This window comes from Paenibacillus timonensis (assembly GCF_022427145.1).
Lineage (GTDB): Bacteria > Bacillota > Bacilli > Paenibacillales > Paenibacillaceae > Fontibacillus > Fontibacillus timonensis.
Map to the genome: position 1 here is coordinate 1 of NZ_JAKSXN010000020.1, position 57671 is coordinate 57671.

The 57671-nt window shown below is 53.7% G+C and carries 52 protein-coding genes and 1 pseudogene (1 of these 53 running past the window's edge); 5 read left to right on the plus strand and 48 right to left on the minus strand.

Annotated elements, in window-relative coordinates; all coding sequences use genetic code 11:
• Positions 1-119 precede the first annotated feature (119 nt).
• Both MJ257_RS09700 and ilvD read left to right on the plus strand, forming a co-directional pair.
• Positions 120-386 carry a KGG domain-containing protein gene (locus MJ257_RS09700; protein ID WP_240269065.1) on the plus strand — a complete coding sequence of 89 codons (267 nt, stop codon included), beginning with the start codon at positions 120-122 and terminating at the stop codon, positions 384-386.
• A gap of 185 nt (positions 387-571) precedes the next feature.
• A complete protein-coding gene (gene ilvD / locus MJ257_RS09705) occupies positions 572-2257 on the plus strand; it encodes a dihydroxy-acid dehydratase (protein WP_240269066.1) in 1686 nt (561 codons plus the stop codon).
• An 89-nt stretch (positions 2258-2346) separates the two neighbouring features.
• Here the strand turns inward: ilvD and MJ257_RS09710 are convergent, their stop codons facing one another.
• From MJ257_RS09710 to cymR, 41 genes and pseudogenes are all read right to left on the minus strand, one after another.
• Positions 2347-3771: a polysaccharide deacetylase family protein gene (locus tag MJ257_RS09710; protein ID WP_240269067.1), complete on the minus strand. Its 1425-nt coding sequence runs from the start codon at positions 3769-3771 to the stop codon at positions 2347-2349.
• Between the two features lie 127 nt (positions 3772-3898).
• Complete coding sequence (locus MJ257_RS09715; RefSeq protein ID WP_240269068.1) at positions 3899-5683, minus strand: peptidoglycan D,D-transpeptidase FtsI family protein; 1785 nt, start codon at positions 5681-5683, stop codon at positions 3899-3901.
• A gap of 561 nt (positions 5684-6244) precedes the next feature.
• Positions 6245-8425 (minus strand): methyl-accepting chemotaxis protein, encoded by a 2181-nt coding sequence (locus MJ257_RS09720; RefSeq protein ID WP_240269069.1) that lies wholly within the window; start codon positions 8423-8425, stop codon positions 6245-6247.
• 241 nt (positions 8426-8666) lie between these two features.
• Complete coding sequence (locus MJ257_RS09725; protein ID WP_240269070.1) at positions 8667-10001, minus strand: peptidase U32 family protein; 1335 nt, start codon at positions 9999-10001, stop codon at positions 8667-8669.
• Positions 10002-10349: 348 nt separating this feature from the next.
• Positions 10350-11285: a peptidase U32 family protein gene (locus MJ257_RS09730; protein WP_240269071.1), complete on the minus strand. Its 936-nt coding sequence runs from the start codon at positions 11283-11285 to the stop codon at positions 10350-10352.
• Between the two features lie 59 nt (positions 11286-11344).
• Positions 11345-12400, minus strand: coding sequence for an endolytic transglycosylase MltG (gene mltG / locus MJ257_RS09735; protein ID WP_240269072.1), 1056 nt, complete (start codon positions 12398-12400; stop codon positions 11345-11347).
• Between the two features lie 86 nt (positions 12401-12486).
• Complete coding sequence (locus tag MJ257_RS09740; RefSeq protein ID WP_240269073.1) at positions 12487-12786, minus strand: DUF1292 domain-containing protein; 300 nt, start codon at positions 12784-12786, stop codon at positions 12487-12489.
• Positions 12779-13096 carry a DUF1292 domain-containing protein gene (locus MJ257_RS09745; protein WP_009224380.1) on the minus strand — a complete coding sequence of 106 codons (318 nt, stop codon included), beginning with the start codon at positions 13094-13096 and terminating at the stop codon, positions 12779-12781. The genes MJ257_RS09740 and MJ257_RS09745 overlap by 8 nt, the downstream gene beginning before the upstream one ends.
• A gap of 12 nt (positions 13097-13108) precedes the next feature.
• A complete protein-coding gene (gene ruvX / locus MJ257_RS09750; protein WP_240269074.1) occupies positions 13109-13525 on the minus strand; it encodes a Holliday junction resolvase RuvX in 417 nt (138 codons plus the stop codon).
• Between the two features lie 57 nt (positions 13526-13582).
• Positions 13583-13843 (minus strand): IreB family regulatory phosphoprotein, encoded by a 261-nt coding sequence (locus MJ257_RS09755; protein WP_155605813.1) that lies wholly within the window; start codon positions 13841-13843, stop codon positions 13583-13585.
• Between the two features lie 133 nt (positions 13844-13976).
• Entirely contained in the window at positions 13977-16601 is a 2625-nt protein-coding gene (gene alaS, locus MJ257_RS09760; protein WP_240269075.1) for an alanine--tRNA ligase, read from the minus strand.
• 382 nt (positions 16602-16983) lie between these two features.
• Positions 16984-18051, minus strand: coding sequence for an AI-2E family transporter (locus tag MJ257_RS09765; protein ID WP_240269129.1), 1068 nt, complete (start codon positions 18049-18051; stop codon positions 16984-16986).
• 1081 nt (positions 18052-19132) lie between these two features.
• Positions 19133-19582: pseudogene (locus MJ257_RS09775) on the minus strand (PTS transporter subunit EIIC); the annotation flags it as partial.
• A gap of 244 nt (positions 19583-19826) precedes the next feature.
• Positions 19827-20036 (minus strand): YrzR-like zinc ribbon domain, encoded by a 210-nt coding sequence (locus tag MJ257_RS09780; RefSeq protein ID WP_026263546.1) that lies wholly within the window; start codon positions 20034-20036, stop codon positions 19827-19829.
• Between the two features lie 30 nt (positions 20037-20066).
• Positions 20067-20570, minus strand: coding sequence for a PRC-barrel domain-containing protein (locus MJ257_RS09785; protein ID WP_240269076.1), 504 nt, complete (start codon positions 20568-20570; stop codon positions 20067-20069).
• Positions 20571-20667: 97 nt separating this feature from the next.
• Entirely contained in the window at positions 20668-21819 is a 1152-nt protein-coding gene (locus tag MJ257_RS09790; protein WP_240269077.1) for a cysteine desulfurase family protein, read from the minus strand.
• Between the two features lie 309 nt (positions 21820-22128).
• A complete protein-coding gene (locus MJ257_RS09795) occupies positions 22129-23292 on the minus strand; it encodes a M20 family metallopeptidase (protein WP_240269078.1) in 1164 nt (387 codons plus the stop codon).
• A 3-nt stretch (positions 23293-23295) separates the two neighbouring features.
• Positions 23296-23907 carry a DUF1989 domain-containing protein gene (locus tag MJ257_RS09800; protein WP_240269079.1) on the minus strand — a complete coding sequence of 204 codons (612 nt, stop codon included), beginning with the start codon at positions 23905-23907 and terminating at the stop codon, positions 23296-23298.
• A 31-nt stretch (positions 23908-23938) separates the two neighbouring features.
• A complete protein-coding gene (locus MJ257_RS09805) occupies positions 23939-24622 on the minus strand; it encodes a cyclase family protein (RefSeq protein ID WP_240269080.1) in 684 nt (227 codons plus the stop codon).
• A 12-nt stretch (positions 24623-24634) separates the two neighbouring features.
• On the minus strand, positions 24635-26446 hold the full coding sequence (gene ade / locus MJ257_RS09810) for an adenine deaminase (RefSeq protein WP_240269081.1): 1812 nt from the start codon (positions 26444-26446) through the stop codon (positions 24635-24637).
• Between the two features lie 14 nt (positions 26447-26460).
• Positions 26461-26730 (minus strand): EutN/CcmL family microcompartment protein, encoded by a 270-nt coding sequence (locus MJ257_RS09815; RefSeq protein ID WP_240269082.1) that lies wholly within the window; start codon positions 26728-26730, stop codon positions 26461-26463.
• Positions 26731-27531 (minus strand): hypothetical protein, encoded by an 801-nt coding sequence (locus MJ257_RS09820; protein ID WP_240269083.1) that lies wholly within the window; start codon positions 27529-27531, stop codon positions 26731-26733.
• A 26-nt stretch (positions 27532-27557) separates the two neighbouring features.
• Positions 27558-27839, minus strand: a complete 282-nt coding sequence (locus MJ257_RS09825; RefSeq protein WP_240269084.1) for a BMC domain-containing protein — start codon at positions 27837-27839, stop codon at positions 27558-27560.
• Positions 27840-27940: 101 nt separating this feature from the next.
• On the minus strand, positions 27941-28345 hold the full coding sequence (locus MJ257_RS09830; RefSeq protein ID WP_240269085.1) for a BMC domain-containing protein: 405 nt from the start codon (positions 28343-28345) through the stop codon (positions 27941-27943).
• Between the two features lie 21 nt (positions 28346-28366).
• Entirely contained in the window at positions 28367-29422 is a 1056-nt protein-coding gene (locus MJ257_RS09835; protein WP_240269086.1) for a hypothetical protein, read from the minus strand.
• Positions 29423-29435: 13 nt separating this feature from the next.
• Complete coding sequence (locus MJ257_RS09840; RefSeq protein ID WP_240269087.1) at positions 29436-29702, minus strand: BMC domain-containing protein; 267 nt, start codon at positions 29700-29702, stop codon at positions 29436-29438.
• 21 nt (positions 29703-29723) lie between these two features.
• The gene (locus MJ257_RS09845; protein ID WP_240269088.1) at positions 29724-31061 is read right to left on the minus strand and encodes a UbiD family decarboxylase; all 1338 of its coding nucleotides are present in this window, start codon (positions 31059-31061) and stop codon (positions 29724-29726) included.
• On the minus strand, positions 31058-31624 hold the full coding sequence (locus MJ257_RS09850; RefSeq protein ID WP_240269089.1) for a UbiX family flavin prenyltransferase: 567 nt from the start codon (positions 31622-31624) through the stop codon (positions 31058-31060). Before MJ257_RS09850 ends, MJ257_RS09845 begins: the two co-directional genes overlap by 4 nt.
• 63 nt (positions 31625-31687) lie before the next feature.
• Positions 31688-32476 carry a creatininase family protein gene (locus tag MJ257_RS09855; protein ID WP_240269090.1) on the minus strand — a complete coding sequence of 263 codons (789 nt, stop codon included), beginning with the start codon at positions 32474-32476 and terminating at the stop codon, positions 31688-31690.
• A gap of 138 nt (positions 32477-32614) precedes the next feature.
• A complete protein-coding gene (locus tag MJ257_RS09860) occupies positions 32615-33178 on the minus strand; it encodes a cysteine hydrolase family protein (RefSeq protein WP_240269091.1) in 564 nt (187 codons plus the stop codon).
• Between the two features lie 189 nt (positions 33179-33367).
• Positions 33368-33715, minus strand: coding sequence for a Na-translocating system protein MpsC family protein (locus MJ257_RS09865; RefSeq protein WP_240269092.1), 348 nt, complete (start codon positions 33713-33715; stop codon positions 33368-33370).
• 33 nt (positions 33716-33748) lie between these two features.
• The gene (locus tag MJ257_RS09870; RefSeq protein WP_240269093.1) at positions 33749-34663 is read right to left on the minus strand and encodes an ABC transporter permease; all 915 of its coding nucleotides are present in this window, start codon (positions 34661-34663) and stop codon (positions 33749-33751) included.
• Positions 34656-35702, minus strand: coding sequence for an ABC transporter permease (locus tag MJ257_RS09875; protein WP_240269094.1), 1047 nt, complete (start codon positions 35700-35702; stop codon positions 34656-34658). Before MJ257_RS09875 ends, MJ257_RS09870 begins: the two co-directional genes overlap by 8 nt.
• Positions 35695-37248 carry an ABC transporter ATP-binding protein gene (locus MJ257_RS09880; RefSeq protein WP_240269095.1) on the minus strand — a complete coding sequence of 518 codons (1554 nt, stop codon included), beginning with the start codon at positions 37246-37248 and terminating at the stop codon, positions 35695-35697. Before MJ257_RS09880 ends, MJ257_RS09875 begins: the two co-directional genes overlap by 8 nt.
• A 109-nt stretch (positions 37249-37357) precedes the next feature.
• Positions 37358-38506, minus strand: a complete 1149-nt coding sequence (locus MJ257_RS09885; protein ID WP_240269096.1) for a BMP family ABC transporter substrate-binding protein — start codon at positions 38504-38506, stop codon at positions 37358-37360.
• Between the two features lie 57 nt (positions 38507-38563).
• Positions 38564-39370, minus strand: coding sequence for a BtpA/SgcQ family protein (locus tag MJ257_RS09890; protein WP_240269097.1), 807 nt, complete (start codon positions 39368-39370; stop codon positions 38564-38566).
• Positions 39371-39660: 290 nt separating this feature from the next.
• The gene (locus tag MJ257_RS09895) at positions 39661-40422 is read right to left on the minus strand and encodes a DeoR/GlpR family DNA-binding transcription regulator (protein WP_240269098.1); all 762 of its coding nucleotides are present in this window, start codon (positions 40420-40422) and stop codon (positions 39661-39663) included.
• Positions 40423-40444: 22 nt separating this feature from the next.
• On the minus strand, positions 40445-41152 hold the full coding sequence (gene deoD / locus MJ257_RS09900; RefSeq protein ID WP_240269099.1) for a purine-nucleoside phosphorylase: 708 nt from the start codon (positions 41150-41152) through the stop codon (positions 40445-40447).
• A gap of 93 nt (positions 41153-41245) precedes the next feature.
• Positions 41246-42784, minus strand: a complete 1539-nt coding sequence (locus MJ257_RS09905; RefSeq protein WP_240269100.1) for an FGGY-family carbohydrate kinase — start codon at positions 42782-42784, stop codon at positions 41246-41248.
• 41 nt (positions 42785-42825) lie between these two features.
• Positions 42826-43923: a M20/M25/M40 family metallo-hydrolase gene (locus MJ257_RS09910; protein ID WP_240269101.1), complete on the minus strand. Its 1098-nt coding sequence runs from the start codon at positions 43921-43923 to the stop codon at positions 42826-42828.
• Positions 43924-44451: 528 nt separating this feature from the next.
• Positions 44452-44871, minus strand: a complete 420-nt coding sequence (gene cymR, locus MJ257_RS09915; RefSeq protein ID WP_240269102.1) for a cysteine metabolism transcriptional regulator CymR — start codon at positions 44869-44871, stop codon at positions 44452-44454.
• A gap of 239 nt (positions 44872-45110) precedes the next feature.
• Between cymR and mnmA the strand changes: the two genes are divergently transcribed.
• Positions 45111-46244 carry a tRNA 2-thiouridine(34) synthase MnmA gene (gene mnmA / locus MJ257_RS09920; RefSeq protein ID WP_240269103.1) on the plus strand — a complete coding sequence of 378 codons (1134 nt, stop codon included), beginning with the start codon at positions 45111-45113 and terminating at the stop codon, positions 46242-46244.
• An 88-nt stretch (positions 46245-46332) separates the two neighbouring features.
• Here mnmA and MJ257_RS09925 read toward each other — a convergent pair whose 3' ends face one another.
• Positions 46333-47646, minus strand: a complete 1314-nt coding sequence (locus MJ257_RS09925; RefSeq protein ID WP_240269104.1) for a replication-associated recombination protein A — start codon at positions 47644-47646, stop codon at positions 46333-46335.
• Between the two features lie 593 nt (positions 47647-48239).
• Between MJ257_RS09925 and MJ257_RS09930 the strand changes: the two genes are divergently transcribed.
• Entirely contained in the window at positions 48240-48536 is a 297-nt protein-coding gene (locus MJ257_RS09930) for a CD3324 family protein (RefSeq protein WP_059044922.1), read from the plus strand.
• A gap of 195 nt (positions 48537-48731) precedes the next feature.
• Positions 48732-49598 (plus strand): HNH endonuclease, encoded by an 867-nt coding sequence (locus tag MJ257_RS09935; RefSeq protein WP_372489767.1) that lies wholly within the window; start codon positions 48732-48734, stop codon positions 49596-49598.
• 385 nt (positions 49599-49983) lie between these two features.
• Here MJ257_RS09935 and MJ257_RS09940 read toward each other — a convergent pair whose 3' ends face one another.
• The 6 genes from MJ257_RS09940 to MJ257_RS09965 form a co-directional block, all read right to left on the minus strand.
• Positions 49984-52146, minus strand: coding sequence for a HelD family protein (locus MJ257_RS09940; protein ID WP_240269106.1), 2163 nt, complete (start codon positions 52144-52146; stop codon positions 49984-49986).
• Positions 52147-52305: 159 nt separating this feature from the next.
• Positions 52306-52974 (minus strand): YdeI/OmpD-associated family protein, encoded by a 669-nt coding sequence (locus tag MJ257_RS09945; protein ID WP_240269107.1) that lies wholly within the window; start codon positions 52972-52974, stop codon positions 52306-52308.
• Positions 52971-53723: a tRNA threonylcarbamoyladenosine dehydratase gene (locus tag MJ257_RS09950; RefSeq protein WP_240269108.1), complete on the minus strand. Its 753-nt coding sequence runs from the start codon at positions 53721-53723 to the stop codon at positions 52971-52973. The genes MJ257_RS09945 and MJ257_RS09950 overlap by 4 nt, the downstream gene beginning before the upstream one ends.
• Positions 53724-53762: 39 nt before the next feature.
• Complete coding sequence (gene aspS, locus MJ257_RS09955) at positions 53763-55541, minus strand: aspartate--tRNA ligase (RefSeq protein WP_059044686.1); 1779 nt, start codon at positions 55539-55541, stop codon at positions 53763-53765.
• Positions 55542-55578: 37 nt separating this feature from the next.
• Complete coding sequence (gene hisS / locus MJ257_RS09960) at positions 55579-56829, minus strand: histidine--tRNA ligase (RefSeq protein ID WP_240269109.1); 1251 nt, start codon at positions 56827-56829, stop codon at positions 55579-55581.
• Positions 56830-57488: 659 nt separating this feature from the next.
• Positions 57489-57671: the end of a hypothetical protein gene (locus MJ257_RS09965; RefSeq protein WP_240269110.1), read on the minus strand. It continues 282 nt past the right edge of the window; the window shows 183 of its 465 coding nt (coding positions 283-465); its start codon lies beyond the right edge, outside the window — the gene reads right to left on this strand; its stop codon occupies positions 57489-57491.

The window sequence follows — 57671 nt, forward strand, 5'->3', positions numbered from 1 at the left end:
CGAAAGGAAGGTATCTTTTTTTTGGATATTCAGAATTTTTTTGAATAATCTCGTTTCATCATGGAAATCCGTGGTAAATAAAACATACGTAATCCAAAATAAGATCAAGGAGGGATTCGATGGCACGAAGCCACAGCAAAATGACCCGGGAGGAAGCGGGACGTTTGGGCGGACTGGCCACGGCCAAAAACCACGGCAAAGCCTTTTACCAGGAAATTGGGCAAAAAGGCGGCGAGGCGACCTCGAAAACCCATAACCGCGAATTTTATCAGGAAATCGGCCAGAAGGGCGGCGAAGCGACATCCCAGAAGCACGATAAAGGCTTTTACCGGGATATCGGGCGCAAAGGCGGGGTCTCCCGCAGCAAACCAGGATTCAATGCATGAACCTTGCGAAATCTCCGGAATTCCGGAGATTTCTTTATTTTCATAGACCGTCCAAGCACCTTGTCTATATGCCGTTTCCTGTGATCCACGCTAGAAAATCGTAACCACTTGTGATAGACTTTAGAGAAAACCTTTAGCGGTGTAAAGCTCCAAAACTATAACGAATCATGGGGGGATCGGAGATCATGACAGCCAAGAAGATGCGTTCTGATATGATCAAAAAAGGCTTCGACCGTGCGCCGCATCGCAGCTTGCTGCGTGCCGCCGGCGTAAAGGAAGAGGATTTCGGCAAGCCGTTTATCGCGGTCTGCAACTCTTATATCGATATCGTGCCCGGACACGTGCATTTGCAGGAATTCGGCAAGATCGTCAAAGAAGCGATCCGCGAAGCCGGCGGCGTGCCGTTCGAGTTTAATACCATCGGCGTGGATGACGGCATTGCGATGGGGCATATCGGCATGCGTTATTCCCTGCCTAGCCGGGAGATCATCGCCGATTCGCTCGAAACCGTCGTTTCGGCACATTGGTTCGACGGCATGGTTTGCATTCCGAACTGCGATAAAATCACCCCGGGAATGATGATGGGCGCGCTTCGCGTCAACATCCCCACCGTCTTCGTCAGCGGCGGCCCGATGAAAGCCGGCGTGGACAGCAAGGGTCGAAAATTGTCCCTGACCTCCGTCTTTGAAGGCGTCGGCGCTCACCAAGCCGGACAAATCAGCGACAATGACTTGCTGGAGCTGGAACAATACGGCTGTCCAACCTGCGGCTCCTGTTCCGGCATGTTTACCGCCAACTCGATGAACTGCCTCGCGGAAGCGCTTGGCCTTGCGATGCCGGGTAACGGTACCATCCTCGCTGTGGCTGAAGAACGCCGCGATTTCGTGCGGGAATCCGCGCGTCAGCTGATGGAACTGATCAAGCTCGATCTGAAACCGCGGGACATCGTTACCAAGGAATCGATCGACAACGCCTTCGCGCTGGATATGGCGATGGGCGGCTCCACCAACACCGTGCTTCATACGTTGGCATTGGCCCAGGAAGCGGGCATCGATTACCCGCTGGAACGAATCAATGAAGTGGCCAACCGCGTACCGCATATCGCCAAGCTGGCTCCGGCATCCGATATCTTCATTGAAGACGTGCATCGGGCCGGCGGCGTCAGCGCCGTCATTAACGAGCTGCTGAAGAAGCCGGGAGCGATCTTCGGCGAGCAAATGACCGTAACGGGCAAGACGTTGGCCGAGAATGTAGCGGGCTGCGAAATCCTTGACCACAACGTCATTCGTCCGATCGACAATCCGCATTCGGAAAAAGGCGGACTCGCCATCCTATACGGTAACCTGGCTCCGGAAGGCTCGGTCATCAAAGTCGGGGCCGTCGACCCTTCGGTCGGCGGTTACCACAAAGGTCCGGCCATCTGCTTCGACTCCCAGGAAGAGGCACTCGAAGGAATCGCCGGCGGCAAAGTCAAAGAAGGCTGCGTTGTTGTCATCCGTTATGAAGGGCCGAAAGGCGGACCGGGCATGCCGGAAATGTTGGCTCCGACCTCGCAAATCGTCGGGATGGGCCTTGGCGCGAAGGTTGGCCTGATCACCGATGGACGTTTCTCCGGCGCTTCCCGCGGCATCAGCATCGGTCATATCTCTCCGGAGGCGGCCGAAGGCGGGCCGATCGCTTTCGTCGAAGACGGCGACATCATCGAGCTGGACTTGAATAACCGCAAGATCGAGTTGCATGTCAGCGATGAAGAGCTTGCGCGCCGCAAAGCGAATTGGAAAGGTTTTGAACCGAAAGTCAAAACCGGTTACCTGGCCCGTTATTCCAAACTGGTCACCAACGCCAGCTCCGGCGGCGTCATGAAAATCTAATTCACTGCCTAACGAAAAAGGCCGTATCCGATCATGATGATCTGGATACGGCCTTTCTTTTATTCGGCATGATACCTCAACGAGATGACTTAACGAGTCGGCAAGGAGACGCTAAGCAAAGCCTCCTCTTCCACGGCTGCCGTCTCCTCTGCGGCATTGGGTCTGCGATGCGATCCGCTATCGGCAAACCGCTCCAGCAGCACGTCCATCGGCATCACGATCATCTTAGGTACCAGTTCTTGAGGCTGTTCTTTCAATCTCGACGTTCCAGCAGGATGGATGACGCTCATCAATAATTTCAAATAAATTTTGGTTGAGCTGGCAAACCAGCCTCTCGGCAAATCCGTAATAATAAATCCAAATTGCTCCGGACCCCGGTTAATCATGCTGACGCCGTACAGCGCCTTAACCTCGCTTAATTCGGGATGATCGATCACGTACTTGGCTAATAAGGGCAATGTTTTCTCTACTCCGCGAATCATTTGGATCGCCAGTTGTACGGTTGTTCTGGAACGGGTTCCGATTTCGTACAGTTTCTTGTTGTCGAAATGAAGCTCCATGACCTGATCCCCGGGCTTCAAGGCCTTCCCGTCGTTCATCGCCACCGGCTCCCCATGATAAGGCCGGATGCGGAAGTGGAAGATCGGATCCTCGGGGTTGGGAGTTTTCAACTGGAAAACGACGTGGAAAATCTTCTCCCAGAGCAGCCATAAGGCCACGATACTTCGTTTGAGCCAGGAAACCTTCGCCGGTGCTCTCCCCTTCGCTTTTGGGGCAGCGGCTTCAGCAGGTTTGCCTTTACGCCGGGCCTCTTCCGTCACTTGAATCAATTCGTCGATGCGGATGCTGCGCAATCCGCGGCGATCCGCTTCCGTAAGCACGCGTTCGAGCGCGGTTAGCATTTCGGCAGGGGCACCGACGTTGGCACCTAAAGTGGCACCGCAGTCGTGCAACAGAAATACTTCGCCGCCCCGCAGCTTCTTCATCATGCGTTTCGTCAACCGGTCCGCTCCAACCTTAACGCGCCAATCGCCGAACATCGCCGACCATAGGACGATTTGCGTGTTGCCCCGGTTCGCGAAGTCGAACAGATTAACGATTCCCCACGGCGGCCGATAGTATTGGGAATGGACTCCGGTTACGTCGAAAATAATCTTGTTCGTTTTCTGAATCTGTTTCTTGACGGCGGCCGGTCCCATTAGCCAATTGGTCTTGTGCACATAGTTGTGAGTTCCGATCAAATGGCCTTCCTCATGGATCCGTTTAATCAATTCGGGATATTTCTCCGCATTCGAGCCGACCAGGAAAAACGTCGCTTTCGCTCCGTGCCGCTTGAGCAGGTCAAGCAATTGCGGAGTATATTTCGGATCGGGACCATCGTCGAAGGTGAGCGCAAACTCCTTCTCGCTGATCCCGTGCTTGAATACGCGAAAACCGAAGATCCGAGTGATCAATCCGGGTATAAAAGCGTACAGCGTAGAGATATAAAATAACCATAGCAGCAAAGTCTCCATATGCTTTCCCCACTTTTCTATGATCAATGACTTTGGCATGCTCCGTGAAAAGCATAGCATCTACACTATTTTATCACAGACATCCGTAGTTTAGGCGCATTTTTTTGGGGAAAGCACAGGAAATCGGTCAACCGGAAGAGGCTAATACATCCATGATTCGCCGAAATAACTCCGCGGCAAGATGCTTGGAACTTTCCGGCCGGTTCTGCACCAGGACGGCCACGGCATACTTGGGTTGATCCACCGGCCCATAGCCGATAAACCATTGATGATTGAGTTGTCGGTTGTTCTTCAAGATTTCCGCCGTGCCGGATTTTCCAGCCAAAGGCCACTTGGCCTGCTGCAAGGCGCGTCCGGTGCCGTCCGTCACGACCAGCCTCATCCAGGACAACAGGCGTTTGGCGGTCCGAGGGCGAATCTGCCCGGCTGGGGAAGGAGAAGCTTGAACGGGCAATTCGGATAACAAGGACCCGTCTTTGTAACGGATCTCGCTAACCAGGCGCGGCGCCGTGACTTGACCGCCGTGAAGCAGCGTCACGACCAGATTGGCAGCTTGAAGCGGAGACACCAGCACATCCCGTTGGCCGATGGCCGTTTGCGCCAGAACTCCTCCATCCGCGGCGGCCAGGCTTTTGAACACCGCCCCTTTTTCCTCTTGATCAAGCGGCCGCAACGCGTCTCCGCCCAAGAAAGCAGGATCGCGCCAGCCAACGGCGCGGCCGATCCCCAGCATAGAGGCCGTCCGGGCGATCGCCTCCGCATTCAACCGTTCTCCCAACGTGGCAAACACGACGTTACACGACTTGGCGAATCCTTCCTCCAGCGTGATGTTCCCATGTCCCCCCTCCTTCCAGCAAGACAAGCCGTATTTTCCGTAATGGCCGCTGCAGTGGAACACCTCGCCGGGAACCGCAGCATGCTCCTCCAGTGCCGCTGCCGCAATCACCGTCTTAAATATGGAGCCGGGAACGGCTGCTTTCACCGCCTTATTGCCCCAGTTCTGCGTCGTCGGATCCACATGGTGCGGATCATAAAAAGGCAACGACACCATCGAGACGATATCGGCCGTCTTTGCGTCCAGTACGACCACCGCGCCTTCATTCACGTTCATTTCTGCTGCCAATTGCTCGATTTTCCGCTGCAGCTCATCGTCCACCGTCGTTTGAATTTGCAACGGATAATATCGGCTGGCTGTTGCATTCACCCGCGTGCCCATCCCGCCGAGCGGGTCTTTGCGGCCATCCACGGGATAGGCAGCCCTAATACCGCCAAGTCCTCGCAGTAAACCGTCAAGTGTTTTTTCCAGACCCGAAGCTCCAACCTGCAAGGTCATCGCGTAGTCCGGTTGGTGCTTGCGTTCGCGCAGCTTGCGGATGACATCCGGCCGCTGCGTTACAAATCCAAGCCATTGATTCCCTCGTTCGCCAGGACCGTAGCGCGCCATATACGGCAGCACCTCCAGTCCTTCGAACCGCGGCAATGTGCGGGCTGCTTCTTCGTTCAACCGGAGCGGCTGCCCCGGTTCTCCCCCCGTCTTCGGCCATACATAGGGCCGCTCCAGCCGTTCCCATGTGTTTCGGAGTTCAGGGACCGTCGTCCCCAGCGCGGTAGCCAAGCTGGTTAGCTGATGTCCTTCGGGTAATTGTCGAACCGGAAAAAGAATCGGCGTCCAAGCCATCTCCCCTGTCAGCGGCTTCCCGTTACGATCGAAGATATGACCTCGCCCCGGATCCAGCTCGATGCTCTCCTCACGCTGCCGGACAGCCAGTTCATTGATCGTCTTGCCGCCGACGGTTACGGCCTTTAACGCCGAAGCTGTCTGGATCCAGGCGATGCGCAGCGCAAATAACCCAACCACAAGGGCAAAAGAAAGCAGCAAGTAAAATATCCGTTTTTTGCGCAATAACGACATCGTTCGCCCTCCATTCTGTTCCCATTATTTCCTGGGAAAAGTCGGCGTAAACAAGCGCCCGGTTCAAGCGGATGCGCAACGTATGGCAGCGCGATCAAGCGATCGGGAGGATCAAGTACATATGGGTACCGAACTGCTGTCGGACGAACGTAACGGACCTGAGAGACGTTATTTGTTCATTTCCCGTAAATTTTCCAACGTAACGAACCCAGCGGACGTTATTTCGTGCGAAATGGAGTCTATGGCGTTGAATCCACCGATATAAGGTCATTTCAGTCCGCTACGTCTTCCCGCTGACAATCGGTCACTAAATAACGCCACCTGAGTCCATTAGAGGCAGGGAGTTTCCGTCCGAAATGGGGAGCCGCTTGTCTTCCTCCCCTCTCATCGTTGGACAAGCGGCGGACAAGAGCGGCCCGTGGTCGTTATTCGCTTCCGCTGAATCGGCTGCAAAAAAGAAGCCCGGCCAAACCTGCATCGCAGATTGGCCGGGCTTCTCCCCGATCCCCAGAGCCCTCGGGAAATCGGGTCATACTTGCATTCAGGCGCTGAGCCTGCCTTCTATACGGTGAATTTCGACAACGACTCTTTCAAGCCGGTGGACACGTTCTCCAACTTGTTCGACAGCTGCACCAGCTGATCGCCAACCGTTTGCTGCTCGCTGGAAAGCGAAGCAACTTCTTCGGACGTGGCGGACGATTGCTGCGCAACCGCACTGACGTTGCTCATCGCTTCGGACAAGACCGATTGCGATTCGTTCAACTGGTCGATGGAAGCCGTCACGGAATCGAGGTGACGTACGAAGCCTTCCATTTGCTGCTGCACGGAAACGAAAATTTGGCTGGTCTCCTGTACCGACGCGATTTGCTCCTGGAAGATCGGGCTCGCTTCGGACAAGGCCTTGACCGTTTCGTTCATCTCTTTTTGAATCGTATCCGTAATCTCGCCGACCATCGTGATCGATTGTCGCGATTGATCCGCCAACTGGCGAATTTCATCGGCAACGACCATGAACCCTCGACCGGCGGCACCTGCACGGGCGGCTTCGATCGTAGCGTTCAGCGACAGGATATTCGTTTGCTGCGTAATGTTCTGCATCACGTCAAGCACTTTCAGAACGGAGCTTGTGCTTGCTTTGAGCGAGTCGACTTTGGCGGTCAAAGCGTTGATCATTTCGACCGTCATGTTCGTTTTCTCCATCAATCCGCTCAAATACTCGGTCCCTTGCTGACTGGACTTCTCTACCTGGCGGGCCGAACTTTCCATCTCTTTGTTCGTTTGGATCACGCGTTCCATCTGACGGGAAATATTCTCCGTCAGCTCGTTGCCGCGTTCGGCTTCATTCGCCAGGCTGGTCGCCCCGTTGGCGATTTCTTCGGTGGCCACCGCAATCTCTTTGGCGGACAACGCCGTTTTGTTCGACGCTTGCGACAGTTCAGTCGCCGTATCCAATACATCCTGCGCGGAGTTGTTGGTCTGTTTGACGAGGGCGGTGATATTCTCCATCATCACGTTAAAGCTGACCGTCAATTGACCGATTTCATCCTTGGCTTTCGTATTCATCCGGACGTTCAGATTCCCTCGGGAACCTTCCTCCATCAGGTTTCTCAGCTTGCCGAGCGGATGAGCGATCATCCGAACCATCCAAACGCCGATCAGAATCGCGATAATCGCAACGACGATCAGGGAGAAAATCGTAACCATCAAAATGCTGTTCGCGCTCTTCGTCAGTTCTGCCGTATCCACGGTACCTACCAGCTTCCATCCGGACGCCTGCGTATTAAAAGAGGCTAATACGGAATTGCCATTGGCGTCTTTCGTATGGAATGTACCGGAAGTCTTGTCCCCGGCCTGTTTCATGTCGAATTCGCTGGCTTTTCCATCATCGCCTTCCGCGGAGGAGCCAACGACGATGTTATCCTGGGTCAGCATTTGCAACTTGGAGTTGTTCCCCAAGTTGACTTCCTTCAAGTAGCCGTTCAACACGTCCAAATTGACATCGGCAATCAGCACGAACCGTTTCATGCTGTTTACGCTTTGAACCGAGCGCGCTAAACGGAATACAGGTGAACCCAATCCTTCCGAAGGAACTTGGAGCCAAACGGTTTTGGTCGATTCGCTAAGCTCCTTAAACCAAGCTTCTCCCCGCACTTTTTCCATGAGCATGGCATTGGCGCTGCCGGAAGTGACATCGTCGATGATCTTGTCGACCGACAACATGTAGATGGCCGAAATTCCCTTCATCGAGAATGTTAGCGTATTCAAGCGCGTTCTCATTTTATTGGTTGCGGTAAACTTGTCATAATCCGTGATGTTCGACAAGGAAGCATCCATGATGGCATTTTGCATTTCGTCGTCCAAGAACATCTGCTGGAGATTTTCCTCATACTTTTGCATGACGATATCCAGCTTTTGCGAGGTTTGAACAATCGTCTGCAGGTTGGCTTGTTCCGCATTGTCCTGAATGGTCCCCTTCGCCATTTGGGAGGACATAATCCCGATCGTCAGCACGAAGAACATGATCGCGATAAAGAAAATCAGGAACAATCGAATGCCTACCGATTTCGAAGGGTTGATTTGTTTAGGCAGTTTGTCCCGCAGCGAAATCAATAAAGCCTTGAAATCTAGAGGCGCTTTTCCCGTCGGCTTAACCGCTTTTGACTTGGTTCGTTCTCCCTTCTGCTTCTTTTCCTTCTTCTTGTTGTTGGTTGCTTGGTCCTCGTTCTTAGGAACCAGACTCATGTTGATCACCCGCCACTCATAATAGTTGCAGACCCAAGTTTTTGGGCTTGTGGTCATGCATTAATGCTGTTGGTTGTTCACATCTCTCGTCAGTTATTCAAAATATTCGACAATACCTGACGTTCTCCTCTATAATATCGGCTTCATATGTAGCGGATTTTAAATAATCTTGACAAAAGACATAAAAAAGGGCCTTTCGTCCTATAAACGAACAGGCCCCGAAGCATATTGATTTTTACGTTTATTTCTTTTTCCGCATCATATCGAAATAGGAGACAGGCTGGTCAACCTTCATTCGGATCCGCTGCAGCGGGTGACGGGCCGCATCCAGTTCATTGCCGGCTTCGTCATAAAGGGTCCCTACCTTCTGTTTAAAGAACGTTCCCCCCGGACCGAAAAACTCCACTTCTTGTCCGGGTTTAAAATGGTTCCGCTGCTGGATCGTCGCCATTCCGGTCGCTTCGTCGTACTCCATCACCAATCCGGCGAAGTCGTAAGGCGCAGCCTTCTCTTCCGGCTCGTAAATATGATCTTCATGATCCGGCGTATCGTAGAAAAATCCGGTATTCAAAGGCCGGTTAGCTGCCTTGTTGATTTCTTCGATCCACTCCGGCTTCAGGACGTAATTCTCCGGATCCGCCATGTACGCATCAATCGCTTGGCGGTAGACGTTCACGACCGTCGCCACATAATGGATCGACTTCATTCGTCCTTCAATTTTGAAGCTGTCCACGCCAGAGTCAATCAAGTCGGGAACATGCCCGATCATGCACAAATCCTTCGACCCCATCGTAAACGCATTATCGTCTTCCTCGAACATGGGCAATTGCGTGACGCCAAGGCGGAACTTCTCCAGCACCTTGTTATCGCGCGCTTCTTCCTCGGAAATCCACTCGTCTTCCGCGCGCGCGTCCGTAAACAAGTCGTATTTCCAGCGACAGGATTGGCAGCAGCCCCCCCGGTTGGAATCGCGGTCGGTGAAATGGTTCGACAATACGCATCGCCCTGAAAAAGAAGAGCACATCGCGCCGTGAATAAACGCCTCGATCTCGATATCGACGTGGCGCTTGATTTCCTCGATTTCCTCCAGGCTCGTTTCGCGTCCCAGAACGACCCGCGGCAAGCCCTGATCTTTCCAGAATTGAACGGCCTGCCAGTTGACGGTCGACTGTTGGGTGCTAAGGTGGACCTCCAACCCCGGTACGACCCGCTGCGCCGTCTCAATGATCACCGGGTCGGCGACGATAATGGCAGCGATCCCCGCCTCGTAAAGATTGCGCAAATATTCCTCAATGCCCGCCAGATCCTCGTTGTGGGCATAAATATTCGTGGCGACGAACACCTTCGCGCCATACTTCTTGGCAAACTCCACGCCTTCCCGCATTTCTTCGAAACTGAAATTATCCGCATTGGAACGAAGGCCGTAGTGTTGTCCCCCGATATACACGGCGTCGGCGCCGTAATGAACGGCGAATTTCAGCTTTTCGAGATTACCCGCCGGAGCAAGCAGCTCGGGTTTCGCCAGCCGATAACGTTTTCCCGCATATTTCGGGATATGCTTCTCCGCTGTTTGCATCTTCGTTCACCTCTCATCATTTTGTTGGTTTATAAGTTTTTTGGTACTTAAATTTGAAATATAGGTCAAAAAGTCGGGTTTTCAGGACCGAGAAGGTTCGATGAAGCTAGGGACTGAGTAGCGCAGCGTAGGTAAGCCTACGTGAGCAACGGAAGGCCCGGCTGAATTCAAGATTTGATGTCGATTAAGCTTCCACGGTTCATCCTCGTGATAAGAAAAACCTCAATCGATGTACCTTCTCAGATGCCAGACCGCCTAAAGCGGTTGTTTATTCTTACAATATAAGGAAGCGTCACTTTGAAGTTATTTCATTCTTATATCTTCAAAAGCCGACTTTTTGACTTCCTCTCAATAGACTTGTTCTTTGTAGAAGAAGCCGAAGGAAAGCTCCCGCTCCGGGTCCTGTACCTCGCGGATCGCCTCGATCCAGCGCTCGTCAAACTCATACCCTTCCGGGTCGCCATAATAAGCTTCGATGGCCTGGCGATAGGAGGTAATGACGATTTCGTTATAGAACGTCGGTTTCAACAGCGTCTCGATTTTAAAGCTGTCCACGCCCGAAGCCATTAACAGGTGCAAATCTTCTAAAATGCAGATGTCGTCCGAGCTCATGATATGCGTCCCGTTGACATCCTCGAAAATCGGGAACTTCTCGTCCGGCCGCTCCGCCTCGACGAGAAAGAGGCCACGCTTCAGGCTCAGATCGCTGCCGGGATCGACCGGCCGTCCTTGATGCGTCATGTAGCTCTGCACCAGACGGCGTTTCGAGTGATAAATATTGGTCATCCCATGCACCTGAACCTCCGCCTCAATGTTCAGCGAAGGAGGCATCGCGGTGATTTCGTCCATGTTCAGCTCGCGTGCCAGCACCACGCGGGATGCGCCCTTCGTCCCCCAATAATTGGCCGTGGCGTAGTTGGTGGAGGTCATCTCGGCGTTCCAATGCAGCTTTAGCTGCGGCGCGATTTTGCGCACCGTCTGAAGCACGGCCGGATCGCCGAATTCAACGGCATCTACGCCGCAATCCGCCAACTGCTTCACGTAATCAGGAAGTTCCTCCAGCATCGCATTGGTCATCAAGTTGTTAAGGCTAACATAGATTTTGGCTCCGCATTCGCGCGCCACTTGAACCGCTTCGGCGATGTCCCGGATCGTCATATCGCCTGGGAGGCGCATTCCGTATCGGGCTTCGCCGATCAACGCCGCGTCGGCCCCCGCCGCGAAATAACGCTTCAGCTCTTCCAGCGAACCGGCAGGAACCATCAGTTCCGGTTTTTTACTCATAGGGTCACTACCACCTTAATGAGGCTGTTCCAACAGTCATCTCTTGAACTTCCGTTTGATTACTGATTGGCCATCGCCTTGCTAGTCTCGATGTTCTTCAAATGCTCCTTATAGGTTTTGGCAAACAAGTGCTCCCCGCTGCCATCCTTTTTCGTCACGTAGAAAAGGTACTCCGAAGCTTTCGGCGCCAGCGCCGCTTCGATCGATTTGAGGCTTGGTGCGGCAATGGGTCCCGGCGGCAGCCCTTCATACAGATACGTATTGTAGGGGCTGTCCACGCTTCGTAAATCCGAATTCAGCAGGCGCTCCTTCGGTTTATCCAGCACATACTGCACCGTGGCGTCGATTTCCAGCTTCATGCCATCCTTCAGCCGGTTATAAATGACCCCCGCTACCATAGGCCGCTCGGCATCAACAACCACTTCCCGCTCCACCAGCGAAGCGACCGTCATCAGTTCACCCAGCGTAAGGCCGCGAGCTTGCAGCTTTTGCGTGAAATCGGGGATTTCGGCAAGCCGGTCGCTCGTTTCCTGCAGCATGCGGGCGATGATATCCCGCTCATTGCTGCCTTTCTTCAGTTCGTAGGTTTCTGGGAACAAATACCCTTCTAACCGATACGTCAATCGCTCATCCGCTGGAATTTGGGACAACAGCTCATCGTCAAGACCTTCGGCATCCTTCGCCAGCTTCAGAAACACCGCTTTGTCGGCTAAGCCTTCCTCAGCCAGCTTGTCAGCCATTTGCTTGACGGTAAAGCCTTCAGGAATCGTAAAACGGATCATTTCCGCTTTGACGACGTCGCCGCCGTTCAGCTTGGCGATGATTTCGTCGTACGTCACACCCGGTTTCATTTCGTAGACTCCGGCTTGAAACCGGCTGCCTTCCGACTTCCATTTTAAATATGAAACGAACAAAAAGGAATTTTTAATTAGTCCCTGGTTTTCCAGCAACTCCGCGATTCCCGAGGTCCCCGTTCCCGGTTCGATCGTGAACTTGACCGGCTGCTCCTTCGCTTCGACGGGCAACATGCCCGTGTAAACATAAACTCCGGCCGCTCCTACTCCGATGATCACGAGTAACAGCAGGACGGTCAGCCATTTCAGCGCTTTCCTCAAACGACTTCCCCCTTTAACAGCCAAAAAGAGCGGTAATTTCCCGCTCTTTCCGGACTGATCTATCGTGCATCTGCAACGCCTTCCCATTACTCCGGAAAGGTCAATTCGTCATACAGCTCGGATACGTTCTCCCATTCCTCGTCGTCATCGATCGTCACCAGTTCAATCTCGTCACCGGTCGTCACGATCTTGAAAATCTCCGGTTCTTCGTCTTTGGATGCGTCCTCCGGCAGCAACACCGCATAGGCGACTCCCGCGACGTCAAACTCCTGAACGACTTGATAATAGGAGGCATGGCCCGATTCGTCCTCCAGCTCCACGATCGGGCCGAAAGCGTCGCGAACCCGCGACGTCATAACCGCTTGGTCTGCCGTAAAATCAGTCATTGCCATCTTCTCCATCAAACTCGTCGATGAGCGTGTTAAACGTCTCCTCGACGATTTCCCATTCTTCATCGCTTTCGATCGTGTACAGCTTCAGGTCATCGCCGTCTTCCTCGTAACGGAACGCGTATACCTCTTCGCTCTCTTCATCTTCATTCCCATCGGAATCCAGAGGAACGACCATCATATACTTGGCGTCCGAACCGTCGACTTCGAATTTCATAATCACTTCGAACTCTTCTTCATTGCCCTCTTCGTCGGGGATATAAATAATTTCCGGTTCTTCTTCATTTCCGATACGATCTTTAGACATACGCGATCACCCTCACTTTATACTCTTAGAGTCCAAATAATTTTGCAAAATCAAGCTGGCGGCCATCTTGTCGACGACACCTTTGCGTTTCTTCCGGCTCACGTCCGCCTCCAGCAGCGTACGCTGCGCCGAAACGGTCGTGAGCCGCTCATCCCAGAGATGCACGGGCAGATCCAACCTGCTCCGCAAATTCTCGGCAAACGCCATGCATATTTCTCCCCGGGGACCGATCGTGCCGTTCATATTCTTCGGCAGACCCACGACGATCTCTTCCACCTCGTGCTGCTTCACCAGCTCGGCGATGCGTTCGAATTCGCTGCCTTCCCTGCGGCGCTCGATGGTTTCGAGCCCCTGGGCGGTCCAGCCCAGGCTGTCGCTCACGGCCACTCCGATCCGTCGGTCCCCGTAATCCAGACCCATGATTTTCATGTGTTGCTCCTTTAAATGCGTTCCGTTGCTATAGAGTTCCGAGTAGGATATTCGCCATTATCGGTGCCCCGCCATGTAGAAACGCACCAGCTCTTCGATCAGTTCGTCGCGTTCCTTCTTGCGGACCAAACTTCTCGCATTGTTATGTCGCGGTATATAGGCCGGGTCCCCCGACAACAAATAACCGACGATCTGGTTAACCGGATTGTATTCTTTCTCCTGCAACGCCTGGTAAACCGTAAGAAGAATTTCCTGCGCCGACGCCTCTAGTTCATCGCCTTTGACGTTAAATTTGACGGTTTTATCCATGGAGTCCATGATGACACCTCGCTTCTTCGACATACGCCTTTATGATCGCAGCTGATTTCCTCTTAGCCTAATCATACTATACCATATCATGGGTTCCATAAGGAAATTTTCGGTGGTTCCCCCCGTCAAATTCACCGCCCTTTTAGGCTTGAGATGCGATCCATTCCGCCGCTTTCTTCAAGGCTTCGTCCAGTTTGCCGGCATCCTTACCGCCAGCCTGAGCCATGTCCGGACGGCCGCCTCCGCCGCCGCCGCATACTGCCGCCACTTCCTTGACGAGTTTGCCGGCATGCAGACCGCGAGCTACTTCCTCTTTCGGCACGACGACGACAAAATTCACTTTGTCCTCGCTCGGCGCGCCCAGGACGAGAACGGCATCCGGCAGTTTGGCCTTCAACTCGTCGGCCAGCGTCCGCAGCGCGTCCATGCTTCCGGCCTGCACGCGAGCAGCCAGCAATTGGGTTTGCCCAACGCTCACCACCTGGCTTGTCAATTCGCCGGCTTCGATCACGCTAAGCTTGCTCTGCAGCGATTCGTTCTCGCGGCCAAGCTCCTTCAATTGCTGGAACAATCCTTCGACCCGTTTCGGCACGTCGTTCACGTTTGATTTCAACAGGCCTGCCGCTTGCTTCAGCAGGTCAAGTTGGCCATCCATGAACAGGTAAGCGCCGCGTCCGGTCACCGCTTCGATCCGGCGCACGCCGGAGCCGATGCCGCTTTCGCTGACGATTTTGAACAGGCCGATCTCCGCCGAGTTGTTCACGTGGCATCCGCCGCACAGCTCCAAGCTGTAATCGCCGATTTGGACGACGCGGACGATGTCCCCGTATTTCTCGCCGAACAGCGCCATGGCCCCCATGGCCTTTGCTTCATCGATCGGCTTCAGCGAGGTCGTTACCGGCAACGCGTTCCAAATCTGCTCATTCACGCGGCGTTCGATTTCCGCCAATTCTTCCGGCGTAATGCTACCGAGGTGGGAGAAGTCGAAACGCAAACGTTGCGGTTCAACAAGGGAACCGGCCTGGTTCACATGCTCGCCGAGCGTTTCCTTCAACGCTTTGTGCAGCAGATGGGTTGCCGTATGATTCTTCACCGTATGGCTGCGTTGTTCCCGGTTTACGGAAGCCGTGACGTCGGAATCAACCCGCAGCTCGCCGGTTTCCACCGTCACCTGATGGACATGCTGCCCGTGTGGGGCTTTAAACAAGCCTTCCACCGCTGCGCTGCCGGAGCCGCTGCGAAGGGTGCCCTGGTCGCTGACCTGACCACCGCTTTCCGCATAAAATGGCGTCGAAGCCAAAATGATTTGGCCCGATTGGCCGGCGCTAAGCGTATCAACGAAAGCGTCGTTGGCCACGATGGCCACGATGCTAGTAGTAACTTCAAGCTCATTATATCCAACGAATTCCGTTTTAGTCGTAAAATCAGCCAAAACTCCGCCTTGCACCTTCATGCTGCCGCTTTCATGGCGGGCGGCCCGGGCGCGTTCGCGTTGTTCCTCCATGGCGGCTTCAAAACCTTCGCGGTCGACGCCCAGCCCTTGCTCTGCCGCAAAGTCCTCGGTCAAATCGAGCGGGAATCCGTAAGTGTCGTACAGCTTAAACGCATCCGCCCCGCTGATCAGCGTGCGGCCGGCTGCCTTCGCTTCACCGCTGATGTCCGCCAGAATCGCCAGGCCGTCGCTCAGCGTTTCATGGAACCGTTCTTCTTCCGCGCGGATGACCTTTTCGATGAATTCGCGTTTGGTCACGACATCCGTATAGTAAGTCCCCATGATGTCCCCGACGGTTTCCACCAGGCCGAACATAAACGGCTTGTCCAGGCCGATCAGCTTGCCGTACCGTACCGCGCGGCGCAGCAGGCGGCGAATAACGTAGCCCCGGCCTTCGTTGGACGGCAGCACGCCGTCGGCTACGGCAAACGTCACTGTACGGATATGGTCCGCGATGACTTTAAGCGCAACGTCGCTGTCCTCGGCAGAACCGTAGGTGACCCCGGCCATTTTGGCCGTTTTCAAAATGATCGGTTGGAACAAGTCGGTATCGAAGTTGGAGTTCACATCCTGCAAAATGGACGCAAACCGCTCCAAACCGGCCCCGGTATCGATGTTCTTGTTCGGAAGCGGCGTATAGCTGCCGTCCTTATTGTGATTGAACTGCGAGAATACGAGGTTCCAGACCTCAAGGAAACGTTCGTTCTCGCCGCCCGGAAAACATTCGGGATCGGACAGGTCGCCGTAGGCTTCGCCGCGGTCGTAGAAAATTTCCGTACAAGGTCCGCAAGGCCCTTCGCCGATATCCCAGAAGTTGTCCTCCAGCTTAACGATGCGCTCCGCCGGAAGCCCTACTTTTTCGTTCCACAGCTTAAACGCCTCTTCATCCTCGGGATACACCGTCACCGACAGGCGCTCCGGATCAAAGCCGATCCACTTCTTGTCGGTTAGGAATTCCCAAGCCCACGTGATCGCTTCTTCCTTAAAGTAGTCCCCGATCGAGAAGTTGCCCAGCATTTCAAAAAACGTATGATGCCGGCGCGTCTTGCCGACGTTTTCGATATCGTTGGTGCGGATGCATTTCTGCGAGTTCGTCAGGCGCGGATTTTCCGGCTTGACCCGCCCGTCGAAATACGGCTTGAGCGGAGCCATCCCGGCATTGATCCACAGCAGGGACGGATCGTTATGCGGAACGAGCGAAGCGCTTGGTTCGATTTTGTGGCCTTTGCCGGCAAAGAACTCCAGCCATTTGGAACGAATTTCACTTGCTTTCATCGTATTGACCTCCTAAATATTCCTCTAAAAATAACAAAAACGCCCCTGAAAATCAGGGACGATTGAATCGCGGTACCACCCTGGTTATCGCTGATTGTGGCCGGACTAGTCCGCCGCCTGCAGCGATCGCCTCGTCGGTCCGGTAACGGGGACCTGCCGGTGAATTTGTAGCTCACACTCCGAAATTAGCTTTCCGTCCGCGCGTGATTTCAGGTTCTCTCAGCCGCCGCCTTGGCCTTCCCTTGCGGGACGCCGCCTGCAGCGGAACCCTTCTCTGGCAAATCCGCTTGCCGAACGTACTTGATTTCATCAACGTTTTTTAGATTTTACACATAACATTTTAAGTATATAAGGCGAGTAACGCCGTGTCAATGCGGCTTGTTCACATCGCTTTGCGCCGCACGTAATAGGCATAGAAATGCTGAATAATCACCTTCACCACGGCAAAAAAAGGCACGGCCAAAATCAGCCCGGGCACCCCTGCCAATTCCCCGCCGATCAGGAGCGCCAAAATAATCAGCATGGGGTGCATATGCAGACTCCGTCCCACCACCTGCGGGGAAATGATGTTGCTTTCGATCGTTTGGCACAGCATGTTGACGAGCAGGACGAACAGGACCATTTTCCACGAGATTGTTGTGGCCATGACCAAAGCCGGGGCAGCCCCGAGAAACGGGCCCAGGTAAGGAATCACGTTGCACAGCGCAACCACCCCCGCCAGCAACAGCGCAAACGGCATGCCGATGAGCATATAGCCGATGTAGGCCAACACCCCGATAATGACGCACACCAGCAGTTGCCCCCGGACATAGTTGCCCAAGGCCATGTCGATTTCCTTCAGCAGCGTCATGATCGATTTGCGCCGAGAGCGCGGCAAATACTGCAGCATCAGCCGTTCGATCAGCTCGATGTCCTTCAGCATGTAGAAGATCAGGAACGGGATAATGAACGCATTAAACACCACGCCGATCGTCGTACCGATATTGTCCAGGAAACCGGATATGGCGCTCGCCAGCCGATTTTCGAATTGGTAGAACCAATTATTCATCCCCATCCGGATGCTCCCCGGCAAAATGCCGTTGTCCCAACGGTTCATCATTTGCTGGGTGTGGATGGTCAGCTCCGGCAAATGCTCGCCCAGCTCCTCCAGCTGTTCGATGAACATCGGGATCACGTTCATGAGCACAACGGATAAGCCGGTCAGGAACACCGCGTAAATCAGCAGCACGGCCATCGTTCGCGGCACCTTGCGCCCGCCGAGCATCCGGACGACCGGGTTCAAGATGTAAGAGATAATAATGGCGATCACGAACGGAGCGAACACGGCCTTCAAAAAACCGTAAACCAGCGCAAACATCGGACGCAGTTGCCACACGAAAAACAAGATGACCAGCCCCAGCAGCAGCCAGATGCCGTATCGGAACAACTTGCTTTTGGTGATCGGTTCCATCGGTTCCACCCTCCTCCCTCCTTTGCGGCGGATCTCGTATAGATCAGTATTTGTCTGGGGAGGGAAATTTATGAGAGGGGGGGCTGCGAAGGGCCGGGATGTAGGAGAAAAGAGTAGAAGAGCGCTCGGAAGGCCGACGGGTGAAATGTTCTTACGATCGCTGTTGCTCGCGGATTTCCCTCATTAGACTAATTCCTACGATGTAGAAATCCTCTCGCAAAGGCGACCACTATCGTTTCTTCAGAATCATTTCTCCCTCTGGCTTTTCGCGCTCTTCGGCATCGCTCCTTAAGCGATCCTCGGCTCTTTGCAGCCGGGACGGGTAGAAGGCTCGGCAAATCTGCGATGCGTGATTTGCCGGCTCGGTTTGGTGAAGAGCGCCGGGGGCCGACGGGTGAAATGTTCTTACGATCGCCTCCAAATTTCTAGCACCCTTTCGTATTTTTTGCGGGGCTGAACCCATTTATCAGAAGCTTTAACGGAACGAGGAGCCGTTATGAAGTCATTTCCCGGGCATTTCCCGTTTTAACGGACGCACAAGCCGTTATTCACCTCAAGTGAGCCTATTTGAACGTAAAAACCATGAAATAAGGTCATCTGGTTCCGTTACAGCTCCTAATTATTCGATTCTAGCCAAATAGCGTCTCTGAGTTCCGTTAGCGTTAGTTCAAGAGCCGCGGGAGGTTGTAAATTCACCTATAGTGACTCGGCAACCCGCAAAAAGCCCGGCTCATCCTTACGATCAGCCGGGCCCGAGGTCGGTTATTTACATGCGTTGAATAAGCTAATCCACTACTTAAGGCCGCTTAGCGGCTCTTCAACTCCTCATAATGCGCCAGCACCGCTTGATGGATCGGATGCTCGGCGTCGAGGCCGGTGTATTTGGCCAAGGTCTGCGAAGCGCTCCAATCGGTCGACGTAATGAACTCCTTCCACCCGGTGGTCTCCCCGGCGACGCAGGCGTACCAGCTCCGGCTTCAGCAGCAAGGCGCTGATTTCGCTCAGCACCTCCAGGCTCTCGCGCGACAGCTCGCGCGGCGCCAGCATGAATAGCAGCGCGCCGACCTCCGTGCCGCCGGCCGCCCAAAATCCCGATCGAGAAGTTGTTCACCAGCATTTCGAAGCCGGATTTGATTTTTCCGTCAATCGTTTTGTCAAACTGCTTGATGAGCCAAGCGGACAACGGACCTACGATCATCGCGCCGAGGAACATCGGAATGTCACTGCCGACGATAACCCCCATCGTTACGATCGCTGCCGTCACGGCACCGCGTTTGCCATGTACCATATTGCCGCCGGTGTAGCCGATCAGAAGCGGCAGCAAGTATTTGATCATCGGATCAACCAAGGCTGCAAGGTATTCGTTAGGAATCCAGCCAGTTGGAATGAAAAGTGCGGTAATTAAACCCCAGGCGATAAATGCGCCGATATTCGGCATCACCATCCCGCTGAGTGCACGACCGAACTGCTGGACTTTCACCCGGGCTCCGCCGGTACCTGCAGACGGTTGTTTCGTTTGTGCTATAGCCATAAAGAGAAACCCCCTTAAAAAAATGTACGGACCATCAACAAACTTGACTTGTTGGATTACCGTGTTTCTAACCTCATCCTAAATCAAAGCGCTTTCTTTCTCAATCAAATCAAAACACGGTTTCGTCATGATTATTGTTGACAGCATTTGAAGAGTGATTCTCTTTAAGCAAAAAAAGCCGTCCCCTCACATTGAAACTAAGGGGACAGCTTCTGCATTTTCACAGGATGAACGGAATATATTGTTACGAGGAGGCGTGCATTTGCGGAAAATCCTGCACCATTTCCTCGCCGAAGAACAGATCGTCCAACGAACTGAGCGTTCCGTCTTCTTCGACTTGATATACGGACATTTTGTCGCCGTTGACCGTCAATTCGATAAAGCAACCCCAGCAATAGAACTGGTGGGAGCCGATTTTCCCAATATCCTTGGAATTGCAATTCGGACATTTCATCATAAACCATCACCTATCCATCCACAAAATTCACGGCTTTTCAAGCAGCTGTTCGCTGCCCAGGGGCACCATGATCGCGTTTTCCCCTCGGGTCATTTCCGGCATAAAGGGCAGCAGCTTGCGCCCTTCCATCAGATCGGTGAAAAACCCGTCGCTAATTTCAATTCCAGTAATTGTGTTTCCCAATTCGTGTTCAAAATAAACATCCGTCACATGGCCCAGACGAATTCCGTCTTCGGTCAGGACAGGCAGCTCTTTTAATTTTCCGTTTCCCGTCAAAAAGGTGTTCTGTATGTGCTCGGCTTCCCACTTGCGGACAGCCTGTTGATTGCGAATCATTACGGCATCTTCGCCGTAAGCCACGATATCGTCCCATTGCACGGCCTTGACGCCGGAAGTCCAAAACAAACGATTCTCCAGTTGGATGCCGACGATCGACCAGTCGTGGTTCAAGAGGACGTCAACGACTTTTCCGACCTGCTTGCCATGCTCCACGTCATAGACGGTCAGGCCGATCATTTCTTGCATTCTCATGTTGGAAAAGACACTCCCTGCTTGGGCTTTTCAAGCTGCGCCCTAAAATCTTAACCTCCCCTCCGCAAAAGCCGATTTGAGCCCAAAAAGGTGCCCATTATTTTCTTCTACGAAGACGTTCCAGGATGGTTCCAATTTTTTCGGCAGTTTCGGAAATTTCTTCCCTAGTATTACCCATTCCTACACTAAAACGAATCGCCGAACGCAAAAAACTTGCCGGAAGATGCATCGCTTCCAGGACGTGGGACGGCTCCAACGATCCCGAAGTGCATGCCGAACCGCTGGAGGCGGCAATGCCTTCCATGTCCAGATTCATCAGCATCGTCTCCGAATCCACCTCCGGAAAGCTGAGGTTGACGATATGCGGCAGCCGATCGGTCGGGTGGCCGTTCACATGGAAGGCCTCTCGGGTAATCCGCTGCTCCAATGCGGACAGCAGCTCCTGAATCAACAGGCGATCATGCGCGGTGCGCGCCTCCCGCTCCGCCACGGCTAATTCCACGGCTTTGGCAAAGCCGGCGATCCCCGCCATGTTTTCCGTACCGGCCCGGCGTTTTCTCTCTTGCAGCCCGCCGTGCTGGATCGGGTCCAGCAGAAGATCCTTCCGTACATATAAAGCCCCAACGCCTTGGGGGCCGTTGATTTTGTGCGAAGAGAAGCTCATCAGGTCGACCGGAAGCTCGCGGCAGGAAATCGGCAGCGAACCCAGCGCCTGCACGGCGTCCACATGAAAGACGATCCCCCGCTCCCTGGCGATGGCGCCGATTTCGGCAATTGGCTGAATCGTTCCGACCTCGTTATTGCCATACATCACGCTGATCAAAATCGTATCGGGGCGGATAGCCTCCCGCACCTGATCCGGATGCACTTGACCGTAGCGATCCACGGGCAAATAGGTCACCTCGAACCCGTCCTTCTCCAGTCGTTCGCAGGAATGCAACACCGCATGGTGTTCGATGGCGGTCGTGATGATATGGCGGCCGTCCGATTTCCGGGCGGATGCCGTTCCGAACAACGCCAGGTTGTCGCTCTCCGTCCCTCCGCCGGTAAATACCAGCTCATCCGGACGGCAGCCGATCCGCGCCGCAACCGTATCGCGCGCCCCGTTCACCAGGCGTTTGGCCTCCCGGCCGAAAGAATGAACGCTGGACGCGTTGCCGAATTGCTCCCGCATGACCTTCAGCATCGTTTCCGCAACGTCCGGATGGAGGGGTGTGGAAGCGGCGTGGTCCAAATAAATATGCTTCATGGTTCTCACCTTGTCCCAATTGTCTTTGGTATCAGCGTATAAACGTAAATCACCGCCCCGGAGTCGGGACGGTTACTTCATGTCACAGGAAAATTCTAAACCATTATATACTTGTGTTTCCTCAAGCGCAATCTATTTCATAACGGAATGTCCTAAAGTGAGCCGTGATCAGCATTCGAGGGCTTGAAGGCAGATAAACAGATTCTTTTATCAAACAAAAATCGCATAGCCCCCACTTTACACGGCGAACTATGCGATCTTAAGCGTATGCACCTATTCAATTGACCGTTCGATCCTGCTGTAGCCATGTTAAGCCTGCTCCATACCCAAGAAGCGTATAGCTAGTTCCCGGTAAAATGAGATGGACGTCACATAGGCGTCAATATCCACCCACTCATCCGGTTGATGGGCCAGCTTCTCGTCACCAGGACCGTAGATTAGTATGGGCGGCTTCCCGTCCTGATGCAGAACGGAACCGTCTGTATAATAAGGAACGCCCTTTAATTCACCGCGTGATTGTCCTGTGATTTCCAGTGCCGCCGTGATCAGTTCATCATTTGGATCGGTATGAACCGCAATTCTGTCCAACAACAGTTCCATTTTATACCGGTACTGCGGATTCAGCTTCTTCATCCCGTCAAGGCTGATTTTGACCTTTTCCAGGAGCGAGGCATGATTCTGGGGCGGAACAGTGCGGATATCAATGTCAATCGTACATTGGTCCGGAATTACATTCGTCTGTACTCCGCCGGCGATCCTGTTGACGGACAGACTGCCGTCACCCAGGACCGGATGACGGGTCCTCCACTCCATGGCATGACGGCGCAGCAGCGCAATCAGTTCCATCATGCCCTCCACTGCGTTCAGCCCGAATTCGGGCATGGAGCCGTGAGCGCTTTTTCCATACAATGTAATGCGCAGCCACAGCGCTCCTTTATGTCCGAGTGCTATCTTGCCCGAGGTAGGCTCGCCGATCACCATTCCGTCCAGATCCGTGACCCTATTCCGATCTAGATACCTCCGGGCTCCGCAGCTGTCCACCTCTTCCCCGGCTGTCGCCAGGAACAGGAGATCTCCGTCAAGCCGGATTCCATCCTGCCGCAGAGACGCCATAGCCAGCATCATGGCCGCGAGCCCGCTCTTCATATCGGAAGCGCCCCTGCCGTAAATCCGATTGCCTCTAATTTCGGCGCCGTGGGGAGCATATTGTCCGGCTGATGCCGACCAGGGACTTACCGTATCAAGATGTCCACAGAACATCAACCGTCTGCGCCCGCTCCCCTTCAGCGCCGCCGTCACATTGCTGCGTTTAGAATCCAGGGGAACGATTTCACAGGGAATTCTGGCTTCATTCAGGAACGGCTCCAGTACTACCGAGAGGCGGTGCTCGTTGCCGGGAGGATTACAGGTGTTGACGGCGATCAGTCTTTGCAAAAAAGGGACAGCATACTCCCGGCTGCGGACATCCATCATTAACTAAACCCCCTCCAGCACCTGAAGCTTCAGCGGAGTCACCTTCCAGCCGTTGACCGGCGCAAGATCCTGCGAGCAGGCGGACACTGCCACAACCACATCGTCCAGCGCCTCCAGCATGACATAATCGCCCGGCTTGGACAGCGGAGGCTCGATGACATAATCGCCTTTGTCGTCCAGCACATTATTCATGAACCAATTGATCGGGTCCGGGAGTTCCGCATAATCGATTCTGAACGGTTTGAGAGCTTGTTCCAGGTTGTCATGGCAGTTCGGATGCTTTTCCAGCCCAAAATCCACTTTATACCGGTAATAGTCACAAGCGGGGAAGAAAAAATCATGCTTGCCGACCGTATCCTTGACCAGGGTCATCAGCGGCCGCCGATAATTGCTGTACAGCCCGTCCCCTTCCTTTAGACGTATACTGCTTAGGGACGACCTCATATGGACAGGAGACACATGTTCTCCGGGATTGCCTTGGTTAAAGCAGACGAAATCACCCACCTGCTGTCCTTCCATATCAATAATGCATAGATAATGGCCCTTGGGCACGACGATGGCCCGTCCCTCATAAGCGGGTATGATGACCTCTTCCTTCAGTCTGGTTCTCAACATAGCTCTTCCTTCCTTTCGTATCCCCGATCCGCTAATCGATCAGCACAGCGACCGCCCGGACGGGTGAGCCTGTGCCTCTGCGAATTTTCAAGGGGAGTCCAAAATAGAGAAACCGTTGATTGATAACCTCGTCCAACCGGCACATATTCTCCGTATTCGTCATCCCGTATTCCCGGCAGATCAAATGTCCCGCATAGCTCATGTCCGCTGGATTATCGATGGATGGAGCATCAACGCCGATGTTGACTACGCCCTGCTTCGCCAGCCATTCCCCGGCGCCGTAGTCAAGGCCCGCATGACGCGTCAGCCATTCCTCCTTACCGTAAGACCTTGCATAATGCCCGGTGTGAAGCAGTACGATATCGCCCCGTTCGATAAACAGTCCAGAGCGTTTCAATTCCTCCTGCAGAATGGAGGCAGTAATATAGGAATCCGGCGATACATAGGAGACGTCCAGACAGATCGCAGGCCCGTAAAAATACTCCAGCGGCATCTCATCAATCGTCTTGCCGTTGCGGTCATATTCGTAGGTCGCGTCGCTGTGCGTCGGCCCGTGCTCGTTAATCAGCAGATTATTAGTCGCAAATTCAAACCCGAGCTTCTCCTTGCTTTCCTCATGCGACATATTTGGAAAAATCATCGTCTTCTGATGCGGAGGAAAGACCGGCATGCCCTGATAAATTTCCTGCGACAGATCAATCAATCTCAGCCCCATGACCATCTTCCTTTACTGTAAAATAGTCGGCAGCTTCTCGAACTTCTCCGCATCGATCAGTCCGAGATCGGTAATCTTCCACTTCGGACTGGTCACGAGGGACAGGAAGCTCAAATGCATGAACGGAACATGCAGCGTGCAGCCTAGCTCCTCCTTCGCCTGACGGTGAAGCTCGGCGACAGCCGCGCTCATTTCCTTGCCGGTCAGTTCGTCGGACATCAGCCCGCCGATCCGCAGCGGCAAATCGCCAATCACCTTCCCGTCCTTGATCATGCAGATGCCGCCGTTCATGGCGATCACGCGGTTGACGGCCACCTTCATATCCTCATAATTGGTTCCGGTGACGATGATATTATGCGTGTCATGGGCAATGCTCTGGGCAATGGCCCCCTCGCGCAGCTTCATGCCGCGCACAAAGGTTCGTCCGATTCTTCCGCTGCGGGCATGCCGTTCAACGACAAGCAGCGGCAGAATATCACTCCCCACATCGGGCTGGACAATCCCCTCCCGCACCGTCAGGTTAACTTCCAGCGCCCCTGTCAAATTCTGATCAGGAATTACTTCAAGCGCGCGAACCTTGGCCTGTGTTCCCTTCGCTTCAATATACATATCCTTCACCGTGACAGGCGAACGCTTCACAGATGACTTCACGGAAGACGGATACGTATAAGCAGGAATATCGAGCAACAGCTCGCCCCTCGCCGCTGCCTTGACGCCACCGAGATATACGCTGTCAATGGTCATCTCCCGCAGATCGGAAATGACGGCGATATCCGCCCGCTTGCCCGGCGCAAGAACTCCGATATCTCCGAAGCCGAAATGGGTCGCCGGATTGATCGTTACCATCTGAATTGCTTCAACCGGATCGATGCCCTGCGCAATCGTTCTGCGGACGATGTCATTCATATGACCGAGCTTCAGCAGATCCTCCGGAACCATATCATCTGATACCAGAATAGCCCGGCGTGAATCGACGCCTTCCTCGGTAATCGCACGGATGCATTCCGCCATATTGCGTTGGGAGGAGCCTTCCCGGATAAACACGCTTACGCCGTAGCGAAGCTTCTCCATCATCTCTTCCTTGGTCGTTGTCTCGTGACAGGACACATGCGTTCCACCACCAATAATATGGGCGGCCAGTTCCTTGCCGAACAAGCCCGGCGCGTTCCCCTCCACCGTCTTCCCGATGCTCTTTGCGTATACAACGGAGGTGATCAGATCATCGATGAGCGGAGAGGCATGGTTGAAGACCGGCATAACATTACTGAAGCCCTGAATTTCGCCGATACCCTGTACGTAAGGATCATTCAGCAGCTCCACCATATCTTTGGAATTGATCTCGGCGCCCGCAGTTTCCAGACCCGGGGCATCCGGGGTCAGACAGGGAACGGTATAAAGCACCCGGTTTGGGAGGCTCCGCGCCTCATCGATCATGGCCCGGATGCCGGGAACTCCAAGCACATTTCCGATTTCATGAGGATCGGCAATCAGTGTTGTCGTTCCTGTGGGAATCGACAGCTTCGAGAACTCGGTCACCGTCAGCATCGCACTTTCAAAATGCATATGGGAATCGATAAATCCCGGACTGATAAATTGCCCTTTCACCTGTTCCACGATCGTATTCGGACCGATCAGCTCTGAGCAATCCCCGACCATGAGGATACGTTCACCTTTGACCGCGACATCGCCCTGATAGATTTCTCTTGTCATAACATTGATGATAAAGCCGCCGGTTAGCACCAGATCGGCATAGCTGCCACGATCCAGTAGCGTATCGATCAGCCGCCGGTATTCCAGCGCTTCCTTGATTCTTTTTGGTTCCACTTCGGATCAGCCCCCTACTGTTCACTCTCCAGACTGTCTATGATGCCGACGATCGCTGCATCGACAGGAGCACCTTCATTTGCAATCGCTCTTGCGGCCATACTGCCCAACACTAAAATCACCTGCTCCCCTACCCCCGCTCCTACGGTATCCACCGCGATGATGGGATGTCCGGTCAAAGTCCCGTCAAGCCGGATGGGTTGAGTGATCAGCAGCTTGGTGCCGACCAGCCGCTCGTCTTTTCTGGTTGCGGTCACCCGCCCGATCACTTTTCCAATTTGCATCTACATCATCTCCTCATCCCGCGCCTGCAGGATCTGTATTCCGTATTGTGCCGCCAAGTCGCGGGCAAGCGGAGTAATGATTGAACCCCGGCCCGTCTTCAGTTGCGTAACACCGCCAGACACCGCCGACAGAATTTCATCTCCGGAAATCAGTTCCTTTTTCTTACTGCCGCCGGCGACCCAATTCTCAATGGGCTCACTCCCTAGCAGCGTCATTCCATAACTCCGCAGCGTCCCCAGCATTGTTGCCGCTTCATGCCTCATCGCAGGCGGCATGGACAAGCCGCGCGCTATCCATTCCGGACTGTCATCTTTTACACCTGCGCGAAGGGCGGCGACTTTCCTGCCCGAACATAAGCCCTGAAGGATCAGCCGCGCCGTAGACGATTCGTCATCCAGCCTGGAAATTCTGGACATTAAGGAGAAGGACAGCACCGGGATGAACAAATACTGAATATTGGACGCCAGCGGGAGTTCCATGCCGGTATTCGCGCCGGCATCCCAGGGGTTTCCGGAGACGCTGGGATCAACAGCAATCCGGAAACTCACCCCTGGTTCCATAAAATCATCCACTCCGGTCACTTTCGCAATTTCTCCCCGCCCCATGACCTGACTCAGAGCAGGGTCAACATACAGCTGCAATCTGATCTCCATTCCGGCTAACCGCCGCACTGCTGCTATGCCTTCCTCCATCCCGATCCAGTGACGGGTAAGGAGCACTAGCACGCGGGGATACCTTTGATCCAGCTCCGCTTCCCTGCCGCGATACAGCATTTCGGCGGCGGTTCGTAGAGCGAGCATGCTAGATGAGGATCGCATGCCAGGTCCTACGCTTTAATGCAGGACAGAATTGCTTTTTCCACTTCGCTGTGGGGTCTTGGAATGACATGCACCGAGATTAACTCGCCTACCCGCTTGGCCGCACCGGCTCCCGCATCGGTCGCTGCTTTAACCGCGCCTACATCTCCCCGCACCATAACGGTAACAAGACCGAAGCCGATTTTTTCATACCCGCATATCTCTACGTTGGCCGCTTTGACCATGGCATCTGCCGCTTCAATTGCTCCGACAAGCCCCTTCGTTTCGATCAATCCTAAAGCTTCTCCCATTTTCAATTCCTCCCGATAAATGATTGTTTCTGCATAAGGCTGCACTCCAACGAACGTGGGCCGTCCATGATGTTCTCACTGCTATTTCAGCTTACATGCTGCTATTCCGGCTTTGGCGGAGTTTGTCTACCCGGTCCCGCCGGTCGCTTCTTGACCTCGGCTGCGGAGGAATCCGGCTCAGGAATTTGAACCTGCGCCGGACGCTCCGCTGAGAGAACCTCGAACCGCGACAGTATCTTCGTGACGACATCGCTGTGTGCTCTCGGAATGATATGCGCGGAGACGACCTTGCCGATTCGTTCGGCCGCCGTTCTACCGGCCTCAACCGCAGAGGTGACCGCAGCCACATCCCCGCTAAAATGGATGGTTACACCGAGCATTCCGCCCACTCCGATGACTTTTTCCACAGCCTCAATCGTGACATCTGCCGTCTTCAGCGCAGCATCCGCTGCCGATACGGCGGTTGTAAATCCAATTGCTTCAATAAGACCCAATGCTTGCTGCATCAGCTAATCCTCCTTCCGTTATCAGGCATAACGCTCTATCAGCTTCCCGAACAAAGTCGAGGCTTCCGACAGGTCTCCCCGCTCCCCGGTAAGGATCACGTATTCATCCGCAATGCTGAACTTCACCCGGGAACTCATGCCCAGCTTGAGTGCTCTGTCCAGAAGCGCAATGCTGCGGTACCGTGAAATGCCCTCCAGGGCGGCGACAGCATCGCCACGGGGAATATCCAGATACTTCATCAGAATCGAAGAAGGTTCCAGTGCGATATAACTCTGAATCCGGCGGCTCCCGCTCCGCAGACATTGTTCGTACATACTCAGAAGGACATTCCGGATCTCGGATGGGGCCTCTCCGGTAAGCACGGCCTGAAAATCCCGGTCGCCTTCCCTCTTCCAGTTAATGTCTACGTCGACACCGGATATGGCGGAACATCCACTCAGCAGAAATAATTGCCCGGGCCGGCAGCGGCCTTCGGCAATGATTCCTACCGATTTGGCAGAATTTCGACGGAGGCCCAGCTCACCGATCAATTCCGGACGAAGATCCGGGTAATACCAGAAGTCCATCCCGGCGCAGCTTCGGCCGAGCATGCTAGACTCATCTGGAGTAGCCGCTGTATCCGTGCAGCCCGCCCCGCATTCCTCCCGGCTGTTCCCTTGAACTAGGGACATCCGCAGCAAGGGCGCCAGCGATTCCTCGATGAAATCGCGGGTCAGGGGAGCCGCAGATACTGAATTAGAAGCCAAAGCCTTCACGGTTCCAGGAACAGGTGCCGATGGAGACACGAACGCGGGTGATGAAGCCTGCGCCGACACCGTTACCGCCACAGGCGAGCCAGCTGAAGCCAGCACTGGCGCAGTCGATGTCACTGCTGCTCTTTCATTCCCACCGGACATCGCACCGAGACGTTGTTCCTTCCGTTCCAGCTGGTAATTAGGACGGCTGATCCCTGGCACGGCGGATGTCCGCAAGTCTAGATTTATCCGGGAAGGCTCAATACTGCGATCCGGGTTACGACGTCCGCCGGCTCCGCCACGCAGCGCCTCCTGCACAATTCCCTTCATAAAATCCGACACCGCCCATCACCTCCTAGAATAGTATTTTGGCAAGCTCGGGATGCGGGCGCGGGATAACGTTGCAGGAGATCAGTTCTCCCCCCGCGCGCTTATAGGCGGTCTTTCCGGCTTCCACCGCAGCGGTCACGGCTGCAACATCCCCTTCTACCACGACGGCCACAAGGCCCGAGCCGACAACCTTCATATCGATCATCTTGACGGTAGCAGCTTTGCACATCGTATCCAACGCTTCCATTGCCGCAACAAGGCCACGAGTTTCAATCAGGCCGATGGCTTCCATAACGGTGATCCACCTCCTTCATCATAAATAATCCTGGATATTAAAATTGGGAGCGACCGGAATGCTCGTCCGCCGATAGGACTCCTTGGCCGCTATCGGACATGTCGCATCGATCCCCATTTTGGCTGACACTCCCCGAAGCTGATGGGAAGGCTCCAGCGGTGAGCCTTTGGCGCCGGGAACGATGAACACATCAAGATCCGCTTGAACGCGTGTCGCAATCGCCCATTCCACGTCCTGAGGATCGAATAGATTCACATCCTCATCCACCACCACAACATGTTTCAGATCCTTGTCGCTCGCGAATGCAGCGAGCAATGCCTGCTTGCCGTCACCTTCACTGCGTTTGCGGATTGAAATCACCGCATGATAACGGCCAATCCCGCCTACCGTTAGGTGGACATTCAGCACCTCCGGCACAACCTGGCGTACGGTGCTAAGCAGTGTCGCTTCCCGGGCTAGTGCCATCGGCAGATGCTCTTCATGGCTGGACGGATAAATCGTCTGCCAGATCGGCTTATTCCGGTACGTAATCGCCGTGAATTCGATGACGGGCTGCGGCGTACGATCCCCGTAATACCCTCCAAGTTCACCGAACGGTCCCTCCGGCTCCCGGACATGGGGTAGGATTCTGCCTTCCAGCACGACTTCCGCTTCGGCGAGCACTTCCAGATCCACCGTCTGGCACTGTACAACCTCCAGTGGTGAACCAAGCAGCGCCCCCGCCACATCAAGCTTGTCACAGTGGTATAGATGCGTGCTGATCTGCGAGGCAAGCACGACCGCAGGCACGACGCCGAACATCACCGCAACCTCCATTGGCTCTCCCCGCTGCTCGGTTTCCAAGAACTGCCTATACAGCTCTGTCGAAGAGATCAGTACACTGGAATGATTACCTTCAAGTATCTGCATCCGGCGGATCGAGGTGTACCGTTTGCGACCGCTCCGGTCCTTGACGACGAGAATGCCCGATACGAGATAAGCTCCCGAATCGTCCTTGTGATAAGTACAGACTGGAAAATAATCCGTGATCTCTTTGGGCTGGAGCACTACATTTTCATGAACGGGACCCGAAACGACCTTCCGTGTCTTGATTGGATGAACAATGGAGTCGATCAGCCTCTCTACAAGCCGGTCACATGTAATCCCCATTGTCTCCGCCAGCAGATCGCGGTCCCCGCCAAGCCCCGATACCATCGGCATGTTATAACCCCTGATCTTCTCGAAGTAGAACGGCTGCTTCCCTTTCCCGGTCTTGATGACCGCCCCAACCTCAAAGACAGGATCAACTTCTTTGCGGATATGAGTGATGCGGTTGCTGTGTTCCAAATGCTGTAGAAGCTCCCGGATGTTGTTCATTCGTCCACCGCTTTCTCTCCCCATCTCGCCATCAGCCGGTGGTCGATATTCAAGGCATCAAGAATCCGGGCGATTACGAAGTTGACCAGCTCCCAAATCTCGGTCGGATGGTGATAAAATCCAGGCGAGGCAGGCATGATGTCTGCGCCTGCACGAGCCAGCCGGGTCATATTCTCCAGATGAATCAAATGAAGCGGAGTCTCGCGCGGAACGACAATCAGTCGTCTCTTCTCCTTGAGCATAACGCTCGCCGTTCGGCTCAGCAGGGTATCCCCGACGCCGTTCGCGATCGCGCCAAGTGAATTCATCGAACAGGGCAGGACAACCATTCCGTCCGTCTTGAAGGAACCACTCGCTACAGAAGCGAACAAATTGCTGTTGTCCAGCACTTCGGCGTATGTCTTGATCTCGTTCATTGTGATGCCGCACTCGAATTTCATAACTTTCTTAGCCATTTCGGTCGCAATAACATACGTCTCGATATTCAATTGATGCAACGCCCGAATCAGCGTATATGCGTAGATGGAGCCGCTAGCTCCTGTAATGCCTACCACAATTTTCATCTTGATGTCTCCTTTAACTGCTCCGGACCGGCGCCGGTTCACGGGAACCAGGTCTGCGCTTAGTCAGGACGACTTATAGTTTGTCTGGATGACCTGCGTGAGCATGGCATGAAGCTTCTGCACGGCGTACCGGATGAAGATATGGCCCTTCTCCACCGTTGCGAGCGTTGGCGCTCCGATAACGCCGTGATGGGAGACGTCTTTGGTCTTCCAGCCGGGCGTTACTGGGCCTTTGAGCGTGACATGCGGATTCGCCGTAAGCTGGATGTCCGGGTACTCATCCACGGCTTTGCCCATATCAACCGCTTCGGGACAAAACACCAGCATAAGCGAAGTTTCCAGCTCGCAAGCATGGAAGACGCCATATTCCCCGGATTGCTGCACCTTCTCCAGAATCTCGTTCCAGAAGGAGGTAAACCACCAGTCAAACACAAACACTTCCATATCATGCTTGATGCGCATATCCCGGCTCAGCACATGAAGCAGGTCCGTATTCCCCCCATGGCTGTTCATCAACAGCACTTTGGTGAACCCGTGGCAGCGGACCGATTTGCTCAAATCGTCCAGCATCGAGTAGAACGTGTGGGTGCTGAAGCTTAGCGTACCGGGAAAATCCATATGCTCCATGCTCTTGCCTACCGGGAGCAGCGGGGTTATCAACACCTGGTTATCCGGAAAATCACATTCCTTCATGAACACGTTCAGCAGATTGTCCAGGATGATCGAATCCGTTCCGACTGGCAGATGGCTTCCATGCTGCTCCGTTGCCCCGATCGGAATAATCACGAGCGAATGCTCCTTGTCCATAGCGCTAATTTCTTCGGTGGTGCACATACCCCATTGTCGAATCATTCACACCCGCTCCTTTTTGCTTCATTTCTCGAACATGAGGGGACCCTTCGGCTATAAAGGCCATGCGTTTCACATTTCCCGGAGTCGCCAGACGTTTCCCAAGGTGCACTCCGACCAGCTCGTCTCCCGGTTCCAGCGCTATTCAAATAACAAGTCATCCACGCTGACGATTTGACCAAGCACATAGTCGATATGCTCCAGAGCGGCTTCATGCTGCTTGGCGCTGGTTCCTGCCACACATTCTCTCGGTACGACCACATAATAGTCATATTGCTGTGCATCCGTTGCCGTCGCCCGTACACACACATCCGTTGCTGCCCCCGTCAGAATGATCGTCTTCACACCCAGCCCCTGCAGCAGTACCTGAAGATCCGTCTGGAAAAAGGCGCTGTATCTGCGTTTTTGGATGACATAATCGATCTCTTGCGGCTTCAATTCCTCAATGATTTCCACCCCCTGCGTTCCTTCCACGCAGTGAATCGGTTCGCTGCGATCCAACTCCCGACCGAAGTCGACATGCGATTTCCGGTGAATCTCCTGGGTATAGATGACGGGCACTCCCGATTTTCTTGCGTATGCCAGCAGCTTCTGATTGGATTCGATTAGACCTGCATCCGCTTTGCACGGAATAACCGCCTCCTCACCAACGAAATCATATTGCATATCGATGACAATAATTGCAGCATTCTTGAGGCTCAGCACCCTCATCCACTCCTTTGATCTATGTTTTATATAGACAAAGAGGCGGCCGTTGTCACACAGAACTCCCTGTTGACAACGGCCGCCTCTCATCGTAAACGAATCGAAAGTTACAGCCTTGTTCCTCTTGCAGGCTATCCCACCAAGATAAATCCCGGGCGATCTCCAATTAGGATTCAATTATCAGACATCTTACTCCAGAATTACCAAGGTGGACGCCCATTCCGTTGACGGATCGTAATCCCGAAGAATGGACACCACTTTAAAATCCGTCTTCGCCTCCATCTTCTGTAGAAAACGCAGTTTGAATTCCGAATGCAGCGCATGATCGACAGCCAACTTGGTAGAGGCATGACGTAATTCCAAGGCCGTGAGCGCCACGATCCGCTGATGCTTGACCAAAACGTGGATGACATTGTCCTCAATACTGATCTTGAGCTGATTCACACCGAAGCCGTAAATTTCTTTGTTGACCTCATTGTAGTAACGGGAAAGCAGCTTCTTAAACTCCGTCATTTCATTCCCTTTCGGAATCGCCATGGATGGTCACCGCCTTTCGATATCATGATGCTTCTACTTGCCCTTCTTCCTGGATTCACTGATGGAATAGATCATAAGACCGACGACCGTTACCACATAAGGTACTGTCGATACGAGCTCAGCCGGTATTTTGAACAGCTGAATCACATTCGACATGGCTTCGGCGAAGCCGAACAGAAACGAGGTCAGCGCCGTTCCAATCGTCGTGCTTCTGCCCATCGATTCCGCTGCAAGGGCGATCCAGCCTCTACCCGCCGTCATATCCCGGGTGAAGAGCGACAGATACCCCATAGACATATACGCTCCACCCAGGCTTGCGAACAAGCCGCTCAGCAGGAGGGCGATATACTGCGTACGGACGACCTTGACGCCGACAGACTGCGCCGCCTGCGAATTCTCGCCGACCGCCCGGATCTGCAGTCCAAGCGGTGTCCGCTTGAGCAGATAATAGACTACAGCGACGGCAATCAGCGACAGATAAGTCAACACATGATGCCCCGAAAGGATAGGGCCGATAATCGGAATCTCCTTAATCAGCGGGATGTCGAGGTTAGGAAGCACCTTGCTCGCTACGGATGAGGAAGTTCCTTTGTCGCCGGTGAGCAGGTATAGAACGAAGATCGTCCCTCCGGAGGCAAATGCGTTGATGGCGATACCGCCCAGAATAATATGTGTTTTGAATTTGAGTGTAAAAAAAGCTAACATACCTGCGATGAATACGCCGCCAGCCGCGGCTCCCAACAGTCCCAGCCAGGCGCTTCCCGTGTAGGCGCTGAACAGTACGCCCATGAGCGCAGAGGTTAACATGATGCCTTCCAGACCAATGTTGACGATACCGGCTCTATTAGAAATGAGTGCACCCAGCGCCGCGAACAGGATCGGGGTCGTGACTCGCAGAATGGAGAAGGCGAACTCGGTTGTGAAGATGGCGGCGAAAAAGCTACCCATTCTTCTGCGCCTCCTTCAGCAGCATTCTATTCTTCCAGAATTTCAGGAATTGCTCTGCGGATACTAGGAGTAGAATTACGCCCTGGATAATGGAAATCATCTCGGCCGGAACATCGGACAATCTCGACATCATATCCGCTCCTACCCGGATGTAGGCAAGGAACAGGGCAGAACCGATCACCGCGAGCGGATTGTTCTTGGCAAGCATCGCTACAAGCGCGCCGTCCATGCCGTAACCCGGCAGGGCTGTCCAGTCGAACCGGGTGTGCATGCCTAGCACCTCCACCGATCCGCCGACACCGGCGATAAACCCAGCCAGCAGATGGACGTATACGATCACTCTTCCGGTTTTGATTCCCGAGTACTCCGCGAAGTCGCGGTTAGATCCGGTCATCCGCAACTCATATCCCCATTTGGTCTTATACATGAACAGATGGGCACCAACAATACACAGCAGTACGATGATCAAGCCCGTATGAATGCGAGTTCCGGGAATCATGCGGCTTAGCACCGCATCGAGGTTAAACTTGAATGAGGCCGTCTGGAACGCCGCCGCATCCCTGAGCTTGTAATTCAGCAGATACAGCCCAACTCCGAGCAAAATGCTGTTGAACATCAGCGAGGTCACCAGTTCGTTTGCATTCCATTTGGCTTTAAGAATGCCGGGAATCGCCATGATCAGCGCACCAACAAGCCCTCCAGCAATTATGGCGATAGCGGGATGCAGAAATCCGAGGCCCGAACGAATGGCAATAGACGCCGCCACCAGGCCGGAGAAATAGAAAATCCCTTCAGCTCCCAGGTTGAACATGTTCATCTTGAACAACAGAGCAAGCGACACGCCTGCGAACATGAGCGGAATCGCCATTTCCACCACATTTCCCGCATGGGACAAGGAGGAGATCGGCTCATATAGGAAGATGAACATGGTATGCCATGGCTGATCACTAACAAAAGAAATGATAAGAAGAGAAAGGAGGAGCGCAATAACAACAACCGCCAGCGTGCGGAACCATTCAAAATATTTCAGCTTAAACATGTTGAGCCCTCCTTAGCTCTTCCTCATCCTGTTTCTTGATCCCCAGCATGAACAGTCCGAGTTCTTCTTCTGTAAGCTCAGAGGGACGGTCGAAATAGCCGACGATTTCTCCTCCGTACATCACCGCCAGGCTATCGCTCAGCTCCAGAATTTCATTCAAATCAGCCGAAATCAGCAGAATCGCGCATTTCCCCGAACGCAGGTCAATCAATTTCTGATGGATCAGTTGCGCGGCGCCGACATCCACCCCCCGTGTCGGCTGTTCGGCTATCAGCAGCCGTGGCTCCGTCGAGCTCTCCCGGGAGACGACCACCTTCTGCATATTGCCGCCGGACAGCATACCGATTTCCTGGGCAGGACCCGAAGTCTTGATACGAAACGAGTCAATCAGGCTCTCAGCGAGACGAAGCATCTTCTTCCGCCTCATGAATATCCCATTGCTCCAATCCCTCTTTTTGAAAATCGTAGAAACCAGGTTGTCGACAATACTGGCATCCTTGGCTGTCCCCTGTCTCATTCGATCCTCCGGAATGTAGGAGACTCCGAGGCTTCGGATCGCTCCGATGTCAAGCTTCCCGATATCCGATCCGCTCACATAAACAGAACCCGGCGAAGATTTCAACTGACCGGTAAGGGCCTGGACCAGCTCGGATTGGCCGTTGCCTTCGACTCCGGCAATACCCAGGATTTCACCCTGGCGGATCGAGAGCTGGACGGATTTCAACAGATCGTTGCCGCGCTCTCCCTTGAGCGACAAGTTTTTCACAGCCAGTACCGGCTCCCCATACTCATGCCGTTCTTTCTCATATTTCAATACAACATCTCTACCGACCATAAGACGGGAAATTTCCTGCTCCGTAATATCCTGAACGTCGAAGACGCCTTCCGTTCTCCCGCCGCGCATAATCGTAATCCGGTCGCAAATTGCCTTAACTTCCTTAAGCTTATGGGAGATAAAAACGATGGTATGTCCGGCCTCCTTAAGCTGCTTTAGCTCCTGGAAGAGCTCTAGCGTCTCCTGCGGCGTCAGCACAGCCGTCGGTTCATCAAGAATCAAAATCTGAGCGCCGCGGACCAACGCCTTCAGGATTTCCACCTTCTGCTTCATGCCTACGGACAAATCCCTGACTTTCAGTTCGGGGTCAACCGCGAGATTGTATTTGGCCGAGTATTCCTTGGTAATCCTGACGGCTTCTTTATAATTAAAGGAAACGCCTTTTCTCGGCTCCATTCCGAGAACCATGTTCTCGGCAACGGTGAAGGAAGGAATCAGCATAAAATGCTGATGAACCATTCCAATTCCGATGTCGATCGCATCCTGCGGAGAACCCAGCCTAATCGCCTTCCCTCTCAAGAACATCTCGCCTTCACTGGGCTCTTCCATCCCGAATAAGATCTTCATAAGCGTCGATTTTCCGGCTCCATTCTCCCCAGCAAGCGCGTGAATTTCACCTTCATTCAAGCTAAAGTTCACATTCCGGTTCGCGACTACGCCATTCGGATATACCTTCATTACATTTCGCATCTCCAGCAACGCCCCCACCATACTCCGCCTCCTTCCTGCTGTTATTCCCGGATTCATTGAATCACGGATAGGGATAAGGAGGATATTCCTTATGGAATCTCCTCCTTCATGCCGTTTGATTTTAATGCACTTATGGTTTTACTGCGTTGCGAATCTCCTCAACTTCGGATGTTTCCATTTTGGATGCATCACTGACCACGATCTCTTTGTTGATCAGCTTCTTCTCGATCTCTTCGATCTTCGACTTCATTTCAGGAGTAAATGCAGCGTTGTAGATATCATTCTTGGCGATGCCCACGGCGCCTTCCGTGAAGCTGAGCGTCTCGCGCTCGCCGAACTCCAGCGTGCCTTCCTGATATTTTTTCACGGCCCGAAGGATGGATTGGTCGACGTTCTTCATGGAAGAGGTCACGATCAGGTTCGCCTTGTCCGGGTCGGTGCTCTTAACCATTTCAGCCTGGTCGGAGTCTACGCCGATTGCGTACTTCTTCTTCTCCTTAGCGGCATCGAAAATGCCAAGCCCCGTTCCGCCCGCGGCACCGAAGATCACGTCTGCACCAGAATTGTACTGCACCAGCGACAGCTCCTTGCCCTTAGCCGGATCGCCGAAGTCGCCTGCATAGGAAGTGAATACTTTAATATCAGGTACGACATATTGAGCTCCTTCTATGTAGCCGACGAGGAAAGCGTTGATCCCTGGTACGTCCAATCCACCCAGAAATCCGATAATCTTCTCGGGGTTGGCATTAGGAAGATTGGAGGTGGACGTCAGCGCCGCTGCCGCTCCGGCGAGGAAGGAAGCATCATTTACGCGATACCACATCGCATAGACATTGTCGGGAATATCTACGAAGTCGGTTTCAAAGTCGATGAATTTCTTCTCCGGATGCTCGGCCGCAATGGCGTGGAAGATTTCCGAAGCGGTGGAGTTGCCTGAAATAATAAGGTCCCAATCCTGCTCCACTACATCCAGGTAGATCGGCTCCCACTTCGTCTGGTCGGTTCCCATCTCGATGACCTTGGTTGTGGCCCCCAGTTGGTCACGAACCATTTCAAGACCTCTGTTCGCCGAATCCAGAAATGATTTATCGCCCAAGTTGCCGGGAATCAGCAGGACTACCTTCAGTTTGTCCCCATCCTTTGAAGTAGCCGTTTCGGAAGTGGCCGGAGCATTGCTGTCGGTAGCTGCTGTGTTGCCGTTGGCGGAGTTGTCCGAGCCTGAACAAGCGGTCAGAATGACAAGCATGAGTACACTTACCAGAGCAAGCATTTTCTTCATAAAAATATCCCCTTCTTTACCTCAAATTTGTGATGGCTTGGACGTTGACCCGTCAATCTATCCTCTAAACCGTTTCACCTTATCCATGAAAATCCGAACCCTATTCTCGTCCACCAGGTTGTCGAACTTTCCGTCCACCTTAAAGGTGGTACCTACCACGGCTCCGTCCGCGATGGTCAGTTGCCGCTCGATATTATCCACGTTACAACCTGTATTGCAGAACACCACCGTCTCCGGGACCGCTTCCTTCACCCTGGTGAGGACTTCACTGCTGGTCTCCGCCCCGGCCGTCAAGCCGGACACACACAAGGCGTCGGGTCTGTTGTTGAATACTGTCGATTTGGCGATATCTACGATATCTCGGTCTCCCAGGTAAGCCGAAGCTTCGGGTACGATGTTGAACATAATTTTAAGTCCGTGGGCTCCAAGCTCCGTCTTGTGGCGGATCGTCTGTCCGACGTTCGTATTCCATAAGCCGAAATCACTGGCGTAAACTCCCGTAATAATCTCCCGGATGAAGCTTGCGTCCGTGGCAACTGCCAAATCAATAGATGCGACTGGGTCCCACAGGACATTGACACCGAAAGGAATCCGGATATCCCGCTTCAGCTCCCCGATCACCCGGGCCATAGCGGCCGTCGTCTCGGGTCTCACTTTTGTCAGATAAGGTAGGCTGAATTCATTCGAGAACATCACGGCGTCTACCCCACCATTTTGCAACCCCATCAGATCTTCTCTGGCTAATTCTACTACCCGGTCCATCCCGCCTTCGCGTTCATAGAACGGGTCTCCCGGTAAAGCGCGAATATGGCACATGGCAATAACCGGCTTTATCGTTCCAAACGTCTGTTTAATCCATTCCATAGTTTTAACTCCTTCGCATGATGTATTGGGTGAAGACTACCGTTAAAACTTTACCAATAATGTAATCTTATATAACATGTTACTTAATTGATTTAAGGCAATTATAGCGGCGGAATTCCGATGCCGTCAAGATCTTTTATGATTTTTTATTTATTTTTATTTTCTTTCGTGATTTTTCAATTGATTTCTAGTACAGGAAAATTCACACAAAAAAAGCTGTGAGAAGTGTAAGAACTCTTGATATTTCAAGAAAATTCTCAACATTCCCCACAGCAATCTACAACGCTCTATTATTCAGCAACCAGAACATTAATACCAATCTTTTCCAATTCAAACCTAAAATGATCATCTATTCGATTTGTTATTAATTTATCAATTCTGGTAATTTCGCACAGATGACAAAATACTTTTGTGTTATGTTTGCTATCATCTGTAACCATAATTACTTCTTCGGCCGCATCGATCATTGCCTTTTTGGCAGGCACTTCTTCCCTGGTCCGATTGGAAATCCCGAATTCCAAATCGATCGCGTCGCAGCCCAGAAAGGTTTTGTTTACATGAATTTTTTTGAAAAATTCAACGGTTTGATCTCCGACAAGGGTATACACGGAATCGCTGAGCGCACCGCCGGAAACCATCAGCTTCACGTTGGGCTTCATCGCCACTTCCATCGAGATCTTGATATCATTGGTCAGCACGGTGATATCCTGGGTCTTCATGCTCTTGGCGATTTCCAGCGTGGTGGAGCCTGCATCGAATACAACAATGTCGCCCTCTTCAATCAGACTCGCAGCAAGGGCCCCAATCTTCTTCTTTGCTTCGGAATTCGCCTCGAACTTACTTGCGATTGGAATTTCATAAGCAAACTTGTTCATGATTGACATGACGCCGCCATGGGTCTTCACCACAAGTCCCTTCTCCGCCAACTCGTCCAGATCCCGTCTGATCGTGACTTTGGACACCCCGAACTGCTCGCTTAGCTCTTTCACGTTGGCTTTCTTCTTGCGGTTGATATATTCAAGAATTTTCTCTACGCGTTCAATTTGAAACACAATTTATCCCCTCCAAAAGTGGTCAGGCTAGAGCAAGGGCAATCTGCATCATGCCCGTGAAGGTCTGCTCCCGCTCTGCGGCCGTCGTCGGCTTCTCACCCGGCTTATCCGAGATCGTGACCATACACAGTGCGTGCTTGCCGGCTCTTGCGGCATTCATATACAGCGCAGCAGCCTCCATCTCAGACGCGAGCACGCCCATCTTGAGCCAGCCTTCATCATGCTCCCTGGCATTGTCGCAGTAGAAGACGTCACCTGACATGATGTTGCCCACTCTTACAGGCAGCCCAAGCTCCTTGGCCGCTTCCACTGCCTTGCTGAGCAGCTCGTAACTGGCAATCGGGGCGAACGTGCCGGGCAGATTGAAGCTCTTCGCATAGTTTGAGTCCGTACACGCTCCCATGCCGATAATAATATCCCGCATCTTCACATCCGGCTGAATAGCACCCGACGAACCGATTCGAATAATATGGTCGACATCATAGAAATTAAACAACTCATAGGAATATATCCCCATTGAAGGCATGCCCATCCCATGGCCCATTACCGAGACACGCTTTCCTTTATAGGTTCCCGTATATCCCAGCATGTTCCGCACCTCATTGAAGCATACCGGATTGTCCAGGAAGTTCTCAGCGATAAATTTCGCCCGCAGCGGGTCCCCCGGCATCAGAACCGTCTTGGCGATCTCTCCTATCGAAGCTGTAATATGCGGTGTTGGCGTAGTCATACTGAATCCCTCCATGTTGTGTAATTACCGTACTTTGATTACGTATTGTGCTTGCCGTATGATGCTCGGCTTGTTCGGTCCATCGATTCTTGGTTATTTCAGCTCTTGATCCGATTGGGCCGGTGACTGAAGATAAATATTCGTCGTCTCATGCATCCAGTCTTTGAAACCGGGGTAGATCTTGCGATACTGTTCAAAAATACGTTTGTATTTGCGGTGCGCCTCTGGATTCGGAGTGATGACCTTCTCCAGCTTGACCATCGCCTGGGTCGCTTCCGCTAATCCCGGATAGACTCCAGCCGCCACCGCCACGGTGATCGCACAGCCGAGACATGGCGCCTGCCGGTCCTGCGGCACGTTCACCGTCACATTGCTGACGTCCGCATGGATCTGCATGAATACATCGGATTGCGATGTGCCGCCAGCGATATGGATCTCCTGTACGGGAAAGCCGCTATCCCTGAACTGTACAAGAAGATTCTCCGTGCCGAAGGCAATTCCCTCCATAAGCGCACGGTACATATGCGCACGGGTATGATTGAGTGACAGCCCGTAGAACATGCCCCTAACCTTCGAATCGAGATAAGGATGGCGGTTGCCCTGCCAGTAATCCAACACGATAAGTCCCTCTGAGCCCGGCTCCAGCTCCGCAGCCTGACGGTTCAGATAATGAAATACGCCTTCTTCCACATCCTCCAGATCACGGCAAAATTCTCGTCGGAACCAACTGAGAATCGAGCCCGAAGAGACCTGGCCCCTGTAGGAGGTATAGTAGCCCGGAAGCAGATGATCCGGCCCTGTATTGATTGAGCCTTCATTGAACAGGGCTTCAGCCGTCAACGACATGGCCAGATTCGAGGAGCCCGTAATGAGCGCGAGCTTGCCTGGTTCGCTTACTCCCATCCCCAGAATGGCGATAGAAGAATCGATACCGCCCTGCGCTACCAGTGTATGATACCCGAGGCCAAGCTCATCCGCCGCCTCTTTCGTCAGCGTTCCAATCGCATCTCCTACTGCATACACATGCCCACCCGGGAACTTGGATACCGCCTCTTCCAAACCGATTGCGTTATAGAAATCCTCCGCGAACGCCCTCTCGCGGGCATTATACCCCCAGTTGCAGGAGTTGTTGATGTTGATGGACCAGATTCCCGTCAGACGATACGTGAGCCAATCCTGGTATTCGCAGAAGACCTCCGCCTTGTCGTAGTTCTCCTTCTCATGGCGCTTCAACCACAGCAGCTTGCCGGGCATCCATTCCGCCGATAGCTTCGCTCCCGTCTTGTCAGCGATCTCATTCACTTCCTGTGAAGCTCGGACATCCATCCAAATTAGACAATCCCTTACAGGCGTCCCGTCGAGCATGCTTAAGACCACACTGCAACTGGTCGTCGCCGTACTGATTCCAATAATCCGCTCCTTGGTTATGCCTGTCTCCGCCATGCCTTTGGCCAAGCTTGCCTTTAGGGCGTTCCACCAGTCCTCCGGCGATTGCTCTGCCCATCCGGTATGTAAATAACTTGTCCGATATTCAGTTGCTGCGAATCCCAGGGAGTTCCCCAGCAAATCATAGAATCCTACTCGTATGCTCCCTGTGCCGCCATCAATACCGATCAGCACATCTCGTTTCATTCCCTCACCCCTTATCTTGTTTACACATGAAACCAGATCTTCTAATAGCGATGAAGATTAAAATCCCTGTTAATCCCGTAAATGGCCCCCGTAACGACGATGCCAACCTGCTCCAGATCGTTCAGATCGCAGGTTTCCATCGGCGAGTGGCTATAGCGGTCCGGCATTCCCATGTCTAGGCACGGAATACCGTCGTTCTCCAACTGTAAATACGCCGTATCGCTCAGCGCTCCCCGCGCGGCGCTCCGTTGAAGCGTAATACCGCTAAACTGCGCCGATTTTTTTATTAACTCGAACAGCCCTTTATGGGCGATATTTCCGTTTAACGTACCTTTTCCGTGAAAATTGAACAACGTAACGCCCGGCCCTCCACCAAGTACCACATTGTTGACTCCCCGCTGATCCGGGGTGTCTCCGGCGCCAGGGCCAAGCAGACAAATTGCCATATCCGTCTTAACGCTGCGTGCCGCCATCATCGCGCCTCTGGCATTAAATTCTTCCATTACAGTCCCGACCAGATGAACGGTGCATTCCGGCTTCTTCTCGACCAGTGCGGAGGCAATCTGCAGCAGATTCGTCAGTCCGGCCGCATCATCGATATAGGCGCCGGCAATCCGGTCGCCGAGCAGTTCCACATAATGAGGCGCAAAAGTTACAGGGCAGCCGACATGAATCCCCATCTCTTGTACTTGTTCCACACTCTTCGCTCCGATATCGACGAACAAGCTGGAGAACGGATCGACCTTCGCCTTATCCTCTGGGGATTGAATGTGATAGGCCTTCGCTCCGATCAAGCCGGGATAGTAGTCTCCATTCTCGCTGCCGACCATCACGGGAATGCCCTGGACAATCTTCTCGGAAATGCCTCCGACCCGCTCGATCCGCAGAAAACCGTCAGGCTCGATCCGGCTAATGACAAAACCGATGACATCCATATGGGCGAACACCATCAGATGGGGCGCCTCCGGATCACTCCCCGGAAAAGTAGCAATCACATTTCCGGTCTTGTCGATGATAACCTGATCGGTATATCGGGACAGATCATCCTTGAACCGATATGCCATTCGGGATTCATAGCCCGATAATCGGATAATTCCCATATATTCCTTCATTTTTGTCTTTAGTTCTTCCTTCTGCATCAAGGAACATCACTCCTTAAGGATCATATCCACTTCAATGATCATTTATGATTATTTATGATCGTTTTATATTCTTTTTCTTATTATTATATACACCTCGTGATTATCTGTAAACAATAATGACATCGTTTTAGATAATAGCAAAAGATATTCAAGTTAAATCGATATGATGTAATATTATTTGACATCCATTACTGAGAGCAACCCGTGTTTTTGAGAGCATCTTTCGATTCTACGCGGATAGAGACGCAACGACCTCACTTTGGAAACCGCAATTCCTGAATTAGTTACCATTTGCGCCTCACCTCGTTATGTATGTACTAACCGAAAAAAAACGGCATGAACCCCATCTTTACACGGGTTTCAGCCATTTCTATTCATTGCCTCGTTAGGTTTAGGCGGAATTCAGCTTACCATCTACACTCGCGATACAAAAAGTACTGTTTTTTTATAATTATTTCCGAATCGTTCAGGACTGAACCCGGTTGTTTCATCATAGGTTCAGTCCATCTTAAAGTTGGAGCATCCTTAAATGTAGAACATGTAATTTTCCTTCGTTCCGTGCTCCTCGAAATTCACCAGATTCTCCAGCGTCGTCGAATCGAGCACTTCCGCGATGCTGTCGCGGATGCGCAACCACAAATCGCGTTTTGCCGGATCGTCCTCCTCGGTGAAATCGACCGGGGAAATCGGCCCCTCCAACACGCGGATGATATCTCCCGCCGTAATTTCGCTGGCTTCTTTGGAAAGAATATAACCGCCGTAAGCCCCGCGTACGCTCTTCACCAGACCGGCGTTGCGCAGCGGCGCGATCAATTGCTCCAGGTAATGCTCGGACAATTGGTTTTTCTCGGCGATGCTTTTAAGAGAAGTCGGCCCCTCGCCAAATTTAGCGGCCAGCTCCATCATAATGGTTAATCCGTAGCGTCCTTTTGTGGAAATCTTCAAAGAAGGCACCTCTTTCAATTTTCGAATAAACTTTATATAATTGAACTTTGATCCTTAAAAGACAGTCTCGGGCCCTCCGCCGCGATCTTCCGCGACAGCCGTGCCCAAATCCGGGAATTCCTCCCTATTCCTATCTTTACCCTGTGCTTATCGTAACATATCATATGTGTTTTGGAAAATAAAGCAACAATTATGGTAAAATAAACGGCGAGCGAACGCCGCTCAAAGGAGTGATAATCATGACGAAGCCTAATAGCGAAACCCGCGTCGTCGTCGGCATGTCCGGCGGCGTCGATTCCTCGGTGACCGCGCTCCTGCTGAAGCAGCAGGGCTACGACGTCATCGGCATATTCATGAAAAACTGGGACGATACCGACGAATTCGGTTACTGCACGGCCGAAGCGGACGCCGAAGACGTTCGCCGCGTCTGCGAACAAATCGATATCCCCTACTACACCGTGAACTTCGAGAAGCAGTATTACGATAAAGTATTTGCCTATTTCCTCGAAGAATATAAGCGGGGCCGGACGCCAAACCCGGACGTCATGTGCAACCGGGAAATCAAGTTCGGCGAATTTCTGAACAAAGCGCTGGATCTCGGCGCGGATTACGTTGCGACAGGGCATTATGCACGCGTCGTGGAAGAGAACGGGACGTACAAGCTGCTGCGGGGCGTCGACAATAACAAGGATCAAACCTATTTCCTCAACGCGCTGAATCAGGAGCAGTTGTCCAAAGCCATGTTCCCGATCGGCCATCTGCCGAAACCGGAGGTACGGCGGATCGCCGAAGAAGCCGGCTTATACACGGCCAAGAAGAAAGACAGCACCGGCGTTTGCTTTATCGGGGAACGCAATTTCAAGGAATTTCTGAGCAATTACCTGCCGGCCAAATCCGGCGATATGGTCGACATCGTCACTGGGGAGGTCAAGGGCCGCCACGATGGCCTGATGTACTATACGCTTGGCCAACGGCAAGGCCTTGGCATCGGCGGTTCCGGCACCGGCGAACCGTGGTTCGTTGCCGACAAGGATCTGGAGCGCAACATTTTGTACGTCGTGCAAGGCGACAAGCACCCAAGCCTGTACTCGACGTCGCTGATCGCTTCCGGCGTCAACTGGATCGCCGGGGCTGACAAGCTGCCGGAAGGACCGTTTCACTGCACGGCCAAATTCCGGTACCGCCAGCCGGATCAAGGCGTAACGCTGACGACTCGGCCGGACGGCACCGTGCTTGTCGAGTTCGATCAGCCGCAAAAGGCAATTACCCCGGGACAAGCCGTCGTGTTCTACCAAGGCGAAGAATGCCTGGGCGGAGGCACGATCGAAGCCCCGGCGAAGCTGCGGGCGGAGACTGCCGCGGCGCAAGCCTAAGCTGGATCAAAATAAAACGGAGTTACAGCGTCGGTTTTGACGCGTAACTCCGTTTTTTTCGTTTATCCGCAGGGCTTATGCGCTCCGGTTACTTGCCGTTTCTGCGCCGCAGCTCTTGGTTGTGTTTGATCTTCGCTTCGTTCCCTTGCTCGGTGGCATGATAGAATGTACGCCCAGCCAAGCGTTCAGGCAGGTATTCCTGCTGCACATAATGACCAGGGTAATCATGCGGATATTTGTAGCCCTCGTGCCCGAGCTTCACCGCTCCCTTGTAGTGGGTATCGCGCAAATGCAGAGGAACCTCGGCCGATTTGACCTCCTCGATGGCTGCCAAAGCGTTCCCGATCGCCTCCACGACGCCGTTCGATTTAGGGCTTTCGACCGCAAACAGGATCGCCTGAACGACGTTCAGCCGCGCTTCGGGCCAACCATTGTTCCGGTAAGCGTCCAAAGCACTGATCGCCTGCACCAGCGCTTGCGGGTTGGCCAGGCCGATATCCTCGCTGCTGGCGGCGATCAACCGGCGGATAAAGGTCATCGGATCCATCCCCAGCTTCTCCACGGCGTATAGGAACCAGAACACCGCCGCATCGCTGGAGCCGCGAATCGATTTATGGAACGCCGACAACACGTCGTATTGCGTGGATTCGTCCGCTTTGACGAGCGGCCGGCGGATCGATTCCTCCGCCACCTCAAGCGTAATGTGCACCGTTCCGTCCGGTTGCGGCGGCGTGGTCATCGCAGCCAGCTCCAGGGCATTTAACGCACGCCGAATGTCGCCGTTCGCCATGGCAGCAATGTGCAGCAGTGCTTCCTCGTCAACCTGCAGCGCCATGAAGCCAAGCCCCTTCTCCGGATCCGCCAAGGCTCGCCGCATGGCAATCAGCGAATGCTCTTGGGTCAGCGACTCCAGCTGGAATAACGTAGAGCGGCTCATCAAGGCGCCGTTGACGTAGTGGAATGGATTTTCCGTTGTTGCGCCGATGAAGATGATCGTGCCTTTTTCCACCGCTGGCAGTAAGGCGTCTTGTCTTGAGCTGTTGAAGCGATGCACCTCGTCCAGAAACAAGATCGTTTTCGTGCCGTAAAAAGCTTTATCGTTCTGCGCTTTCTCAATCACCTCGCGAACGTCCTTCACCGACGCATCCACCGCGTTCAATCGGACGAACTCCGCTTTCGTATGGTTGGAAATAATGTGGGCGAGGGTCGTTTTGCCGCAGCCCGGAGGGCCGTACAGCAAAATCGAGGAGACCTGGTCGGCCTCGATCGCCCGCCGCAGCAGCTTGCCCGGGCCAACGATATGCTCTTGTCCGATATATTCATCCAGCGAGGTTGGCCGCATCCGGTCGGCTAGCAGCCGCCCCGCCGGGCTTTGCTCCTGATTAAAAGAAAACAAATCCACCTTTAAGTCACTTCCTTGATCATTAACATGATTAACGTGATGAATACGAATAGCATGTATAGCTTGATAAATGAAAGGATACCAAACTTATTCTAGCATACCTTGCGTAAAAAACACTTATAGTCGTTCTTTCGCTTTTCCCGCCGCCGGAAATATGAGTTAATATAGATGTCGGGCCGACGAATCACGGGAAAGGGGGCTGATCGAAGTGATTTCAGTGAGTGAGGTGGCTGCCGCGTAAGCGGCGCCCAATTAAAACGGGGGGCTGGGAACAGCCTCCCTTATTTATGTTTGACACCACCTGTGTTAAGATAGATCCAGATTCAACCAAATTTTGTATGAAGTTAAATTTCAAAAAGTCAAAAATTCGGCTCTTCAACACTGAGAAGATTGGATGAAGCTAGGGACGGAGTAGCGGAGCGTACATGGAGGTACGTGAGCAACGAAATGTTCGAATCAGGTTCATTGAATCACCGTCGTGATGTAAAGACGAATTTGACTACCTACACTAAATTGAAGGGGGGAAGCGAGCATGTTGACTTATGTCGTAACTGCAATCGAGGATGGACCACGAAATAAGGAGGTACATGATCGTGAATTACAAAAATGGAAAGGATGTTCTTCCCCCTAGGCTGCTGCAGGAGCTCCAAACCTACATTCAAGGTGAGCTGTTGTACATTCCCAAACCGGAACGGTCGAGGGCGTTATGGGGAGAACTAAGTGGATCCCGCATCTCCATCGCCAAGCGGAATGAGGAGATTTTCCGCCTTTATCGCGCTGGGAGCACAGTACGGGATTTAGCCGGTAAATTTCACCTCTCCGATGAAAGCATCCGCAAAATATTAACCAAAATGCGCAGCTTAAGACAACCCGCAGCCGTGACCGAATAATCGGTGACAAGGGAGCATCCCATGACGAATCTCATAAAAAACGATAAGCCAAGACCGGCTGGTCTTGGCTATATTTATGGGGAATCAGGTATAATGGAGTCATATCCTACTTACAGTCTATTCCAAACTGAGGTGACTCCCTTGACGCAGCAGCAGCACCCTGAGCACGTTTCGACTTCCGCGAAAGCGGTAAAAATATGCGCCTATTGCGGCCAATCGAAGCCGCTGGGCGAATTCCTGCGCCGCACCGGCAAGCGCTCCGGCAAAGGCTCACGCCGCGGGGCTTGCCGCAGCTGCCGCGCGCTGCGCAAGGCGCAGCAGGCCGCGTTGCCGCTGGCCGCGGCCCATGAGCCCGCTGGCGCTGCGCTTGTCGCGCCAGCGGCCATGCCCGCCGCGGCGGCGCCAAGCGGCGACGACCGCGCGCGCGAAGCCGCGGCCGGGCCAAGCGCGCCGCCGGGCGCGGAAGCCGGCGCCGCCGCTGGCACAGCCAAGGCGGCGCGCAAACGCAAGCGCAAGCGCCGCAGCAAAAAGGCCGCGGTCCAGATCGCGGCCTTCCAGGACGGCGCAAGCGCCGCCAATGCGGCGCCGGCTGGGGGCGCCGCAGGCCGGCCGGGCGCCGACGCCGCGGCGCCCAAGCGGCGGATCAAGCGGGCGCTGCCTGCCCCGCCGCCGAAGGTCGAGGGGCCCGACGTCCGGACCCTGCGCCCGAACCGCAACGGTATGATCCGCCTGCGCGGGCGCACCGACAAAGGCCGGCGCTGGCAGCAGGAGATCGACTTTGAGCTGGCCGTCACGCTCGTGCGCGAGCATATGGCGGTCGTCGTCAACCCGTTCACCATCCGGCGGTTGTACACCAATAAAGCGTTCCGCCATTATATTTTGACGCGGGATCATTATACCTGCTTCTTTTGCGGGGAGTACGGCGATACGATCGACCACCTGTTGCCCAAAGCCAAGGGCGGCCACACGACCCCGGTGAACTGCGTTTGCGCCTGCAACCTGTGCAACCAGAGCAAAGCCGATCGGTGGCTGGACGACTTTATGCAGGATGACGCGCAGTAAAGACCCGTCCAATAGACGGATGTCCCCCATGAGTTCCTCTCTATGCGAATCTATGTGAAAATTCGAATATAATTTGGCCGCTCCGGCGATTTTACGGGAATATATATGAAATTTCATATACATTCGCCGCTCTTGAAGGCGTATGCCCCGAATCTATGCGAAAAACCGAATAGAATTCGGTTTTTTCGCCCTCTGCGGTCTTTTATATACAAAAAATCGAATACAATCCACGTAACGTGCGACGTCGCGTTGTACCCATGATTTCTTTCCAAGTGAAGCCCATGCGCAAACGCAACTCCCCTCCTGATCGAAAGGGATAATGAAGCAAAGAGGCTCAAAGATAGTCCCCCGTCGGATTGGACCAGCTCCTCGCACGCCCCGAGCCTTAAGCTTCCAAGCTCACCCTGGCCGCATACTCCGACTCCCCATCGCCAGAGACGTAAGTCGGCAGCTCCGCTCCGTGCAGCAGCCATAGCTCGTGCAGCGCACGGGTGCAGCCGACGTAAAGCAGCTTGGCGTCCTTCGGCCCGTAATGCTCCCGGTCGACGTCCGTCACGATCACGGCATCGAACTCCAGGCCTTTCGACAGGTAGACCGGCAGCACCGAGACGCCGCCGGCGTACTGCGTCAGCTCTCCGTTGATCAGGTTGACCTCCAGCCCGCCTTCGCTTAACGCGGCATACAGCTCCTCCGCCTCCCGCATCGTCCGGGTCAACACCGCCGCCGTGCGGAAGGAACCGCCCAGTACCTTGTCCAGCGCCTTCCGAATCAACGGCAGCCGCTGCCCGCCATCCGCTTCCTGCAGCCGCACCGGTTCCCCGCTGCGGAATACCGGGACCGCCAGCAAATCTGCGCCTACGCCCTTTTCAAGGATATCGTTGGCAAACTGGATGATCTCCATCGTGGACCGGTAGCTGCGCGTTAACGCAAAATAAGCGGTTTCGTCCGGCCGGAATAACCCCTTCATCTCATCCCAATGGCGCACCCCTTTGTAATAATGGATGCCTTGCGACAAATCCCCAAGAATCGTAAAGGAGTGACCCTTAACGAAGCGGTCCAGCACATGCACCTGAAACGGGGTGAAGTCCTGCGCCTCGTCGATGACGACGTGGTCGAAGGTCAGATTGCCGTCGATTTCGTGGATCAGCGTATACAGGTACAGAAGCGCTGCCAAATCTTCTTCCTTGATGGCATTTTTCTTCAAGCGAGCTTGCGTCTCCTTCCAAATCCCCCGAGGAATCCGGTCCGAGACATCGGCCATCCCTTCCGCTCCGCCGCCTTTTCGAATGCCGAACAGCTCTCGGTACAGGCTGAGCGGCGTCAGCTCCGGCCACTTTTTCGCATAGCTTTTTTCCCGCTGTTGGGATTTTTTCTTCCGATCTTTGAGCGCAGCCGCCGACGGCGCCTTCTTTAGCTCCATTTCGATCCAGCGATGAATGCGCGCCAGCACCCGTTCCTTGCGCCGGGCCACCGGATAGTGGCGATATTCGCCTTCGAACCAGGCCAGAATCTCCTTGCGCGGCAGCCGTGCTCCTTCCCAAGGCTCGAAATCCCCCTCGGGCACGCAGGCGGACTCGAGAGGGCTCATCGATGCATCGATGATCTCCTTAAATGCCATCGAACCCTTGAATCGCCCGGGCAACTCCGTATCTTGCCACGTTTCCGCCCCTTTCGCCCCGCCGTCAAACCAGCGCGACAATGCCTCCGATCCATCCGACGGCACCTCATCCAGGCCCAGCACTTTGGCTGCCCAATCGCTGAACGTGCTCTGCTGAATATCCCCTACCCCAAGCTCAGGCAGCACTTCGGAGATATAATCGATAAACATATGGTTTGGCGCAAAAATAACGAGCCGTTCCGCCTTAATCTGCTCCTTATACTGATACAGCAAAAAAGCCAGCCGATGCAGCGCCACGGTCGTTTTCCCGCTGCCGGCCACGCCTTGGATAATCAGCGCGGTATTTTTCGCCGCACGGATGATTTGGTCCTGCTCGGCCTGAATCGTCGAGACGATGTCGCGCAGGCGATTGTCCTTGTTCTCGCCGAGGCGGTAAACGAGGAACTCATCCGATACGGCGGGACCGTCGCTGTTGCGGTTGTACGTATCCACCACCCGGTCCAAAATGCCTTTGCGGATCACGATGTTCCGCTTCAAATACACTAAGCCTTCGATCAAGCCCTCAGGCGCCTCATAAGAAGCGTCGTCCCCTCCGGTAAACGAGTAGAACAGGCTGGCCACCGGCGCGCGCCAATCGATGACGACGGGATCTTTGCCGTCCTGGTCGCCGACCCCGACTTTGCCGATATAAAGCGGCGTTTTCCGTCTCCCTTGTTCCTCGAAATCCAGCCGTCCAAAATACGGCTCGTGAATCGACTGCTCCAGCTGCTTTCGCTGGGTTTCCCGGTTCTCCTCGAGAAGCTGCTCGGTAAAGTCCTGCCCGGTGTACACCGGAATCGAGCGCAGCCGCTGCAGCTGCCGGTCGATCTCTTCCAAGGTGCTGTCAAGCCGCGCCTTCTCTTCTTGATAGGCACTTTGAAAATCATCCATTTCAGTTACCTCCTAAGGTTTTGTGTACTCCAGACTCAAAAGGAGTTCCATTATACCATTACCTCCAGCCAAAAGGCGAATTTTCTCAAAAAGAAAGACGCTGATCCGGGTAGTCTAGTATCCACCCTTAATCAGCGTCTTCGTTATCGCATTTTTTACTTACACTTTGTCCGACGGGCGCTTCAAACCCAACTTTAGCTTCTCGACGGTTTGAGTAATCCGGCTTTCCCGCGTTTCTGCCCGCTTCGCGTCCAGAATCCATTCGATATATGCCTTTTTATGGGACGGGGCTAACCGGTCAAACCTCTCGGCCGCCTGCGATTGTCCGCTAAGCGCCGCCGCCAAGTCCTCCGGCGTTTCCGGTACCGGTGCGGACTGTCGCTTCGCTTTGGGCTCTCCCGTGCCGCTAGTGCGGCGGGAGGACCCCGGCGTCATCTTCACCTTATCCGCCGGGCGAAAACGCATCGCGGACCAGGTCTCATCGAGCGAGACCAACGCGATCCCGTCATAACCTGCGGCTTTCACCGTTTCCCAGCCTTTGTCCCGGGTCAAGTCCGTGCCGGCTTTGGCGCCGCCTTTCGGATAACACAGCCACAGCAGCCCATCCGGCTTGATGGCGTGCAGCGCCTTGGCCGCTCCTACCTCCACGTCCCGGATCGACCGAAAAAACATCTGCACGAAGTCATAACTTCCGGCTTGCTGTTCATCCGGATGGGTATGCTTCGAGCTTAAACCCAAATGCTCCACGTACCCGTCTGGCGCATCCAGTACGAGCACGCGGTCGCTATCCGCAGGGAATCGCAGCTTCTTCACAAGCTCCGGATTCATGCGCGCACGCCTCCGCGCTCCAGCAGCTCGCGCACCGCCACGCTGACCATGATCAAACCAACTACCGGCGGCACAAAGGAATTGCTGGCCGGCGGCTGCTTGGCCTTGCGGATTTTGGCGCCAGCCGGCGCGATTTTCTCCGTGACGTCCTGCCGTGGCTTCACCGGCGGCTCAGTTGAGAAGACAACCTTAACTCCCTTTTTGATCCCGGCTTCCCGCAGCTTTGTCCGAATCACACGAGCCATCGGATCCATATGGGTTTTGGAGATATCCGTGACTTGGAATTTCGTCGGGTCCATTTTGTTGGCGGCTCCCATACTGGACAAGATCGGAATCCTCCGCTTCAGACACTCTTTGATCAAATGAATCTTGTAAATGATCGTATCCGAAGCGTCAAGCACGTAATCAATATCGTATTTAAACAGCTCTTCGTAAGTCTCTTCCGTATAAAACATATTTAACGCGATCGTTTCGCACTCGGGGTTAATGAGCTTAACCCGTTCACACATGAGGTCGGCTTTCTTCTGCCCGATCGTTGTCGTCAAGGCATGAATTTGCCGGTTGATGTTGGTGATATCGACAACGTCCTTATCGATCAGGATGATCCGGCCGATTCCGGTTCGGGCCAGCCCTTCGACCGCCATCGCGCCTACACCGCCGACGCCAAGCACGGCCACCGTGCTTTTCTTCAGAATATCCAGTCCCTCTGCCCCGATGGCGAGTTCTGTTCGCGAAAATTGATGAAGCATGGTCTAGTATACCTCCCGATAGGTTGACATCTTAATCGGTTACTTCTTCGCTTCTACCAGCTTGGCAGCGACCTTGATATGCAGTTGATCCAGCTGGGATCCGTCCACCTCGGAAGGCGCGTTCATCAGCAAATCGGTTGCACTGGCCGTTTTTGGGAAGGCGATCGTTTCACGCAGGTTGGAACGGCCGGACAGCAGCATCACCAAGCGGTCGAAGCCGAAGGCGATCCCGCCGTGCGGCGGCGTACCGTATTCGAATGCGTCCATCAGGTAGCCGAATTTGTCCTGCGCTTCCTCTGGCGACAAGCCGATTGCTTTGAACATTTTCTCCTGCACGTCGCGTTTGTAAATCCGCATCGAGCCCCCGCCAACTTCATAGCCGTTCAGCACGAGGTCGTACGCTTGAGCGAGGATTTTGCCTGGATCGCTGTCGAGCAGCGGCAGGTCCTCCTCACGCGGACGGGTGAACGGATGGTGCTCGGCGATATAGCGTTTTTGCTCCTCGTCCCAACCCAGCAGCGGGAAGTCCACAACCCATGCAAATTTATAGACGCTGTCGTCGATCAAACCGAGATCACGGCCGATTTTCAAGCGCAGCGCGCCAAGTACGTCGGCAACAACCTTCTTGTTATCGGCGGAGAACAGCAGCAGATCGCCTTCTTCGGCACCGGTGCGTTCCTTGATCGCTTCGATTTCCTGCTCGGTAAAGAACTTCACGATCGGGCCGCGGAATTCGCCTTCCTTCACTTGAATCCAGGCGAGCCCCTTCGCGCCGTAACGGGCCGCATACGGTCCGAGATCGTCGATATCCTTCCGGCTCCACGTCCCGCAGCCTTTGGCGTTGAGGACTTTCACTTCCCCGCCCTTCTCGATGACGGAAGCAAATACCTTCACCCCGCTAGTTGCTACGAGATCACTTACGTTCACCAGCTCAAGGCCAAAACGCAGGTCCGGCTTATCCGAGCCGTACTTATCCATCGCATCGGCATAGCTCAGGCGCTGGAACGGCGTCGGAATTTCGATGCCTTTCGTTTCTTTGAACAGGCGGACCACCAGCTTCTCCATCATCTCCAGCAGCTCGTCGCGGGACAGGAACGACGTCTCGATGTCGACCTGGGTAAACTCCGGCTGACGGTCGGCGCGCAGGTCCTCGTCGCGGAAGCAGCGGGCGATTTGGTAGTAGCGCTCGATACCGCTGACCATAAGCAGTTGCTTGTACAGCTGCGGCGATTGTGGAAGGGCGAAAAATTCGCCCGGATGCACGCGGCTAGGCACAAGATAATCGCGAGCCCCTTCCGGCGAGCTCTTGGTCAGGATCGGGGTTTCCACCTCGATAAAGCCTTCCCCGTCGAGGAAATCACGGAATACCTTAGCCGCTTTGGAGCGCAGCCACAACGTTTGCTGCATTTCTGGACGGCGCAGATCGAGGTAACGGTATTTCAGACGCAGCGATTCATCGACTTCGACGCCGTCTTCAATGAAGAACGGCGGCGTTTTCGCGGCATTCAACACTTCGATTTCCGTAATTTGTACTTCAATATCGCCGGTTGGTAGATTCGGGTTCACCGTCTCGGCATCCCGTGCCACCACTTTACCGGTAACAGCCAGAACGTATTCGCTGCGCACGCGGTCGGCGATTTGCAACGCTTCGCCGGAATAAGCCGGGTTAAAGACGATCTGTACGATCCCGCTGCGGTCGCGCAGATCGATGAACAAGACGCCTCCCAAGTCGCGGCGGGTTTGTACCCAGCCGTTTAATGTAACGGTTTCTCCGATGTTCGCGGTGCTCAGCGTTCCGCATTGATGCGTTCGTTTCATCGTAACTCCCCTTTTCGCTTTAGCTATTGTTTATAGGTTAATGTGATTTTAACTCTTGAACCAATTCGCTTAACTTCACCGTACGTTGCTCGCCGTTTTCCATCGACTTCAGGGCGATTTCTCCGCGCTGCAGCTCATCGTCGCCGAGAATTGCGGTATAGCGCGCCTGCATCCGGTCGGCGGATTTCATCTGCGCCTTCATCTTCCGGCCCAGATAATCGCGTTCGGCAGAAATTCCCGCTTGCCGGAGCTTAAACAGCTGGGTTGTGATCTCCTTCTCCGCCGCCTCGCCTAGGGCGATAAGATAGACGTCCAGCGGTTTGACGGCGCCAAGTTCGATCTCCTGTTTTTCCAGAATCAGCGCAATTCGTTCCAACCCGATTCCGAACCCGATACCCGGTTGATCAGGACCGCCCACTTCCGCTACCAGCCCGTTATACCGGCCGCCGCCGCCGATCGTATCGATCGCGCCGATGCCTTGAGCCTTGTATTCGAAAGCGGTGTGCGTGTAGTAGTCCAATCCGCGGACGAGGCGAGGATTGATTTCATATTCAACCTCCATCGCACTGAGCAGCTCTTGCACCTTGGCAAAATGCGCGGTGCATTCCTCATCCAGGCTGTCCAGGATGGACGGTGCGCCAACGAATTTGTCCTGGTCCGTCTTGCAGTCCAGCACACGCAGCGGATTCCGTTCGATCCGGGCCTGGCAGTCTTTGCACAAGCTGTCCTTCATCGGCAGCAGAAAGCCCAGCAGCTTCTCGCGGTAGACCGCCCGGCTCGCCGGGTTGCCGACGGAGTTAATCTCCACCTTCACGCCCTGCAACCCCAGCTCGCGACAGAACTGGTAACCCAGCGCTACGACCTCGGCATCGATCGCCGGATCCGTTGCGCCAAACGCCTCGATCCCAAACTGGTGGAACTGGCGCTGCCGTCCGGCTTGCGGACGTTCGTAACGGAACATCGGCCCGATATAGTACAGCTTGCTGACATCCGGTTCGCCGTAAAGCTTGTTCTCCACATAGGAGCGGACGACGCCGGCCGTTCCTTCCGGACGCAGCGTCATGCTGCGCTCCCCTTTATCCAGAAACGTGTACATTTCCTTCTCGACGATATCCGTCGTTTCCCCTACGCCGCGTTCGAACAGCGAGGTCTGCTCAAAGATCGGGGTACGGATCTCCCGGTAGTTAAAGCGCCGGCACAAATCTCTGGCCTTCTCTTCGATAAACTGCCATTTCTCGACGGTTCCCGGCAGCAAATCCTGCGTACCCGTCGGTTTCTGAAAAGCCATATCGTTCATCCTCCATCTCAGACTCGTAAGCCAATATAAAAAAATCCCCCGTTCCTGTTTGATCCAAACAGGGACGAGAGATCGGTTCGCAATCACCCGTGGTGCCACCCACATTCCGAATTCGATGTCCCGTCACGCAGGCCGCGCGTCGGCTTCCAAGCATCGTATTCGCTTTAAGCGGTTATCGCCCGCCTACGCCGTACGTCTACTCTCCAAGCGATGGAACGCTTCAGGATTTCGCCGCCGGTTCTCGGGGAAGTCTTTCGTGCAATCATCACCGGAATCCTTCCAGCCTGCTTCTTATCAGGGGTAACGGATCATCTGTCCGTTCGACCGCTGCTGAAGTCGGGGATTCCTCTCTGTGGATGTGGGGTTGAACTACTTTCTCCCGTCATCAAATCAATATGAGCACTAGTTCACGCCTCCGGAGGTGACGTCAACTGTTATTTTTAGATTGTATGAAACCACCGCGTTAAAGTCAAGTCCGGGCGCGAAAAATGTCCGAACAAAGAAAAAAACCTGACACCAACGGGGTGCAGGTTCAAAAGGTATTATATTAAAAAGGGGGTCATGCTGTTATTATAAACAGGCAATGTTAAGGGAACATGTATCTAATATTACAGTTATATTACAGAGAACCGCAAAAACTATAAAACGGCCTAAGACTCAGCAATATAAGCTCCTTGCTCGCGTAATTTGCGCACGACGATCTCATAATCGCTGTCCTTCACTTTTGCGCTAAGTACGTACTTCCATCCCTGCGGCTCGTCACTGGTGTCGATCAGGGACTCCGATGTCACCGAACGCTCCCCTTCAACAGCCTCGCTGCGCTCTCCTATTAG

What these genes read in the sequence shown, in the direction of transcription:
- MJ257_RS09700 (WP_240269065.1), top strand. Translation starts at nt 120, where the DNA reads ATGGCACGAAGCCACAGCAAAATGACCCGGGAGGAAGCGGGACGTTTG.
- ilvD (WP_240269066.1), top strand. Translation starts at nt 572, where the DNA reads ATGACAGCCAAGAAGATGCGTTCTGATATGATCAAAAAAGGCTTCGAC.
- MJ257_RS09710 (WP_240269067.1), bottom strand. Translation starts at nt 3,771, where the DNA reads ATGGAGACTTTGCTGCTATGGTTATTTTATATCTCTACGCTGTACGCT.
- MJ257_RS09715 (WP_240269068.1), bottom strand. Translation starts at nt 5,683, where the DNA reads ATGTCGTTATTGCGCAAAAAACGGATATTTTACTTGCTGCTTTCTTTT.
- MJ257_RS09720 (WP_240269069.1), bottom strand. Translation starts at nt 8,425, where the DNA reads ATGAGTCTGGTTCCTAAGAACGAGGACCAAGCAACCAACAACAAGAAG.
- MJ257_RS09725 (WP_240269070.1), bottom strand. Translation starts at nt 10,001, where the DNA reads ATGCAAACAGCGGAGAAGCATATCCCGAAATATGCGGGAAAACGTTAT.
- MJ257_RS09730 (WP_240269071.1), bottom strand. Translation starts at nt 11,285, where the DNA reads ATGAGTAAAAAACCGGAACTGATGGTTCCTGCCGGTTCGCTGGAAGAG.
- MJ257_RS09740 (WP_240269073.1), bottom strand. Translation starts at nt 12,786, where the DNA reads ATGACTGATTTTACGGCAGACCAAGCGGTTATGACGTCGCGGGTTCGC.
- MJ257_RS09745 (WP_009224380.1), bottom strand. Translation starts at nt 13,096, where the DNA reads ATGTCTAAAGATCGTATCGGAAATGAAGAAGAACCGGAAATTATTTAT.
- ruvX (WP_240269074.1), bottom strand. Translation starts at nt 13,525, where the DNA reads ATGAAAATCATGGGTCTGGATTACGGGGACCGACGGATCGGAGTGGCC.
- MJ257_RS09755 (WP_155605813.1), bottom strand. Translation starts at nt 13,843, where the DNA reads ATGGACTCCATGGATAAAACCGTCAAATTTAACGTCAAAGGCGATGAA.
- alaS (WP_240269075.1), bottom strand. Translation starts at nt 16,601, where the DNA reads ATGAAAGCAAGTGAAATTCGTTCCAAATGGCTGGAGTTCTTTGCCGGC.
- MJ257_RS09765 (WP_240269129.1), bottom strand. Translation starts at nt 18,051, where the DNA reads ATGGAACCGATCACCAAAAGCAAGTTGTTCCGATACGGCATCTGGCTG.
- MJ257_RS09780 (WP_026263546.1), bottom strand. Translation starts at nt 20,036, where the DNA reads ATGAAATGTCCGAATTGCAATTCCAAGGATATTGGGAAAATCGGCTCC.
- MJ257_RS09785 (WP_240269076.1), bottom strand. Translation starts at nt 20,570, where the DNA reads ATGAGAATGCAAGAAATGATCGGCCTGACCGTCTATGACGTGGAGCAT.
- MJ257_RS09790 (WP_240269077.1), bottom strand. Translation starts at nt 21,819, where the DNA reads ATGAAGCATATTTATTTGGACCACGCCGCTTCCACACCCCTCCATCCG.
- MJ257_RS09795 (WP_240269078.1), bottom strand. Translation starts at nt 23,292, where the DNA reads ATGATGGATGTCCGCAGCCGGGAGTATGCTGTCCCTTTTTTGCAAAGA.
- MJ257_RS09800 (WP_240269079.1), bottom strand. Translation starts at nt 23,907, where the DNA reads ATGTTGAGAACCAGACTGAAGGAAGAGGTCATCATACCCGCTTATGAG.
- MJ257_RS09805 (WP_240269080.1), bottom strand. Translation starts at nt 24,622, where the DNA reads ATGGGGCTGAGATTGATTGATCTGTCGCAGGAAATTTATCAGGGCATG.
- MJ257_RS09815 (WP_240269082.1), bottom strand. Translation starts at nt 26,730, where the DNA reads ATGCAAATTGGAAAAGTGATCGGGCGGGTGACCGCAACCAGAAAAGAC.
- MJ257_RS09820 (WP_240269083.1), bottom strand. Translation starts at nt 27,531, where the DNA reads ATGCTCGCTCTACGAACCGCCGCCGAAATGCTGTATCGCGGCAGGGAA.
- MJ257_RS09825 (WP_240269084.1), bottom strand. Translation starts at nt 27,839, where the DNA reads ATGGGAGAAGCTTTAGGATTGATCGAAACGAAGGGGCTTGTCGGAGCA.
- MJ257_RS09830 (WP_240269085.1), bottom strand. Translation starts at nt 28,345, where the DNA reads ATGCAGCAAGCATTGGGTCTTATTGAAGCAATTGGATTTACAACCGCC.
- MJ257_RS09840 (WP_240269087.1), bottom strand. Translation starts at nt 29,702, where the DNA reads ATGGAAGCCATCGGCCTGATTGAAACTCGTGGCCTTGTTGCGGCAATG.
- MJ257_RS09845 (WP_240269088.1), bottom strand. Translation starts at nt 31,061, where the DNA reads ATGAACAACATCCGGGAGCTTCTACAGCATTTGGAACACAGCAACCGC.
- MJ257_RS09850 (WP_240269089.1), bottom strand. Translation starts at nt 31,624, where the DNA reads ATGAAAATTGTGGTAGGCATTACAGGAGCTAGCGGCTCCATCTACGCA.
- MJ257_RS09855 (WP_240269090.1), bottom strand. Translation starts at nt 32,476, where the DNA reads ATGATTCGACAATGGGGTATGTGCACCACCGAAGAAATTAGCGCTATG.
- MJ257_RS09865 (WP_240269092.1), bottom strand. Translation starts at nt 33,715, where the DNA reads ATGGCGATTCCGAAAGGGAATGAAATGACGGAGTTTAAGAAGCTGCTT.
- MJ257_RS09870 (WP_240269093.1), bottom strand. Translation starts at nt 34,663, where the DNA reads ATGGGTAGCTTTTTCGCCGCCATCTTCACAACCGAGTTCGCCTTCTCC.
- MJ257_RS09875 (WP_240269094.1), bottom strand. Translation starts at nt 35,702, where the DNA reads ATGTTTAAGCTGAAATATTTTGAATGGTTCCGCACGCTGGCGGTTGTT.
- MJ257_RS09880 (WP_240269095.1), bottom strand. Translation starts at nt 37,248, where the DNA reads ATGGTGGGGGCGTTGCTGGAGATGCGAAATGTAATGAAGGTATATCCG.
- MJ257_RS09885 (WP_240269096.1), bottom strand. Translation starts at nt 38,506, where the DNA reads ATGAAGAAAATGCTTGCTCTGGTAAGTGTACTCATGCTTGTCATTCTG.
- MJ257_RS09890 (WP_240269097.1), bottom strand. Translation starts at nt 39,370, where the DNA reads ATGGAATGGATTAAACAGACGTTTGGAACGATAAAGCCGGTTATTGCC.
- deoD (WP_240269099.1), bottom strand. Translation starts at nt 41,152, where the DNA reads ATGACTACGCCAACACCGCATATTACAGCTTCGATAGGAGAGATCGCC.
- MJ257_RS09905 (WP_240269100.1), bottom strand. Translation starts at nt 42,784, where the DNA reads ATGAAACGAGATGTGCTGATCGGTATTGATGGCGGCACAGGGAGCATA.
- MJ257_RS09910 (WP_240269101.1), bottom strand. Translation starts at nt 43,923, where the DNA reads ATGCAGAAGGAAGAACTAAAGACAAAAATGAAGGAATATATGGGAATT.
- mnmA (WP_240269103.1), top strand. Translation starts at nt 45,111, where the DNA reads ATGACGAAGCCTAATAGCGAAACCCGCGTCGTCGTCGGCATGTCCGGC.
- MJ257_RS09940 (WP_240269106.1), bottom strand. Translation starts at nt 52,146, where the DNA reads ATGGATGATTTTCAAAGTGCCTATCAAGAAGAGAAGGCGCGGCTTGAC.
- MJ257_RS09945 (WP_240269107.1), bottom strand. Translation starts at nt 52,974, where the DNA reads ATGAATCCGGAGCTTGTGAAGAAGCTGCGATTCCCTGCGGATAGCGAC.
- MJ257_RS09950 (WP_240269108.1), bottom strand. Translation starts at nt 53,723, where the DNA reads ATGCTTCATCAATTTTCGCGAACAGAACTCGCCATCGGGGCAGAGGGA.
- aspS (WP_059044686.1), bottom strand. Translation starts at nt 55,541, where the DNA reads ATGAAACGAACGCATCAATGCGGAACGCTGAGCACCGCGAACATCGGA.
- hisS (WP_240269109.1), bottom strand. Translation starts at nt 56,829, where the DNA reads ATGGCTTTTCAGAAACCGACGGGTACGCAGGATTTGCTGCCGGGAACC.